Consider the following 55,571-nt stretch of genomic DNA (forward strand, 5'->3'; position numbering starts at 1 on the left):
ATGTCTATGCCTCGCAGACCGCGAAGGTGACCTCTCCCTTCGAGGGCGATCCCTTCTTCGAGGAATTCTTCGGCCGCGCCCAGCCGCGCGCGCAGTCCTCGCTGGGCTCCGGCGTGCTGGTCGATCCGAGCGGCGTCATCGTCACCAACTACCATGTCATCAAGGACGCCGACGAGGTGAAGGTCGCGACCGCCGATGGGCGCGAGTTCACCAGCAAGGTCATGCTGAAGGACGAGACGCTCGACCTCGCCGTGCTCAAGATCGCGGCCGACAAGCCGTTCCCGGTTATCGCCATCGGTGATTCCGATGCGCTCGAGGTCGGCGACCTGGTGCTCGCCATCGGCAATCCGTTCGGCGTCGGCCAGACCACCACCAGCGGCATTGTGTCGGCACTTGCCCGCAGCCACATCGGCGTCTCGGATTCGGGCTACTTCATCCAGACCGACGCCGCCATCAACCCGGGCAATTCCGGCGGCGCGCTGATCAACATGGGCGGCCAGTTGGTCGGCATCAACACGGCGATCTACAGCCGCAGCGGCGGCTCGATCGGCATCGGCTTCGCTATTCCCGCGAACATGGTTCGCGCCTTCGCCGACGCCGCCAAAGCTGGCCTCGATTTCTTCGAGCGGCCCTATATCGGCGCCGAATTCGAGCTGGTAACGCCGCAGATCGCCGAATCGCTCGGCATGGAAAAACCGACCGGCGCGCTGGTCTCGTCGGTCGATGCGGCGGGACCCGCCGGCAAGGCCGGGCTCAAGCCCGGCGACGTCGTGCTGTCGCTCAACAACACGCCCGTCGAAGGCATCGAGGCGCTGGACTACCGCATGGCGACGCTGTCGATCGGCACCAAGGCCACCTTCGCAGTGCTGAGCAAGGGCAAGCAGGCGACGCTGGAAATTGCGCTGGAGCGGGCGCCGGAAGGCGCAAAGGCAGCGGAGGTAATTTTGCATGGCCGCAGCCCCTTCGCCGGCGCCAAGGTGGCGGAGTTGTCGCCGCGGCTGGCCCAGCGGCTCGGCCTGCGCACCGATCTGAAGGGCGTCACCGTGATCGACATCAACCGCGATTCGCCGGCCGCGGATTTCGGCTTTCAGCCCGGCGATATCGTGCGCGAGGTGAACGGGACGAGCATCGACACCGCGGCAACGTTGGCACAGATTGCTCAGCAGGATACGCGCTGGTGGCGCTTTACCGTCGAACGTGGCGGGCAGACACTGCGCCAGGTGTTGCGTTATTGAGGCGATCTTCCCATTTCTGAAGATCGCGCTCCAACAAAAAGACAAGCATGGCCGATCTGTTCAGTTCCGATGAACCGGAGAAAGCGCCGCCCGGCCGGCCGCTGGCCGACCGGCTGCGTCCGAAGAACCTTGGCGAGGTCGTAGGCCAGGAGCATCTGACCGGCCCAGACGGGGCGCTGACGCGGCTGATCAATTCCGGCACGCTCGGCTCGATGATCTTCTGGGGCCCGCCCGGCACCGGCAAGACCACGGTGGCGCGGCTGCTCGCCGGCGAAACCCATCTTGCCTTCGAGCAGATATCGGCGGTGTTTTCCGGCGTCGCCGACCTGAAGAAAGTGTTCGAGGCGGCGAAGCTGCGCCGCGCCAATGGCCGCCAGACGCTGCTTTTCGTCGACGAGATCCATCGCTTCAATCGCGCCCAGCAGGATGGCTTTTTGCCCGTCATGGAAGACGGCACGGTGGTGCTGGTCGGCGCGACCACCGAGAACCCGTCCTTCGAGCTGAACGCCGCGCTTTTGTCCCGCGCGCGGGTGCTGGTGTTCCGTTCCCTTGGCGAGGAGAGCATCGCCAAGCTCCTGGCGCGGGCCGAGGAGACAGAGGGCAGGGCGCTGCCGCTCGACGACGAGGCACGGGCCATGCTGATCCGCATGAGCGACGGCGACGGCCGCGCCTCGCTGACGTTGGCCGAGGAAGTCTGGCGCGCCGCCAAGCCCGGCGAGGTGTTCACCCCGGAGGGCCTGCAGCGCGTCATCCAGCGCCGCGCGCCGATCTACGACAAAGGCCAGGACGGCCACTACAATCTGATCTCGGCGCTGCACAAATCGGTGCGCGGCTCGGACCCGGACGCCGCGCTCTATTACCTTGCCCGCATGTTCGATGCGGGTGAGGATCCGCTCTATCTCGGTCGCCGGCTGGTGCGCATGGCGGTGGAGGATATCGGCCTGGCCGATCCGCAGGCGCTGGTCATCGCCAATGCCGCCAAGGACGCTTATGACTATCTCGGCTCTCCCGAGGGCGAGCTCGCCTTCGCCGAGGCCGCCGTCTATCTCGCCACCGCGCCCAAGTCGAACGCCGTCTACACCGCCTTCAAGGCGGCGACACAAGCGGCCAAGGAGTTCGGCTCGCTGCTGCCGCCCAAACATATCCTCAACGCGCCGACAAAGCTGATGAAGGAAGAGGATTACGGCGCCGGCTATCGCTACGACCATGACGAGCCGGATGCCTTTTCCGGCCAGGATTATTTCCCGGAAAAGATGGGCCGCCGCACCTTCTACGATCCGCCCGAACGTGGTTTCGAACGCGATATCAGGAAGCGGCTGGAATACTGGGCAAAGCTGCGCAAAGAGCGGGAGTAACGGCCGGGCCCGGCACTTCGCCGCTCGATGATCAAAGTCGAAATGCCGGTGCAATCGTGAGCGGGCAAACCTGATCCAGATTGTGCGGCAATGGGAAAAATCCTATGAAGACGCACGGCTGGCGGGGGGTCGCCGTGATTTGGCTCATGCGAACAGGATCGCGCTCCCGCGCGAAAGACTATGACAAAGCAAACCGTTAAGACCATTCGTAAGGCTGCGATCGCAGTCCTGCTGCTTGCGCTCGGCTTCTACTTCATCCCGATCCTGACGGCGATCTTCATCGTCTGCGGCCTGATCGACATCATGCGCAACGATCAGAAGAACTGGAAGCTGTTCGACCGCTATTTCCTCGGCAACGGCCTGTTCACCTGGCTGCTCTCGCCATTCAACCTGATCGTCGATCTTCTGTGCTACCGCAATCCGGGCGTCTGGAAACCCGAGCAGTTCCCGGAAGACTATCAGCGCGAGATCAACGAGGTGCTGGGCGTCTTCAAGGCGCGCAAGGAAGAGATCATCGCCGACATCGACGCCAATTTCGGTACCGGCCGGCGCGGCATGTATGTCTATCAGTGGTACGGCAAGCACAAGATCGACAACGTCCCCGAATTCAACAAGGACTTCAAATACATCAAGACGATCGCCGTCTCGGTCTTCAGCGGCCGTGAATCGACCTCGTGGCATTTCGGGCCGCTGCGGCTCAGCCTGCGCATTCTCTACAATCTGATCCCGGTGAAGGCTGAGATCTTCGTCCAGTGCGGCAGCAAGAAGAACTACTGGTACGACAATCCGCTGTTCATCTTCGACGACACGCTGTTCCATCGCTCGGTCAACGAATATGACGGCCGCCGCTACTGCGTCTTCGTCGACATCATCCGGCCGTCTCCGTTCCCGGGCCTGATCGCTGGACTCCTGGCGATCGTTTCGGTCAGTGTCGAGCGCATCAATTCCGTCTTCTACAAGAACTGGAAGATGATCGGTTCGTCCAAGCCGAAGAAGGCTGCCGCCAACTGATCGCAAGCGGAACCGAAGATTGGAACATCACTCGATCTGGCTCGTCTTAAACCAACGTCTTATGGGTAATTGCTCACCCCTACGCCTGGGCGAATGCCAAGGGACGCGCGTTGAGGGTTGTGGTTAGGGCGTCGAGTGGGTCGATGGCCCGTCGTCGGGCGGTTTCGAGGACGGATCGAATGTCGGCGTAGAGCTTGGCGCCCCACTCTGTTCGGAACCCGTTGGTGATCTTGCGGAATGTCACGCAAGGGCGCAGGGCGCGCTCGGAGGCGTTGTTGGTCGCCTCCAGCGCCCGATTGGTGATGAAGACGAACAGGTTTCGGCGGATTTCACCGATTGTCTTGTGCAGCTTGATGCCTTCTTCGTGGGTGGGACGCAGCCTGAGCAGCTCGCTCAGCTTCTTGACGAACTTCCTGTTATAGAAAGCCAGCTGTCGATCGCTGAGCTGATCGCGCTCGCGACCGATGCGGCAAGCGCGCTTGAGCAGCGCGATCAGGCCGGGCGCAAAACAATCGTCGCCGGCATCCATGGCATACTGAGCGTCACGGATGAGATGCGCCAGACAAAACTGGTGCTGACGTTTGGCGAAGCCCTTTTGGGCACCATAGCGGTCGGAAAGCCAGAAATCGGGGCGACGATCAGCCAGGAAGTCTTCCAGCACACGCTTGGCCCGCGTCGGATCGGCCAGGAAGACGGCGCTGTCCTTGTGATGAACCACCCAGAGCCAGAAGTTGCGCTTGCCGACCCGCAGGCCGGTTTCGTCCGAGGCCAGCGCCGGCGCGACCATGAGGTCGTTGCGAATGCGCTCGGTCTGCGCGGCGAAGGGGACTGCGGCCCGCTTGAGCATGTTGACCAGCGCCCCCTCGCTGATCTCCACCCCGAATAGATCGCACAGCGTCCGCGACAGGCGTTCGAAGGCGATGCCGTGCGTGTAGCGCAGGTAAATCACCAGGGCGCGCAGCTTTGCCCCGAACGGCGAGCCAGGCGGCATGTCCGCCGGTGCGGCAGCCTTGAAGCGCCGGCTGCAGTTCGGGCAGGCGCCGCCGTAAAGGTTGATCCGCGTCACCACCGGTTCGATCGGCGGAAGCTCGACATGATCATAGGCTTCGCACAGCCATTGCCGCGCGCCCGAGACATCCGCCCGGCAATGTGGGCAGCACGAAGCGCGCATCTCCAATGTTTGCGTCGGGTTCGAAGCCATCGCACGATGCGCCCCGGTCCGCCCTTTCCGGCGCCGCCGCCGCTTGCTTGCCGGCGGCGTTGCCGCCGAAGCCTTGCGACCTTGCGAGGGCGGAACACTCGAATTATCCGGTGTCTTTGGCGGAAGCCCGAGCCGCGCCTCCAGTTCCGCAACCCGCCGCGTCAACTGCTCGATCATCGCGGCCTGCGCCAAAATGATCTCTATCAGCTGTTCCCGGTCCAGCGAATCAAGAACCGCGCGATCCATCCGCAGCTTGAATCACGCAATGCCATTCCCGTCAAACCCACGCCGGCTTTCGAGAGGGTGAGCAATTACTCTTATGGCGCCGGCAGGCCGGGACCGTTAGGACTCCAGAGCAATTCTGCGAAAATTCGGAGGGTTTTCCGTCCGGAATTGCGCAAAATCAAAGACCTGTGCGGCCAGCCCTATTATGGAGTAGCTGAACCGCTTTGGTGTCGGATATGTTCTTGCGAGCATAACGACGGAGCGGAAGGAGGTTCCGCTCGCCGGGAGGATTAGGGTGATCGGACGGCAATCAGCCGTGCATGCGGATCTGGTCCAGGCCTCGATCGCGAAAAGCGACGCGGCTCATTCGGCGCTGGTCGCATCATGGCGGCGTTCCCTGCAATTACATCACCTTGATCCCGCGGAGCGCAAGGCGCCCAGGCGGTTGACCGAAGGCGAACTGAGAGGGGCCCGGCAGCGCATGGAGCAAATGATCCGCGCCGCCGAGACAAGCCTCAACCGCCTCTACCTCGCCGTCGGCGGTGTTGGCTGCTGCGTGATGCTGGCCGACCGCGACGGCATTCCCCTCGAGCGCAGGGGCGCCGTTGCCGATGACGAGACCTTCGACGAATGGGGCCTGTGGACCGGCACGGTCTGGAGCGAGGAGAGCGAGGGCACTAACGGGATCGGTACCTGCATTGCCGACCAGCGGGCTCTCACCATTCATCGCGACCAGCACTTCTTTTCCCGCAACACGCTGCTCAGTTGCACGACGGCGCCGGTCTATGATCACGAAGGCAATCTGGCGGCGGCACTCGACGTGTCGTCTTGCCGGGCGGATCTGACGGAGGGTTTCGTTCAGCTCATAGCCGTCGCCGTGGGCGATGCCGCGCGTCGCATCGAGGCCGAGAATTTCCGCATGGTCTTTTCAGGCGCCCGCATTCTGTTGGCCCCGGCCGCCGAGCGCACCGCCGGCGCGCTCATTGCGGTCGACTCGGATGATCTGGTGATCGGTGCGACGCGCAACGCGCGCCTGGCGTTCGGCATAACGCGCGAAGTCCTGGCCAAGGGGCTGCTGGCAGCCGATATCCTCGGTGACACGCCAGGCGCCAGGGAAGATTTCGACGATGCCGAGCGCGGCGTGCTGCAGCGGGCGCTGGCGCGCGCCGGCGGCAACGTCTCGGCGGCGGCGCAAAGCCTCGGCATCTCGCGCGCGACGCTGCATCGTAAGCTCGCCCGCTTCGCCATCCGCCGCCCGCATTGATTTCCCGATATGACCTGTCGCAGTTCTGCGACACTCGGCGGCCGCGATCGTCTCGCTCCGGGCTGACAAGCCGAAGCTTATCCACGACCCTTTCTCCTGACGCGCCGCATCTCGCGGCGTGCTTCTTTGGGAGGAAGTTATGAACAAGGTAGAATTTTCGCGCACAGCCAAGGTTCCTTTCGCCAGGCGTTACGACAACTTCATCGGCGGCAAGTGGACGGCGCCTCACTCCGGCAAATATTTCGAGAATATCTCGCCGGTCACCGGACGGCCCTTGTGTGAAATCGCCCGCTCGGATGCGACGGACATCGAGGCGGCGCTCGATGCCGCGCACAAAGCCAAGGATGCCTGGGGCAAGACCAGCCCAGCGGAGCGCGCGCTGATCCTCCATCGCATCGCCGATCGCATGGAAGAGAATCTCGATCTGCTGGCGCTCGCCGAGACTTGGGACAACGGCAAGCCGATCCGCGAGACGACCGCGGCCGACCTGCCGCTGGCTGTCGACCATTTCCGCTATTTCGCCGGCGTGCTCCGCAGCCAGGAAGGCTCGATCTCCGAGATCGACCACGACACCGTCGCCTATCACTTCCATGAGCCGCTCGGTGTCGTCGGCCAGATCATTCCGTGGAATTTCCCGCTGCTGATGGCCTGCTGGAAGCTGGCGCCCGCTCTGGCCGCCGGCAATTGCGTCGTGCTGAAGCCGGCCGAGCAGACCCCGGCGACGATCATGCTGTGGGCCGACCTCATCGGCGACCTGCTACCGGAAGGCGTGCTCAACATTGTCAACGGCTTCGGCCTCGAGGCCGGCAAACCGCTCGCATCCTCCAACCGTATCGCCAAGATCGCCTTCACCGGCGAGACGACGACCGGCCGTCTGATCTCGCAATATGCCAGCCAAAACCTCATTCCGGTGACGCTCGAGCTCGGCGGCAAGTCGCCCAATATCTTCTTCCAGGACGTGACGGCCGAGGACGACGACTTCTTCGACAAGGCGATCGAGGGCTTCGTCATGTTCGCCCTCAATCAGGGCGAGGTCTGCACGTGCCCGAGCCGCGCGCTGGTGCATGAGAAGATCTACGACAGGTTCATCGAGCGCGCCCTGAAGCGCGTCGAGGCGATCGTCCAGGGCGACCCGCTCGACCCGGCAACCATGATCGGCGCGCAGGCTTCGAGCGAGCAACTGGAGAAGATCCTCTCCTACTTCGACATCGGCCGCCAGGAAGGTGCCGAAGTGCTGACCGGCGGCGAACAGAACCACCTGCCGGGCGACCTTGCCGGCGGCTACTACGTCAAGCCGACCGTGTTCAAGGGCAACAACAAGATGCGCATCTTCCAGGAGGAGATTTTCGGCCCAGTGGTGTCGGTGACGACCTTCAAGGACGACGACGAGGCGCTGTCGATCGCCAACGACACGCTCTATGGCCTCGGCGCCGGCATCTGGAGCCGCGACGCGAACCGCTGCTACCGCTTCGGCCGCGCCATCCAGGCCGGCCGCGTCTGGACGAACTGCTACCACGCCTATCCGGCGCATGCCGCCTTCGGCGGCTAAAAGCAGTCCGGCATCGGCCGCGAGACGCACAAGATGATGCTCGACCACTATCAGCAGACCAAGAACATGCTGGTCAGCTACAGCCCGAAGAAGCTCGGCTTCTTCTGATCCTCCTAGGGCGCGTAGGGGGAGGGTACGGCTTGCCGTACCCTCCTGTCATGACGGGAGGACCGCATGGACAAGGACTCGTTGGGCAAAGTGTCGGCCACGCCCGAGGCCGAAGCGTTGCTCGCCGAGATCATCGCCGATCACGGGCCAGTGATGTTCCACCAGTCCGGCGGCTGCTGCGACGGGTCCTCGCCGATGTGCTATCCGCGCGGCGATTTCATCCTCGGCGACAATGACGTCAGGCTGGGTGAGATCGGCGACACACCGGTCTATATCAGCGCCTCGCAATTCGAGGCCTGGAAACATACAGACCTCATCATCGACGTCGTGGCGGGTAGGGGCGGCATGTTCTCGCTCGACAACGGCCGCGAGAAGCGCTTCCTGACGCGCTCGATCATCTGCGCCGTGCCAACGCCTTCGGACGGTTGATCGGATAGCGCGACGATTGGGGTAATCGTCGCGCTTTGTTGGGTCTTTGGCTCGCACAATGCCTGCCTTAGTGCTATGGCGCCGCTTTCGAACGGAAAAGCGAAGTCATGGCAGGTGTTGAACAGATCACGGTGGAGGCCGGCGAGGCGGGCATGCGGCTCGACCGCTGGTTCAAGGTCCACTATCCGGGCCTCGGCTTCGGCCATCTCCAGAAGCTTTTGCGCTCCGGCCAGATCCGCATCGACGGCGGCCGGGTGAAGGCCGACACGCGGGTCGAGTCGGGCCAGACCGTGCGCATCCCGCCGCTCGATGTCGACAAGAAGGGCGATGCCCCGCTCACCGGCCATTCGATCCGCAACCAGGGCGATGCCGATGTGTTGGCCAAGATGCTGCTGCACGAGGACCCGAAAGTCTTCGTCTTCAACAAGCCTGCAGGCTTGGCCGTGCAGGGCGGCTCCGGCGTGACGCGCAATGTCGACGACATGCTGGAGGCCTGGCGCAACCAGAAAGGCGAGAAGCCGCGCCTCGTCCACCGTCTCGACCGCGACACCTCGGGCGTGCTGGTCGTCGCCCGCACCCGCCTTGCCGCGATGAAGCTGTCGGAAGCGTTCCGGGCACGCGAGACGAAGAAGACCTATTGGGCTTTGGTAAAGGGCGTGCCGCCGAAGCGCGAGGACAAGATCTCGACCTGGCTGGTCAAGGAGGCAACGCCGGATGGCGACCGCGTGCGCATCGCCAAACATGGCGAGAAAGGCGCCGACCACGCCGTTTCCTATTACCGCGTCGTCGAACAGGCGGCGCAGTCGCTGTCCTGGCTCGAGATGGAACCCTATACCGGCCGCACCCACCAGTTGCGCGTCCATGCCGCCCATATCGGCTGCCCGATCATCGGCGATCCCAAATATTTCGAGGCCGACACCAACTGGGAATTTCCAGGCGGCATCCAGAACAGGCTGCATCTGCATGCGCGCCGCATCGTCATCCCGCATCCCGACCGGGGCGTCATCGATGTCACCGCGCCGATGCCGCCGCATATGCGCCAGAGCTGGAACCTGCTCGGCTTCGACGAGCAGAACGCGGAGGACGACAATTGAGCGGCGCCACCGATACGATGGGCCGGCGCGATGCGGTCGACATGACCGCGGCCGTCATCATGGTCTGGCTGACATTGTCCTGGGGGCTGAACTACGTCGCCGCCAAGGTCTCCTATGCCGGCTACGATCCGGTCTTCGTCTCGATCGCGCGCTCGATCCTCGGCGGGCTCTGCGTTCTTGGCTGGTGCCGGCTGCGCGGCATCAAGCTGTTTGCGGCGGACGGGACGCTGACCGCAGGCGTCGTCGTCGGCGTGCTCTTCGGCGTCGAGTTCCTGTTCCTCTACATCGGACTGGAATACACGACCGTTGCCCGCAACACGCTTTTGGTCAACACTATGCCGTTCTGGGTCCTGATCGGCGGCCATTTCCTGCTCGGCGAGCGCATCAACGCGCGCAAGCTCGGCGGCCTCGTGCTTGCCTTTTGCGGCCTGCTGGCCGTGTTCGCCGACGGCATCGTCGCCGGCAAGGACGCGACACTGACGGGCGATCTGCTCAGTCTCGGCTCGGGCATCCTCTGGGCGTTGACCAGCATCGTCATCAAGCGGTCGAAGCTGGTCGCGACCAGCGCCGAGAAGCTCCTGCTTTACCAACTGGCGGGCGCCGCCGTCGTCGGCGTCCTGGTGATGCCGTTCGCCGGACCGCCGATCCGTGAAATCGCAGCCTTACCGACATTGGCATTGACGTTCCAGTCTTTCTATATCGTCGCCTTCACCTATGTTTTGTGGTTCTGGCTGCTCACGCGCTATCCGGCGGCGGGTCTGTCCAGCTTCGCCTTCCTGTCGCCGGTGTTCGGCGTGCTGTGCGGCGCCGTGCTGTTGGGCGAGCCGTTGACGATCAGGATTTTCATGGCGCTGGCGTTGATCGCCGCCGGGCTGATCATCGTCAACCGGCCGGCGCGCAGGCAGCCCACAGTGTAAGGAGTTGGACATGCGCGACATTCTCGAAGACCTCGAAGCGGGAAAGCAGCTTTCCGATCCCGATCCGGTGCGCCGCGCCCAGATCCAGATGAAAACGCCGCTGCCGAAGCGTTTCTACAAGGTGGTTTCGGTCGTGCCGGTCGAAAACGGTTTTGCCGTCCATCTCGACGGCAGGCCGGTCCGCACGCCGGGAAAGGCGCTGCTGGTGCTGCCGACCGAAAAAGCCGCGGCTCTGGTGGCCGACGAGTTTTCCGCGCAGGGCGAGGTCATCGACCCCGTGACGATGCCGGTCATGCGCCTTGCCAACACGGCCATCGACGGCGTCGCCTCCGACCCGCAGGCGGTGCTGGAGGACGTGCTGCGCTTCGCCTCATCCGATCTCTTGTGCTACCGCGCCGATGGCCCGCAAGGGCTGGTCGATCGGCAGAACAGGCTCTGGGACCCGGTGCTCGATTGGGCAAGGAGCAGCCTTGGCGCGCGCTTCAATCTTGCCGAAGGCGTCATCCATGTCGAGCAGCCGCGCGAGACGATCGCCGTCCTTGGCGCTCATCTTGCGCAGCGCGCCGAGCCGCTGCGTCTGGCCGCAATCCATGTCATGACCTCGCTGACCGGATCGGCGCTGCTGGCGCTCGCCGTCGATTTCGGTGAGCTCGCCGGCGAGGAAGCTTGGGCGGCCGGCCATGTCGACGAGGACTGGCAGATCGAGCATTGGGGCCAGGACGCCGAGGCGGTCGCGCGCCGCTCGGCCCGCAAGCGCGACATGATGGCGGCGGTCAGTCTTCTCGAAGCGCTGAAAGCCTGAGCGCTGCCCTCCGCTTTCGCATTGCACCTAATACGAAAGTCATAATCCCATCGTCGCGGTGCCTTTTGGCGGCGCTTTCTGCCATTTTTCCCTCGTTGGCTGCGTTCTCGAGTCTTCGTCCGGAGGAGTTGCGGACGGTGGCGCTCAGCCATCGAGGACAGAAGGGATCCACGGGAGGATATATCAAATGGCAATGGCTTCGACCGCCGGCGGAACAAGCCGCGGCATGACGCGGGAGGAAAAGAAGGTCATCTTCGCCTCTTCGCTCGGCACCGTTTTCGAATGGTACGATTTCTACCTTTACGGCTCGCTGGCCGCCTTCATCGGCGCGACCTTCTTCAGCCCGACCATCCCCGAGGCGACGCGCAACATCTTCGCGCTGCTGGCCTTCGCCGCCGGCTTCCTCGTTCGTCCGTTCGGCGCGCTGGTGTTCGGCCGCCTCGGCGACCTTGTCGGCCGCAAATACACTTTCCTCGTCACCATGACGATCATGGGTCTGTCGACCTTCCTGGTCGGTCTGCTGCCCGGTTATGCCAGCTGGGGCATCGCGGCGCCCGTGATCCTGATCGGATTGCGCATGCTGCAGGGCCTGGCGCTCGGCGGCGAATATGGCGGTGCGGCGACCTATGTCGCCGAGCACGCGCCGGACGACCGCCGCGGCTACTACACCTCCTGGATCCAGACCACGGCGACGCTCGGTCTGTTCCTGTCGCTGATCGTCATCCTGATCGTCCAGAGTTCGCTCAGCAAGGAAACCTACGCTTCCTGGGGCTGGCGCATTCCCTTCATCGTCTCATTCCTGCTGCTCGCCATCTCGATCTGGATCCGGCTGTCGCTCTCGGAGTCGCCGACGTTCCAGCGCATGAAGGAGGAGGGCAAGGGCTCCAAGGCACCGCTGTCCGAAGCTTTCGGCCAGTGGAAGAACGCCAAGATCGCGCTTCTGGCGCTGCTCGGCCTGACCGCCGGCCAGGCCGTCATCTGGTACAACGGCCAGTTCTACGCCCTGTTCTTCCTGCAGAATGTGCTGAAGGTCGACCCGCAGTCGGTCAACATCATGATCGCGATCGCGCTTGCGGTCGGCTCGATCTTCTTCGTCGTTTTCGGCTGGTTGTCCGACAAGATCGGCCGCAAGCCGATCATCATGGCCGGCCTTGCGCTCGGCATCGTCTGCACCTTCCCACTGTTCAAGGCGCTGACCTGGGCCGCCAATCCGGCGCTGGCCACCGCCCAGCAGAATACGCGCGCGACGGTGACGGCAGCGCCCGGCGACTGCAGGTTCCAGTTCAATCCGGTCGGCACGGCGAAGTTCACGACATCCTGCGACATCGCGACCTCGTTCCTGACCAAGAACTCGGTGCCTTACGACGTCGTGACGACAGCCGCGCCCGGAACCGCGGCCACGGTCAAGATCGGCAACGAGACGGTGGAGTCCTATGACGCCGCCGCTGCTGGCGACCAGGCCAAGGCCAAGGAAGCCGCCTTCCAGAAGGCGGTCAACATCTCGCTGCGGGACGGCGGCTATCCGCTGAAGCGCGCCGCCGCCAAGGTGCCCGACCAGAAGCTCGACGCCTTCGTCGCGGCCAATCCGGAACTCAAGCTCGATGCGGCGGCGATCCGCGGCGGCGAGAAGACGACGGTTCCGGCCGATAAGGCGGTCACCGACAAGCTGCTGACCAAGGATGAGGCGGCCGGCGCGCCGGAGATCACCGTCTACAACATTCCCGGCGGCGGTGCTTTCGCCATGACAGCCGATCCGGCGGCCATCAATTGGCCGGTGACGATCGGTATCCTGTTCATCCTGGTGGTGTTCGTGACCATGGTCTACGGGCCGATCGCGGCGATCCTGGTCGAGATGTTCCCGACCCGCATCCGCTACACCGGCATGTCGCTGCCCTATCATATCGGCAATGGCTGGTTCGGTGGCCTGCTGCCAGCGACGGTGTTCGCGCTCAGCGCCTATAAGGGCGACATCTATTACGGCCTCTGGTACCCGGTGGTGATCGCGGCGATGTCGCTCATCATCGGCATGATCTTCGTCAGGGACACGCTCGGCACCGACCTGCACTCCAAGGACTGACCGATCAAGCCTCTGGAAATGAAAAAGCCCGGCGCAAGCGATCGCGCCGGGCTTTTTCATGCCGAACTGGAACCGTTGGTCAGCTCTTGCGCTGCTGGATCTCTTCCTCGATCGCCGCCTCGTGATACCAGCCGTCAAAATCGGCGTACGTATTGCGCAGCGAGGCAATCTCTGCCGCGAATTTGGCCTTTGCGCCCAAATTTGAGGCAGATGTCCGGCCTGCAAGCGGGAACATCAAAATCTTTGCCGACGGACGGGACGTGGTGACTTCCATTGATGGCCGCCTTTCTTTTTCGGGAGCCAGTCGATTCAATCCTTTCTCAAAATAGGCCCTGCGATTCATTTAGGCAATATGCACACAAAAAGATCAGAACTTGCATAAGATTTATGCAAATTCTGCAGCTGAACGATTGCCGCGCATTGCTGAGGCGGCTCAGCAAAATCAACGCCTTGCCACAACCATTTTGCCGCACCCTGGACGGGGAGAGTGGCACACGAATTGCTTTTTAACGATCGGCAGGCCGGCTCGAACCGGCCATGCATTGATGCCGCCGCGGCGGTGTCCAAGCAACGAGAGGCACTGGAATGACCAAATACAAGCTCGAGTATATCTGGCTCGACGGCTACACCCCGACCCCCAATCTGCGCGGCAAGACCCAGATCAAGGAGTTTGCCGAGTTCCCGACCCTCGAGCAGCTGCCGCTGTGGGGCTTCGACGGTTCCTCGACGAACCAGGCCGAAGGCCGCAGCTCGGATTGCGTGCTTAAGCCGGTCGCGCATTACCCGGATCCGGCCCGCACCAACGGCGTTCTCGTAATGTGCGAAGTCATGATGCCCGACGGTGTGACGCCGCACGCGTCGAACAGCCGTGCGACCATCCTCGACGACGAGGACGCCTGGTTCGGCTTCGAGCAGGAATATTTCTTCTACAAGGACGGTCGTCCGCTCGGCTTCCCCGAGAGCGGCTACCCGGCGCCGCAGGGCCCGTACTACACCGGCGTCGGCTACAAGAATGTCGGCGATGTCGCGCGCCAGATCGTCGAGGAGCATCTCGACCTCTGCCTCGCCGCCGGCATCAACCATGAGGGCATCAATGCCGAGGTGGCCAAGGGCCAGTGGGAATTCCAGATCTTCGGCAAGGGCTCCAGGAAGGCTGCGGACCAGATGTGGATGGCGCGCTACCTGCTCCTGCGCCTCACCGAAAAGTACGGCATCGACATCGAGTTCCACTGCAAGCCGCTCGGCGACACCGACTGGAACGGCTCGGGCATGCACTGCAACTTCTCGACCAAGTACATGCGCGAAGTCGGCGGCAAGGCCTATTTCGAGGCGATGATGGCGCAGTTCGAAAAGAACCTGATGGATCATATCGCCGTCTACGGGCCGGACAACGACAAGCGCCTGACCGGCAAGCATGAGACCGCGCCGTGGAACAAGTTCTCTTACGGTGTCGCCGACCGCGGCGCCTCGATCCGCGTTCCGCACTCCTTCATCAAGAACGACTACAAGGGCTATCTGGAAGACCGTCGCCCGAACTCGCAGGGCGACCCCTACCAGATCGCCTCGCAGGTCCTGAAGACGATCTCGCAGGTTTCGACCGACGCGAAGGTTTCGGCGGCAGCCTGATCGGTTCGTAGCGCAGACCTGGTGTCTGCGCTACGAATACCCTTCGAACTTAAACCCCGGCGCAATGATGCCGGGGTTTTCTTTACACGAGAGATGCCGCAATGGGCCTTGGCTTCCGGAGAGGGGCAAATAAAAACCCCGGCGAACCGGGGTTCTTTTTGTAACGATTTCTATTGCTTAGACCGAATAGTACATATCGTACTCGACCGGGTGCGGCGTCATCTCGAAGCGCATGACCTCAGCCATCTTCAGCTCGATATAGCTGTCGATCTGGTCGTCGTCGAAGACGCCGCCGGCCTTCAGGAAGCCGCGGTCCTTGTCGAGGCTCTGCAGCGCTTCGCGCAGCGAGCCGCAGACGGTCGGGATCTTCTTCAGCTCCTTAGGCGGCAGGTCGTAGAGGTCCTTGTCCATCGGCTGTCCGGGATGGATCTTGTTCTTGATGCCGTCGAGGCCGGCCATCAGCATGGCGGAGAAGCCGAGATAGGGGTTCGCGCCCGGGTCGGGGAAGCGGACCTCGACACGCTTCGACTTCGGCGACGAACCGAACGGAATGCGGCAGGACGCCGAACGGTTGCGCGCCGAGTAGGCGAGCAGCACCGGCGCTTCGTAGCCAGGCACCAGGCGCTTGTAGGAGTTGGTGAGCGGGTTGGTGAAGGCGTTGATCGCCTTGGCGTGCTTGATGATGCCGCCGATATAGAACAGGCAGGTCTCCGACAGGCCGGCATATTCGTTGCCGGCGAAGGTCGGCTTGCCGCCCTTCCAGATCGACTGGTGGACGTGCATGCCCGAGCCGTTGTCGCCGAACACCGGCTTCGGCATGAAGGTGGCCGTCTTGCCATAGGCATTGGCGACCTGGTGCACGACATACTTGTAGATCAGCATCTTGTCGGCGTTGCGCACCAGCGTGTCGAACTTGATGCCGAGCTCGTGCTGGGCGGCGGCGACCTCATGGTGATGCTTCTCGACCCGCACGCCCATCTCGGCGAGCACGGTCAGCATCTCGGAGCGCATGTCCTGGCAGGAATCGATCGGCGGCACAGGGAAATAGCCGCCCTTGGTGCGAGGACGATGGCCGAGGTTGCCCGTCTCGTAGTCGGTGTCGTCGTTGGACGGCAGTTCGGTCGAGTCGAGCCGGAAGCCGGTGTTGTACGGGTCGGCCTTGTACTTGACGTCGTCGAACACGAAGAACTCGGCTTCCGGGCCGACATAGACGGTGTCGCCGATGCCTTCCGACTTCATGTAGGCCTCGGCCTTCTTGGCGGTGCCGCGCGGGTCGCGGTTATAGGCCTCGCCCGAGATCGGATCGAGGATGTCGCACAGGATGACCATGGTCGACTGGGCGAAGAACGGATCCATGTGGACGGTATCCGTGTCCGGCATCAGCACCATGTCGGACTCGTTGATCGCCTTCCAGCCGGCGATCGACGAGCCGTCGAACATGACGCCGTCGGCGAACATGTCTTCCTCGACCTCGACGACATCCATCGTCACATGCTGCAGCTTGCCCCTCGGATCGGTGAAGCGCAGGTCGACGAACTTCACGTCGTTGTCCTTGATCTGCTTCATGATGTCTTTGGCAGTCGTCATGTCATGTATCCCTGTGTGATGACGTTTTTTGATGATGACGGTTCAGAAAAGATGTGGGGCTCAGACGGCGTCCATGCCGGTCTCGCCGGTGCGGATGCGGACGACTTCCTCGATATTGGAAACGAAGATCTTGCCGTCGCCGATGCGACCGGTCTGGGCCGCTTTGCGGATGGCTTCGATGGCGCCTTCGACGGCATCGTCGCCGAGCACGACCTCGATCTTCACCTTGGGCAGGAAATCGACGACATATTCGGCGCCGCGATAGAGTTCGGTGTGGCCCTTCTGCCGACCGAAACCCTTGGCCTCGGTGACGGTGATACCCTGCAGTCCGGCCTCCTGAAGCGCCTCCTTCACTTCGTCCAGCTTGAATGGCTTGATGATCGCTTCGATCTTTTTCATGTAGAAAGTGGCCTCCACTGCCAAAGAGACGGGTTGTGCGCCCCGCTTGCGCCTCCATCAAGCACGAAGCGTGCCAATTCCCGGAGGTTGGAGACGGTATCGGGCGATTCAGATGCCATGTCGCACCCGGATGCAAATTCGCGTCATTCGTTGCATTGGATGCGTCATCGACGCCCAAAGCCTATACATCGCTCCTCCATCCGTCTGCGCAAAAATTGGGCAGATAGCGCAATTTGCAGGCAGATTCCCCTCCGGGTCCCGCCACTTTTGGGTGGCGTTCGGCGGTCGCCGTTTGCTTCGAACCGCAAATCGGACAATGCTTGATCGGATGGAGATCGGCAATCCCATGCGCAATGAACTTCTTTCACCGGCCGAGATGGCCGAGGCAGACCGGCTGACGATTGCGGAAGGTCCGCTCGACGGCTACGGGCTGATGCGCCGCGCCGGCGCGGCCGTCGCGGCCGTGGTGCTGGCGCGCTATCCGGCAGCCAAGCGGGTGCACGTGCTGTGCGGTCCCGGTAACAATGGTGGCGACGGTTATGTCGTTGCGCGCCTGCTCCAGGAGAGCGGCGTCGAGGTCGCGTTGTGGGTGTCGGGCGAGCCGCGTGCAGGCAGCGATGCCGCGTTCGCCGCGGCCGACTGCCCGCTCGAGCGCCGGCCTCTGTCTGCCTTCGCCGCCGAGGCCGGCTCGCTTGCAGTCGTCGCACTTTTCGGGGCAGGGCTTTCCAAGCCGCTGTCGGGCGACGCCGCAAGGTCGGTCCGGATCGTGACGGATCTCGGCTTGCCGGTCGTCGCCATAGACCTGCCTTCGGGCGTTTCCGGCGAAAGCGGAGCCATTCTCGGCTGCGCATTTCGCGCGGCCATAACCGTGACCTTCGCGCGAAAGAAGCCGGGGCATCTGCTTTTGCCGGGGCGTGAGATGTGCGGCGAGATCGTGCTGGCTGACATCGGCATCGGCGACGGGATCATCGCCCGGATCGCGCCGCAAACCTTCGAAAATGGACCGGCGCTTTGGCTGCCAGCCTTCCCGGTGCCGGCTGTCGACGCGCATAAATACCGGCGCGGTCACGCAAACGTCTTTTCCGGCGGACCTTCGGCGACAGGTGCCGCGCGCCTGTCGGCGCTTGCCGCCGCAAGAAGCGGGGCGGGGGCGGTGACCGTGCTTTCGCCGGCGAACGCCATGCAGGTGAATGCCGCCCATCTGACCTCGATCATGCTGCGCAAGGCCGAAACGGTTGCCGATCTCGGCGCGTTCCTTGCCGATCGCCGCCCTTCGTCCTTCGTGCTCGGTCCTGGATTCGGCGTCGGTGAAAAGGCGCGCGATTTTGTCCACGCGCTGCTCGGCGCCGGGCAGGGGCAGGACGCGGGCATTGAGGGATTGGTACTCGATGCCGACGGCATCACCTCGTTTCGCGATGAGCCTGAGACGCTTTTCCAGGCTGCCCGAAAGTCCGGCGCGCCGGCGCTGGTGATGACACCGCATGAGGGCGAGTTCGGCAGGCTGTTTCCTGACATTGCGGACGACGAGGCGCTTTCCAAGCTGGCCAAGGCGCGCGCGGCGGCGGCGCGGGCCAATGCCGTCATCGTCTATAAAGGCGCTGACACGGTTATCGCCGCGCCGGACGGACGCGCCGCCATCAACAGCAACGGAGCGCCATGGCTTGCCACCGCCGGTTCCGGCGATGTGCTGGCAGGGATCATCGCCGGGCTCCTGGCGCAGGGCATGCCTGCCTTCGAGGCCGCCTGCGCTGGCGTCTGGATTCATGCCGAAGCGGGTAGCCGCTTCGGACCCGGTCTGATCGCCGAGGATCTTCCGCTGGCGATGGTGCCGGTGCTGCGCGAACTGACGGAAAGCGATTCCGTGAAACGCTGAACCGCCCTAGTCTAGGCAGTTCGGGCGCCTTGCGGGCCGCACGCCTGCGCCACAGCTTCCGCCAGCGCCGCAAGCACTCTTTCCTCGGTGACCCCGTTCGTGTCCTTTATCCAGCTCGGCGTCGAAATCGGAGGCTCCAGAAACCGGACGTGGTCGTTCACCGGTCCGGTTTCATAGGCGCGGTTCGATCCGAAGATGAGCACGCACGGTCCCCCCAAAGCCGCGGCCGCGTGGCAGATGCCGCCATCGACCCCGAGAAAGACCGTCGAGGCGGCGATCTGGCACATGGCGTCGGTGATATCGGGGGTCGAGGTGAAATCCACCGCCTCCGGAAGCGCTGCCCGGATCTGGGCTGCGGCCGCGCGTTCGCGCGGACCGCCGACGAGCCACACCGACCAGCCGCGCCTGATGTGATCTTTCGCAACGGAAATGAAACGCTCCGCCGGCCACGAGCGGAAGTTGACGAATTCCGACGTATAGAGCGCCAGTGCCGGTCTTGCCGCATCGATCCCATGCCGGATGCGCCAGGCCGAAACCTCCTCGGATGGAACCATCATTTTCGGCTGCGGCAGCCCCACATCGTCGGCAGGCCGTTCGCCCAGCATGGCAATCGCGCAGACCTGCTCGAACAGTCTTGTCTTGCGCGGCCCGAAAGCCACGAAGGATTTCGGCCATCCGGCCGGTAGCCGGTTGACGATGCCGAATTGGAGTTCGCGCGGATAGCCGATGCGCTCGGGGATACCCGCCAGCCACGGCACCAGGCCCGCCTTGGTGCTGCTGGTGAGCATATAGGCCGCCTGATAATTCTCCCGGCGAAGTTCGCGCGCCAGGCGCGCTCGCTCCCCGAGGCCGGGATTCCAATGCCTCTCGACGATCCAGGTCTTGCGGATGTGCGGCATCAATCGCGCCAGCGGCGCGGCTAGCGGCGAGGTGACGACGTCGATCGGGTGTTCTGGAAACCTCTCGGCGAGAATCTGGATCGCCGAATGGCAACGGATAAAGTCGCCGATTGCCGGCAAGCAGAAGACGAGAATGGGGCGCAACCCGCGATACCTTTTCGATCCGACACAGCCGCCGCGGACGGCAAGCACGCCGGTTCCTTGTCACGGAAGCGCTTCGCCATCAAGGATGCGGGCATGGAGTTCCAGATAGGCCTTCGCGGTTTTCGCGATCGGCAACCCGTCGGCAGCCGACTCGCGGCCCTTGCGCGCGCCGGCTTGCGATCTTCGCAAGGCCGCGGCTGGAGCCCAAGCAAGGATAGCGCTGATTGGGTTCATGGCACTTTGCCAGCGCGGTCTTCATTGGAAAATAAGGCTAGAGCTGATCTTTCACCGCTTGAGCGATCGAGCGCGGAACCAAGGTTTCGGGCACCTGAAGCGTTTTGCTTCCGGTTTCCTTCTCCCAGGTGATGGTGAACGTGTATCTGTCGGCCCCGGGATCGCGGGGCAACGGCTCCTCGCGCGCGAACAGTTCATCGAGGGTTGCCCTGTCCTTGGCGTCGAGCGCGGCCGCGTCGACGGTCCCGCGGCCCTTGAGGCCGGCGAAACCGCCCTGTCTTTCGATTATAAACCGTTCCGCCATCGCGAGTTTCCCTTGCCTGCAAGGTTCGCGGTGCCGCGAACCTGCGTCCGGCGCAGGGAACGCAGCTGGATTGGCGCCTTGTCGGCAAGGCCGAAACCGCTACGGCACGCCCACGCTCGTCCAAGCGCCGTCGACCGCAGCATATATGGCTGCATTGCTTGGAAACAAGCTCTTGGCGGCCGATCGCGTCAGCTTGGCGAAGGATTTGAAGCTCATGTTCTTCGTCGCCTTGCTGCTGGTCAAGGCGGCATACCAGACTTTGCCGGCCTCGTTCCAGGACTGCCCGCCGATGCTCTTGGCTGCAAGGTAGAAAGCATGGTTCGGGATGCCGCTGTTATAGTGCGGATCGCCCCCCGCCTGATACTTCTTGTAGTTGTCCGGCTGTGGCGAGAGGCAGTGCTTGGCGCCTGGGTTCGCCATGTCGCGCAGGCATGTGTAGCCCTTGGCGGTCGCGGCCGGGCCCATGATCCCGGAGCCGATCAGCCAGTCCGCCTGGTCAGAGGTTTGCTTGTCCTCCCATTGGCGGAACATCGAGCCGAACACGTCCGAGATGCTTTCATTGAGCGCGCCCGCTTCGTCGGTATAGACAAGCCCCGCGGTATATTGCGTCACGCCATGCGTGAGCTCATGAGCGATGACATCGTTCGACTTGGTGAAGTCGACGAATATTTGGCCGTCGCCGTCGCCATAGGTCATCTGGCTGCCGTTCCAGAAAGCGTTGTTGTAATCCTTGTCGTAATGGATGGACGACATCAGGGTCATTCCAAGGTCATCGACCGAGTTGCGGCCGAAGCAGGTCTGGAAGAACGCGGCGACTGCGGTTGTCTCGTTGAACGTTCGCTTCGCGGTCTGATCGGAGGAGTTGCCGGGATTGGCGACGGGGCTTCCAGGCAACGACGTCGTGCCCTGGCAGTCATAGACCGTGACCTTTGGCGCGGTCGCCAGTGCCAGGGCGCTTGGCTTGACCACGAGGCGTGCCTGGATGGCCTGGTTTTGCGCGCTCCGCAGCTTGCGCCAGATCGGCTCGAGATCAGCCGTGAGACGACATGCGTCCCGAGCGGCCTTGGGGAGCGACGTATCTTTCGAAAAACGCTCGAGAACCTCCTTCGGAACGATAAAGCAGCCGCAACGCGCAAGCATGGCAAAGTCCTCCATTTTAAATAGCTAATAAATAGCTTCATTATTTTATATTGCACTGAAAAGCATTGGCAATGCAGAATGTATTTTAAATAATGTGAGGTCGTTCACAGACGAAAGTTAAATTTTCAGATTGCCGCGTCTTTTGAAAATCCGCATAAGCTGTAATGTGTGCCCTGGATCAATTCCAGGAAAGTGCGGGCGATTTTCCGTTCGCGATCGTTTAAGGCTAGTACTTAGAGCAGATCGGCGAAGCGTCAAAGGAACTGCTCTCGGGAACGACAGGGACAGCGTTCGCAAAGCCGGCCGCCTCCACGACTTGCAGTGCTGCCAGTCGTTACGACTTCCTGCCGCCTCACAACGGGATGTTGTCGTGCTTCTTCCAGGGGTTCTGCATGTCCTTGTTGCGCAGCATGCGCAGCGCCCGCGCCACGCGGAGGCGGGTCGAATGCGGCATGATCACCTCATCGACATAGCCGCGTTCGGCCGCAACGAATGGCGACAGGAAGCGATCCTCGTAAGCCTTGGTGTGGGCCGCGATCTTTTCCGCGTTGCCGATATCCTTGCGATAGATGATCTCGACCGCGCCCCTTGCGCCCATCACCGCGATCTGCGCCGTCGGCCAGGCATAATTCATGTCTCCGCGCAGGTGCTTTGACGCCATGACGTCGTAGGCGCCGCCATAGGCCTTGCGGGTGATGACGGTGATCTTTGGCACGGTGGCCTCGGCATAGGCGAACAGCAGTTTGGCGCCATGCTTGATCAGCCCGCCATATTCCTGCGCGGTGCCTGGCAGGAAGCCCGGAACGTCGACGAAAGTGACGATCGGGATCGAGAAGCAATCGCAAAAACGCACGAAGCGCGCCGCCTTGCGGCTGGCGTCGGAATCCAGCACGCCCGCCAGCACCATCGGCTGGTTGGCGACGAAGCCGACTGTCCGACCGTCGACGCGGCCGAAGCCGGTGACGATGTTCTTGGCGAAACTCGCCTGGATCTCGAAGAAGTCGCCCTCGTCGGCGACCTTCAGGATCAGTTCCTTGATGTCATAGGGCTTGTTGGCGTTGTCTGGGATCAGCCGATCGAGCGAAAGATCGTGATCGGTCACCGGCTGGTAGCATTCGATCTCGGGAATCTCGGCCGTGTTGGAGGCCGGCAGCAGATCGATCAGCCGGCGCATCTGCAAAAGGGCCTCGACGTCATTGTCATAGGCGCCGTCGGCGATGGAAGACCTAGTCGTATGCACGGTGGCGCCGCCGAGGCTCTCGGCCGTAACCGTCTCGTTGGTCACCGTCTTCACCACATCCGGCCCGGTGACGAACATGTAGGAGGTGTCGCGCACCATGAAGATGAAGTCGGTCATGGCGGGCGAATAGACGTCGCCGCCGGCGCAGGGACCCATGATCAGCGAGATCTGCGGGATGACGCCCGAGGCGAGCACATTGCGCTGGAAGATCTCGGCATAGCCGCCGAGCGCGGCGACGCCTTCCTGGATGCGGGCGCCGCCGGCATCGTAGAGGCCGATGATCGGCGCGCGGTTGCGCAGCGCCATCTCCTGGACCTTGACCACCTTCTCGGCATGCGCTTCCGACAGCGAGCCGCCGAAGACGGTGAAATCCTTGGCGAAGAGATAGACAGGCCGCCCGTTGACCGTGCCCCAGCCGGTGACGACGCCGTCGCCTGCGATTTTGGTCTTCTCCATGCCGAAATCGGTGGAGCGGTGCTCGACATACATGTCGAACTCCTCGAACGACCCTTCGTCGAGGAACACCTCGATGCGCTCGCGCGCGGTCAGCTTGCCCTTCTTGTGCTGGGCCTCGATCCGCTCCTTGCCGCCACCCATGCGGGCGATCTCGCGGCGACGCTCGAGTTCCTTCAGCACGTCCTTCATCGCTGCCCCCAAAAAGGAAAGGTGATTTGTGGTAATCGGGAGGGCAGGGGAGCGCAAGCACCCTGTTTTTGTTGCATTGCAACATCACCCCTTGCATTTCAGGCCGGACTCGGCCATATGCGGCAGCATAGGCGCTTGGGCCGGTTTGTCCGGCTTTCTCCACGAATGAGACTGGTTGCGTCTGTTTTCCCTCTTTCCGGTTGATCGGCAAGGTGGCGAAAGAGCCCCGGGAGCATGACGCTCGCGGGCACGACAGCGCAGCCGCGCGGACGCTTCCGTCCGCCGCCTTGTCGTTTCCTGACAATTTTCGACGGCAGGTTGCGCCCTGCAGCCATCGCTGTTTGCGGCATCGAGCCGCGTGAAAGAAGATTATTTTGACCAACGAAAACCAGGCGGAACAGAACGGTTTCGCTACCCTAGGAATCACCGGCGCGCTGCTCAAGGCCGCCAATGCCGCGGGCTTCACCGATCCGAAGCCGATCCAGGTGCAGGCGATTCCGCCGCAGCTCGAAGGCCGCGACATATTCGGCATCGCCCAGACCGGTTCGGGCAAGACGGCCGCCTTCGCGCTGCCGATCCTGTCGAAGATCATCGGGCTCGGCACCAAGCGCCGGCCTAAGACTGCGCGCGCGCTGATCCTGGCGCCGACGCGCGAGCTTGCCGTGCAGATCGAGGACACCATCAAGCTGCTCACCAAGGGCGCCCACATCTCGACCGCGCTCGTGCTCGGCGGCGTCTCCCGCTACAGCCAGGTGAAGAAGATCGCGCCCGGCGTCGATGTCCTGATCGCCACGCCCGGCCGGCTGACCGACCTCGTGCGCGAGGGCGACCTCATCCTTGCCGACACCAAATGGCTGGTGCTGGACGAGGGCGATCGCATGCTCGACATGGGCTTCATCAACGACGTCAAGCGCATCGCCAAGGCGACCGCGCCCGACCGCCAAACGGCGCTGTTCTCCGCGACGCTGCCGAACGAGATCGCCGAGCTCGCCAAGGGCCTGCTGAAGGACCCGGTCCGTATCGAAGTCGCGCCTCAGAGCACGACGGCGGCCGAGATCGTGCAGAGCGTGGTGCTCGCCCGCACCAAGCAGAAGCGCCAGGTGCTGTCCAAGATGCTGGCCGATGAGGCGATGCGCTCGGTGATCGTGTTCTCGCGCACCAAGCACGGCGCCGACCGCGTCACCAAGGACCTTGCCCGCGACGGCTTCAACGCCGCCGTCATCCACGGCAACAAGTCGCAGAACGCGCGCCAGAAAGCGCTCAACGATTTCCGCGACGGCTCGGTGCGCATCCTGGTCGCGACCGACATCGCGGCGCGCGGCATCGACGTGCCCGGCATCAGCCACGTCGTGAATTTCGACCTGCCGGACGAGGCGGAAAGCTATGTCCACCGCATCGGCCGCACCGGCCGCAACGGCAGGGACGGCATCGCGATCACGCTTTGCGATCCGTCGGAGAACGGCAAGCTGCGGCAGGTGGAGCGTATCATCCGCATGAAGCTTCCGGTGATCGCCGATCACCTCGGCAGCCCCGACCCGCAGCGCGATCCGAAGGAGAAGACCGAGCGCCATTTCGAGCCGGCCAACGATCGCGAGCATCATGGCGGGCGCCGCGACGGCCGCCGCCCCGGCAGCGGCAACAATGGCAAGAAGCGCTTCGGCGACAAGCCCAATGGTGAGCGCCAATTCGCTCCGAAGCCGCAGGGCGAACGCCCGGTGGCCGCCAAGCCGAATGGCGAGCGCCAGCCTGACGGCTTCAAGCGCTTCAAGGGCAACAACAAGCGCCGCTTCGGCGGCAAGCGGCCGGCGAACCGGGCAGCTTGAGTCCTCGCCAAGGCTTGATCGAAATAGGAAAACGGCCGAAGCAACGTTCCGGCCGTTTTCGTTTCCTTGGTTCGATTGCTACGGCATCAATGCCTTCACCCACACCACGATCCGCTGGGCGAGAAAGGCTGTAGTCTGCGGCGACAGCGCATCGCCGGCAATGACATGGTTGTCCGGATCGCCGGTATCGTCGACCGGCACCAGTTCGTGCGGACCGCCCCAGCGGCCGGCGATCTCTCGGGTTCGGTCAGGCCGCACCACTTTGTCGGCGTCCGAGAAGATGAACAGGGCAGGGGTGGTCGCCTTTTCGACCGGCGCGCCATAGGCGAGATTGGTGAGTGCCGCCATCGGCAGCGTCGCCGACATGGGATATTTGGTGGTCCAGAATTTTTCATGCAGCGCGTTGCGCGCGGGAAAGCTGCGTTCCCTGCCGCCGACGAGCTCGGCGATCTCTCTGCCCCAGGGCATGGTCAGGATCTCGGCGCCGGACGCCTTGACGCCGAAATTCGGCGAGATGAACGCGATCGCCGCGACGCCGTCGGAGGCGCCCGGCTGTGTTGCCGCCCAGGTCGCCAATGAGCCGCCGGTCGAGGTGGCGATCACGATCACCTTGTCGCCGATCGCGCGGCCGATCGCCAGCGCCTCTTCATAGTCGTTGATCCAGGCATTGACGCTACTTTCGGCCATGGCCGCGCCGTCCTGCCCGTGGCCGGTCAGGCGGGTGTAGAAGAGGTTGGCGCCGAGTTCGTCGGCGACATCGTCCGGAAGCGGGCGGACCTCGCCCTTCGATGCCGAAAAGCCATGGATGTAGACGATCGCAAGCTTCGTCTTGGCGTGAACCAGCGGGTTGGCCCAGATGATCTCCTTGTCCAGCCCGTCGCGGATATTGGGCACCGCGGCTTCCTCGCGCGCCAGATAGGCCTGCGGATCGTCGCCGATCACCGAAGGATCGAAGCGGATCGTCGTGTCGGCCGCCACGCGTGGGCCGAGGAAGAAACCTGCGACAAGGATGACGGCGAGACCAAGTATCGAAAGCACGATCCGCCGCCCCATCGCCGACTCCAAGCAACAATTCTCAACCTATGGCGGTGCCTGCCGAGAGGCAATCGCCCTTCGCCTTAGCGCATGTCGCGCAAACTGTGGAGCGGTTTTGCGAAAACGACATGCATAGAAACAAAGGCTTAAAAGCGCGTCGCCTGAATCCGTTTCAGCGCGGCGCGCTTTAGGTTGCCTTGTCCGCTGACGGAGCTTTTTTGCTCGGCATCTTGCGGTCGAAATACAACGGCCGCGCCCACCAGCTGGTGGTCAGCCCGATCACCAGTCGGCCGAAGGGCCGCGGCAGCAGGCCAAGCAGCTTCAGCGGCCAGCTGATGTGATAGGGGAAGGTGACTTCGAACCCTCCCTTCCTGATGCCGCGCGCCATGCGCCGCGACGCCCGGTGCACGGGCATCAGACCCGGCATCGGCAGCATGTTCTTCTCGGTCAGCGGCGTATCGACGAAGCCCGGATTCATCACTTGGATGCGGATGTTCATCTTGTCGAAGTCGTATTTCAGCGATTCCGCCAGGATGTTGATCGCCGCCTTGGTGCCGCCATAGGCGGCGGTGGTCGGCCAGCCGGAATAAGCCGTCACGGATCCGACCAGGACGACATGCCCGCGCCCTCTCGTGCGCATATAATCGACCACGGGCACCAGACCGTTGACGATGCCGAAATAGTTGACGGCGAAGGATCGGTGAAAATCGCGCACCACGAGGTGCTCGCCGGGAGTGGCGATGTAGTTGCCGGCGTTGAAGACGGCGAGCACGATCGGCCCCATCTCCGTCTCGATGGCGGCGGCCGTCCGCGCCATCCCGTCTTCATCGGTCACATCGCAGGGGAAGGACCTCACATGGCCGGCCATCTGCGCCGTCTCGACCAGCAGCGTCTCGACCGGATCGCTCGGCAGTGCCGTCACCGCGATGGCATAGCCCTGCCTTGCGAGATCCTTGGCCAGCGCACGACCGAGACCACTGCTGCCGCCCGTGATCCAGGCGACACCGTCTTTCGGGTTGGCCCGGTAGAGTGTCATTGAAAGTCCTGCGAATTGTCTGGGTCGGCGCATGACCCCGAAAACCGGTACCGGTTTTCGGAAAGGAATCATGCGCCAGATTAAAGTCCTACAGCTTTGCGCGTCCGGTCGGACGCGCAAAGCATTAGTGCTCTAGCGGCGAAGAAATCGGATGAAAAGAGCGCTTTTGGGCACATCGTCGAAATGATAGCGAGGATTGCAGCGTCCGGAATGCGACTGGACCAGGCAAAATCTTGCCTTGAAACCGCGGCTTCCGGTTTCTAGGGTCTCGACCGCACGCACAAAGGAATCCTGAATGCCCCGTAATGTGATCGAAGCGATCGGCAATACACCCTTGATCCGACTCAACAAGGCTTCGGACGCAACCGGCTGCGAAATCCTGGGCAAAGCCGAATTCATGAATCCGGGGCAATCGGTCAAGGATCGTGCGGGCCTGTTCATCATCCGAGACGCCGAGCAGCGCGGGCTCTTGAAACCCGGCGGCGTCATCGTCGAAGGGACCGCCGGCAACACCGGTATCGGCCTGACGCTTGTCGCCAAGGCGCTTGGCTACCGGACCGTCATCGTCATCCCCGACACGCAGAGCCAGGAAAAGAAGGACACGATCAAGATCCTGGGGGCCGAGCTGATCGAAGTGCCGGCCGTGCCCTACAAGAACCCCAACAACTATGTGAAGCTGTCCGGGCGGCTCGCCGAGCAACTGGCGCGTTCGGAGGCGAACGGCGCGATCTGGGCGAACCAGTTCGACAATGTCGCCAACCGCGACGGCCACATGCGCACGACGGCGCAGGAGATCTGGACCCAGACCGGCGGCAAGGTCGACGGCTTCGTGTCGGCGGTCGGCTCCGGCGGCACGCTCGCCGGCGTCGCGATCGGGCTCAAGGCCAGGAGCAAGGACGTCAAGATCGCGCTCGCCGATCCGCTGGGCGCCGCCCTCTACAGCTTCTACACCAGCGGCGAGCTGAAATCCGACGGCAGCTCGATCACCGAGGGCATCGGTCAGGGCCGCATCACCGCCAATCTCGAAGGGTTCACGCCCGACTTCTCCTACCAGATCCCGGACGAGGAGGCGCTGCCGATCATTTTCGACCTGATCCAGGAAGAGGGGCTCTGCGTCGGCGGCTCGACGGGCATCAACATCGCCGGCGCCATCCGGCTGGCGCGCGAGCTTGGCCCCGGTCATACCATCGTGACGATCCTCGCCGACTACGGCACGCGCTACCAGTCGAAATTGTTCAATCCCGAGTTCCTGCGCGGCAAGAACCTGCCGGTGCCGGGCTGGATGGAAGAAAAGGCCGATATCTCGGTGCCGTTCGAAAAGGTGGCTTGATGGCGCGCAGAACCGAAGCGCTGTTCCGTGACGACGCCTATCTGAGGACGGCGGACGCACAGGTCGTCGCCATCAACGATCGCGGCGGTATTCTTCTTGATCGGACCATCTTCTACGCTACGTCAGGGGGGCAGCCAGGCGATACCGGCATGCTCGAACTAGCCGATGGCAGCCGCATCGCGATCGCCGCAACCATCACCGGCGAGACCAAGGACGAGATCATCCATGTGCCGGCGCCCGAACAGGCCATGCCGGCGGTCGGTGACAGGCTGAAGCTCACCATCGATTGGGAGCGGCGGCATCTCTTGATGCGTATGCACGCCGCCTGCCATCTGCTCACCGTCGTCTGTCCGTTTCCGATCACCGGGGCAGCGGTCGCCGAGGACGATAGCCGCGTCGATTTCGACATTCCCGACGCCGGCTTCACCAAGGAGGATGTGACGGCGAGGTTGATGGACCTTGTGCGCGCCGATCATCCGATCTTCACGCGACTGATCACCGACGAGGAGTTGGCCGCCAATCCCGGCCTGGTGAAATCGAAGAACGTGCGGCCGCCCGCCGGCACCGGCAGGATTCGCCTGGTTTGCATCGGCGAGAATGCCTCGATCGACAGCCAGCCCTGCGGCGGCACCCATGTGAAGAGCACCGGCGAGGTCGGCGAGATCCACATCGGCAAGATCGAGAAGAAGGGCCGCGAGAACCGGCGCTTCCGCATCCGCTTCGGACCGATGCCGGCGAATTGACGGGTAAAGACGGGCAGCGCCGCTAGAGGCGGACAGGAGCAGGAAAATGGCCGAAGACAGCCCTTTCATCGTCGACGCGGACTGGCTCGAGAAGCGATTGGGAACGCCAGGGCTCACCATTATCGACGCCTCCTGGTATCTGCCGGCGCAGCAGCGCAACGCCCACACCGAATATGTCGCCGCCCATATCCCCGGCGCCCGCTTTCTCGATCAGGACGCCGTTTCGGATCCGGATTCGAAGCTGCCGCATACATTGGCGTCGCCCCAGTACTTCGCGCAATATGTCGGCTCCATGGGCGTTTCGGCCGACGACACTATCGTCGTCTACGACGGCCCGGGCCTGTTTTCGGCGCCGCGCGCCTGGTGGATGTTCCGGGTCATGGGCGTCTTCCAGGTCTACATCCTGAACGGCGGCTTCGACCGCTGGAGGGAGGAAGGGCGGCCGGTGACGGCGGAGCCGACCAAAACAGCGCCTTGCGTCTTTTACGCCGATTTCGATGCGGCCAGGGTCGTCAGCCTTGACGAGATGCGCCGGATCGTTGGAAGCGGAGAAAGCCAGATCGCCGATGCGCGTTCTCCCGGACGTTTCGCCGGAACCGATCCGGAACCGCGTCCTGGCGTCCGTTCAGGCCATATGCCGGGCGCCCACAACGTCCCGGTCGCCGCGCTTGCCGACAATGGCGAGCTGCTGCCCAAGGACCGCTTGCGCAAGGTGCTCGAGGATGCCGGCATCGACCTTTCAAAGCCGGTCGTCACCTCGTGCGGATCGGGCATCACCGCGGCGGCGATCTCGCTGGCGCTGGAGACGGTTGGCCATACCGACAACAGGCTTTACGACGGCTCATGGACCGAATGGGGCGGCCTCAGCGACACGCCCGTCGTGACGGGCAAGGAATGACGGCGATGGAAAACGGTGTGCCGAAGGATATCGAGGTCACGGTGACATTCCTCGAGATGCACGCGCCGCCGGCCTCATCGCCGCCGCTGCCTTACAACCGTCAGATCGCGCTGCTGAAGACCAAGGACATCCCGCTGCATTTCTACCGCTACCTGATGGATCGGGTCGGGCGCAAATGGCACTGGGTCAACGTGCTCAGACTGAGCGACGAGGAACTGGCCGCCGGCCTGCATCGCGAGGACCGAGACATCAGGGTGCTCTACCTCGACGGCTCCCCCGCCGGCTTCTTCGATCTCAAGCCGCATTTGCCGGACGAAGTGGAACTCGCCTATTTCGGCATGATGGAACATGCGCACGGCCAGGGCATCGGCCGCTGGTTTCTGGGCGCGGCGATCTCCGCCGCATGGTCGTATGGACCGAAGCGCGTCACGGTGCAGACCTGCACGCTCGACCATCCGGCGGCGCTGCCGCTTTACCAGAAGCTCGGCTTCACGCCGGTGGCGCAGAAGAGGGAGGTCGTTCATCCAATGACCTTCGCCGAGCGCTCGGCGAGCGTGATGAGGCCGTAGTCAGAGGGCAAAGAGGGCGCCCGGGAGCCGAACCGGTCGACTGCGTCGAAGCGCCTACGCCACCGGCGGCGGCTGGCCCTCGAAGGTCGGCAGCGAGGTGTCGATGCATGCCCAGGGCGGCGCCTTGATCGTCCAGATCGTCGCTGCGGGCCGTATCATGTTCGGATCGTCGAGCGTGCCGGCGCGCACGAAGATCAGATGCGGGCGCGACTCCGCCTCGCTGAAAAGATGCACTCCGCAGGCTGGGCAGAAGCGTCGGTGCATCCTGTTGCCGCTGTCAGCCGCGCTTTCGTAATCGCGCGTCTCACCCGCGACCCTGAAGTGCGCCGTGAAGAAGCAGACGCTCACCGCCGCATTGCCGGCCGCAATATACTGGCAGAAGCGGCACCAGCACAGCCGTGCGGTGATCGGCTCCGCGCGGCTCTCGTAGCGGACTGCGCCGCACAGGCATCTCCCGGTGATCATGCTCGGACCATCGCCAGACTCCAGCCGCCAGTGCACCCAGCGATCATCATCATGGCGCGGAGCGCCCTGTCTGGCGAGTCCGATAACTCCGGTGTCGTGATTTCGGGTTCGATCTTGCGCTCCGAGCGACGCGCGGACCGCTTGGCAGGAATCGGGTGGGAGATACGGCCGCGCTGGCATAACTTCCGGGCAACGACGCCGGAGATTTAGCCATGAGCATCCAGTTCAAAGCCCTGCCGACCGAAGCCGCGCGAGCCTTGCAGCGGGGAGGGCCAGACGCCTACGGCCTCACGCCCGAACGAAGGGTTTCCGACGGCGACGGCGTGCCGTGCCGGCATTGCATGAAGAATGTTGCGGTAGGCGAGAGCTATCTCATCCTCGCCTACCGGCCGTTCCCCGAGCTTCAGCCTTACGCCGAGACCGGACCGATCTTCCTGCATGCGGAGGAATGCGAACGCTCCGCGGACGCGGAAGCGCTGCCAGAGATGCTCGCAAGCAGCGACTATATCGTTCGCGGCTACGGCAAGGACGACCGCATCGTCTACGGCAGCGGCGCCGTCACTCCGACTAGCGATATCGCGGCTCGCGCCGAGACTTTGTTCGAACGCGACGACATCGCCTATATCCACGTCCGCTCGGCGAGCAACAATTGCTACCAGTGCCGCATCGAACGGGCATGAAAAAAATGCCCGCCGATGGTCTGGCGGGCAGTTGGGAAAAAGCCTGCGACAGAAGCCATCGAGCAGGCGGATCGTGTCTAGGCATTTTTCCCCAGTGCCGAATGTGAAACGCTTCACACAGCGCTTATTGGCGGCGGCCGGCATTTTCGAAGCGGCGAGCGAGACAGTAACGTTGTCGTATTCCCGTCGTACAACCGCGCTAAAAGGCAGTCGTTGATCGATTGCCGACCGCGGATGGACCGGCGGCACATCGCAACACCGAGGAAGCGGGGCTTTGGCTCCGCTTTTTTGTTGCCCGGATTTCTCGCGCGGGAACCAGAAAAGAAAAAGCCCGCCGGAAGGACCGGCGGGCGCGACAGGAGGAAGCTGTTTTCTTCTAAATCAGGCGGCGAGAACCGCCTTCGGCTCGACCATTTCGTAGCCGAGCGCTTCGGCGACGGCGCGATTGGTGATCTTGCCCTTGTGGACATTGAGGCCGTTGCGCAGGTGGTGGTCGTCGACCAGCGCCTTCAGGCCCTTGTCGGCGAGCTGCAGGCCGTGGTGCAAGGTGGCGTTGTTGAGCGCATGCGCCGAGGTGACCGGAACAGCGCCCGGCATGTTGGCGACGCAGTAGTGGATGACGCCGTCGACCTCGTAGGTCGGATCGGCATGCGTCGTGGCATGCGAGGTCTCGAAGCAGCCGCCCTGGTCGATGGCCACGTCGACGAGCACCGAGCCCTTCTTCATGCCGGAGAGCATCTCGCGGGTGACGAGCTTGGGCGCCGCGGCGCCCGGGATCAGCACGGCGCCGACGACGATGTCGGCCGAGAAGCACTCATCTTCCAGCGCCTCGACGGTCGAGTAACGGGTATGGACGCGGCCGCCAAAGATGTCGTCGAGCTGACGCAGGCGCGGGATCGAGCGGTCGATGATGGTGACGTCGGCGCCGAGGCCGGCAGCCATCTTCGCCGCATGCAGGCCGACGACACCGCCGCCGAGCACCGTCACCTTGCCGGGCAGGACGCCCGGAACGCCGCCGAGCAGCACGCCGCGGCCGCCATTGGCCTTCTGCAGCGCGGTCGCTCCGGCCTGGATCGACAGACGGCCGGCGACTTCCGACATCGGGGCGAGCAGCGGCAGGCCGCCGCGATCGTCGGTCACCGTCTCATAGGCAACGGCGGTGACGCCCGAAGCGAGCAGGCCCTTGGTCTGCTCCGGATCGGGAGCGAGGTGCAGGTAGGTATAGAGGATCTGGCCGTCGCGCAGCTGGACCCACTCGTTGGGCTGTGGCTCCTTGACCTTGACGATCATGTCCGACTTGGCGAACACGTCGGCGGCCGTCTTGGCGATGGTGGCGCCGGCGGCGCGATAGGCGTTGTCGTCGGCGCCGATCCCGGCGCCGGCGCCGGTCTCGACCAGCACTTCGTGGCCGTGCGCGACATATTCGCGGACCGAGCCGGGCGTCAGGCCGACGCGGTATTCGTGGTTCTTGATTTCCTTGGGGCAGCCGACGCGCATTTTCTTCTCCTGTCCGGCCCTTGAACGGGCCGCTCTCCCTGACATTTCCGGGCATGCCGCAAGCCTCAAAACCGCCGTGCGGTTCAGGGCGACATGCATGAGACGCAGTGAAGCATGAATCATTCCGTATGTGTTTGCGAATGCACTTGCGGTAACGCCAGGTCTTCGATAATCGTTGCGCAAAATGCCCGCATCTTCGTAGGAATCACGAAAAATGCCGCTCGATAGGATTGATATCGCCATTCTGGAGACTTTGCAGAAGGATGGCCGGATCCCCAACGCGGCGCTGGCAGAAAAGGTCGGGCTGTCGCAGTCGGCCTGCTCGCGCCGGCTCGACAATCTGGAGAAATCCGGAACCATCCGAGGCTACCACGCGCGGCTGTCGAACGCCGCGCTCGGCCATCAGATGACGGCGATCGTCCATATATCGCTGTCGGGGCAATTCGAGAAGACGCTGTCGGACTTCGAGGCGGCGATCAAGCGCTGCCCGAACGTGCTTTCCTGCCATCTGATGTCGGGCGAATACGACTACATCCTGCGCATCGCCGCAAAAGACCTCGCCGACTATGAGCGCATCCACAAGGAATGGCTGTCGGCCATGCCGCATGTGACGAAGATCAACTCGTCCTTCGCCTTGCGCGAGATCGTCGACAGGACGGCGGTCGGCTTGAGGCCGGAGATGGCGTAATCGTCACTTACCTCTAACCGCCTCCGTCACCACCGTCGTCATCGGAATATCGTGCGCCTGCGGGTAGATGGTGGGGATGCGCTGCAATTCGTAGCCGACACCGATGACCAGCGGCCTGAACGGCATGGCGGCAAGCGTACGGTCGTAGAAGCCGCCACCATAGCCCAGCCGATAGTTGCCGGGATCGATGCCGACGACGGGCGAGATCACGATGTCGGGCAGCGCCGGATCGCCCTCGGCCGGGATCGGGATGTTCCAGACGCCTTTCTCCAGCCGGTCTCCAGGCGCGTAGGCGCGGAAGACCAGGGGCTGGCCCTTCTCGATGACGACGGGCAGCGCCGTGCGGCCGCCGCGCGCATTGATCGACGCCATCCAGCCGCGCAGGTCCGGCTCGCCGCGGAACGGCCAGTAGAGGCTGACCATGCGGCCGGCAACGTCGCCGACCAGGGCGTCGAGGCCCTCGGCAATGCGTGCCGACATAGCCGCGCGCGCATCGGCGGAGACGGCAAGCCGCGCGCCGATCAGTCGTTCGCGCTCCGCCTTGCGCCAGCGCCTGACGTCCGCCCAATCGGACAGCGGCATCTGATAGGCAGGGTCGAGCTCGTGCATGGAACAAGGCGGCGAGGCGTATTGGGCCGGGCCGTCATCGCGATCGTCGATCATGCTTTGCTCCCGTCATTTTTGCTTCAGGCTATACCTCCCGCCTGAATAGCGGCATGTGCATTCACGACACCCGGCGACGACTCCCAGGCAATGGAGCTGTCTGCGGCGGCATTGTTGCGGTGCACAAAAATGCTTACATGATGGGCGGTGAATCCGCTTGGCGAGGTGGAATGAAATGAGTGAAGCCAGCCATCGTGTCGTGGTCGTCGGCGCCGGGTTCGGCGGCCTCGAACTCACCCGCGCGCTTGCCGGCGCACCTGTGCGCATCACCATGATCGACAAGCGCAATCACCATCTTTTCCAACCGCTGCTTTATCAGGTGGCGACCACCTCGCTGGCGACGTCCGAGATCGCCTGGCCGATCCGCCATCTCTTGCGCAGGCGCAAGGACGTGACGACGCTTCTGGGTACGGTCACCGGCATCGACCGCAACGCCAAGCGCGTGCTGCTCGAGGATGGCAGCTCGCTTGCCTACGACACGCTGGTGCTCGCCACCGGCGCGCGCCACGCCTATTTCGGTCACGACGAATGGGAGCCTTTCGCGCCCGGGCTGAAGACGCTCGAGGATGCCACGGAAATCCGGCGCCGCATCCTGCTTGCCTTCGAGCAAGCCGAGCGCGAGACCGATCCCGCCAAACGTCAGGCGCTGCTGACGCTGGTCATCGTCGGCGGCGGGCCGACCGGCGTGGAGCTTGCCGGCACCATTGTCGAGCTTGCGCATGAGACGCTGCGGGGCGAATTCCGCAACATCGACACGCGGCAGGCGCGCGTGGTGCTGATCGAAGCCGGCGACCGCATCCTGGCCAATTTCGCGCCTGAGCTCTCGACCTATGCGCAGAAAGCGCTGGAGCGGCTTGGCGTAGAAGTCGAGCTCGGCCGCGCCGTCACGCATCTGGACGCCGACGGCGTCGTCTTCGGCGGCACGCATCTGCCGGCAAAGACCATCTTGTGGGCTGCGGGCGTCGCCGCTTCGCCGGCGGCGGAATGGCTGGGAGCGCCGGCCGACCGGGCGGGCAGGGTGATGGTCGAGCCCGATCTCACCGTGCCGGGCAGCCCTGAGATCTTCGTCATCGGCGACACGGCACATCTGTTGCGGCCGGATGGAAAGCCGGTGCCGGGCGTGGCACCGTCCGCCAAGCAGGAGGGCAGGCATGTTGCGGCAACCATCAAGGCGCGGCTCGCCGGCGATACGGCGCCGCGTCCTTTCCGCTATCGGCATGACGGCGATCTCGCAACGATCGGCAAGCGGGCCGCGGCCATCGATTTCGGCTGGATCAAGCTCACCGGCCGGCTCGCCTGGTGGCTTTGGGGCATCGCCCACATCTATTTCCTGATCGATTTTCGCAACCGGCTCGCGGTTTCGCTTAGCTGGCTATGGATATATTTTACCGGGCAGCGCAGCGCGCGGCTGATCACTCAGGGCGACGACGACAAGAACTGACTGGCTGCCACGCTGCTTTCATCGACGCGTCACCTTGTCGTGATCAACAGGCTTCCGACAGGCGTGGACTCGCAACGCCTTCGACGCCATGTTCGGCGCTCGGGGCAGGGGTTGTTGCGTTGTCGAATAGGAGGAAACAATGTCGCAACCGTTCGTCAGTCGTCGCTCGTTCCTGGCCGGCGCCGCCGCCAGCGGGGCGCTGATCATGCTGCACCCGTTTTCCGCCCGCGCTCAGGCCAACCAGGCGCATCTCAGGATCATGGAAACGACCGACATCCATGTGAACCTGCTGCCCTACGACTACTACGCCGACAAAGCGAACGACACGATGGGCCTGTCGCGCACGGCCTCATTGATCGACGCCGTGCGCAAGGAAGCCACCAACGCCATGCTGATCGACAATGGCGATCTACTGCAGGGCAATCCGATGGGCGACTACGTCGCCTACGAGAAAGGCATGAAGGACGGCGACCTGCATCCGGTCATGAAGGGCATGAACCTGCTCGGCTATGAATGCTCGACGCTCGGCAATCATGAGTTCAATTACGGCCTGTCTTTCATGGACAAAGTGCTGGCCGGCGCCAATTTCCCCTTCGTCTGTGCGAACCTGATCCGCGGCACCGCGCTTGCCACCAACCCGCGCGACGACAAGCTCTACCTCAAGCCCTATGTGATCCTCGACAAGAAGATCAAGGACGGCTCGGGCGCCGAGCAGCCGATCAGGATTGGCGTCATCGGCTTCGTGCCACCGCAGATCATGGTCTGGGACCTGAAGAACCTCGAAGGCAATGTGAAGACGCGCGACATCGTCGAGGCGGCCAAGGCCTGGGTGCCGCAGATCAGGGAGGAAGGCGCCGACATCGTCATCTCGCTCTCGCATTCGGGCATCGACGTCAAGCAGGGCGACATGATGGAGAACGCCTCGTTCTTCGTCGCCGGCGTCGAGGGCATCGACGCTGTCTTCACCGGCCATCAGCATCTCGTCTTCCCCGGCAAGAAGGATTTCCAGGCGCTGGACGGCGTCGACACCGAGAAGGGCACGCTGCAGGGCAAGGCCGCGGTGATGGGCGGCTTCTGGGGCTCGCATATGGGCCTGATCGACCTGCTGCTGGAGCGCGACGGCTCGAAATGGCGGATCGTCTCGGCCACCTCCGAGGCGAGGCCGATCTATGAGCGCGTCGACAACAAGAACAAGGCCAAGGTCGGCGACGACACGCGCATCATCGCGGCGCTGGCGCAGGATCACGAGGCGACGCTCGCCTATGTCCGCCGCCCCGTCGGCAAGACGTCCGCGCCGCTCTATTCCTATTTCGCCTTGGTCGCCGACGACCCGTCGGTGCAGATCGTCAATCAGGCGCAGAGCTGGTACCTCAAGGACATATTGAAGAGCACGCAATGGAAGGACGTGCCGCTTTTGTCGGCGGCGGCACCGTTCAAGGCAGGCGGCCGCAACGGCGCCGACTATTATACCGACGTCCCGGTCGGCGACATCGCCATCAAGAATGTCGCCGACCTCTATCTCTATCCGAACACGGTGCGGGCGGTGGAAATCACCGGCGCGCAGGTGAAGGAATGGCTGGAGATGTCGGCCGGCATCTTCAACAGGATCGAACCGGGCAAAGCGGATCAACCGCTGATCAACACCGACTTCCCGTCCTATAATTTCGACGTCATCGACGGCGTCACCTACAGGATCGACCTGTCGCAGCCGCCTAAATACGATTCGAAGGGCGGCATCGCCAACGCCGGCTCCAGCCGCATCGTCGATCTGAAGTTCGACGGAAAACCGATTGATCCGGCGGCGAAATTCGTCGTCGCCACCAACAACTATCGGGCGGGCGGCGGCGGTAATTTCCCCGACATCAACGCCTCGAAGATCATCTACGAGGCTCCCGACACCAATCGTGACGTGATCGTGCGCTACGTCGTCAGCGAGGGCACGATCAACCCGTCGGCGGACGGCAACTGGTCGTTCGCGCCGTTGGCCGGCACCAGCGTCGTCTTCGAGACCGGCCCCAGGGCGAAGGATTTCATCGATCAGGTCAAGTCGCTGAAGATCGAACCCGCGGGCGAGGGCGAGGTGGGATTTGCCAAATACCGCATCACGCTTTAAAGTTGCGGCAGGGCCCGTTGTGAGACGCGCGCGCTGACATGGGGCGCTCTTCGTCATTGTGTTCAGCTGAGTTCCTGGGCGAGCCCGATGAGAAGCCCTTCAGGTCCGCGGATATAGCAGAGCCGATACACGTCTTTATACTGGACTACATCGCCGACGAGCTGCGCGCCGCGCTTGCGGAGCCTTTCGAGCGTCTCATCGACGTCGTCCACGGCGAACATGACGCGGAGGTAGCCTAGGGCATTCACCGGGGCGTTGCGGTGATCCGCGACGGTGGGCGGCGCGAGGAAGCGGGAGAGCTCGAGCCGGCCGTGGCCGTCCGGCGTGCGCATCATGGCGATCTCGACGCGCTGATCGCCCAGTCCAGTGACCCGTCCAGCCCATTCTCCTTCGATCGTGGCCCGTCCTTCGAGCTCGAGACCGAGCTCGCGAAAGAAATCAATCGTCTGTTCGAGGTCATCGACGACGATCCCTACGTTGTCCATCCGTTTGAGCGCCATGTGTCCAATCTCCTATGTATCCCCAGCCTAACAACCCACCGAATTCGCATCAAACCACGGAGGAGCAACCTGAAAGCGCAAAAACAGTGACCTCGGACAATTGCAGCCAAGGCGCTCTGGTTCCGGCCGGCGACATGCGCTAGCTTCAGCCATGCGTTATGTGATCGTCATCGTCGCCATCACCTTCTTCCTGATCTGGGACGGCCTCTACAACCACGGCTACTATCTCGATGCGACCGTCAGGGAGATGTCGCGCATCGTACGCTACGTCACCGGCGCGGCCTGAGGCCCGACGCTGCCGCCTCGACGGCAGGGCGCGACATCGTTGCCGGTTGACGCGACGGCCTTGCTCCCACAAAACGCGCTCATCCGTCGATCAAGGAGGCTGGATTGATCCGGCACATCGTTTTCTTCAGCGTACGGCGCAAGGAAGATGTGGAGGCCGTACGGTCAGGCCTGCAGGCGCTGGGCAACATCCCTCATTCGAAGCATTTCGAGGTGACGCTCAACACCAAGGTCGACCTGTTCTCCAACGCGATCGACGTTGTCGTCTATGCCGAGTTCGAAGACGAGGCGGCGCTCGCCGCCTATAAGGCGCATCCGATCTATGCGGAGACGACCAGCAAGGTGAAGCCTTTGCGTGAGCTGCGCTATTCGGCCGACGTCGTTGCCGCCGCCTGAGCCAAAGGCAATCCGCTCCATCGATACCTTGAACGTCGGGCCTTGAACCGATTTCCGGAATGGGGCACACCGCGCCGGTATGACCGAAACTTCGACACATCCGCTCGACCATCTCGTTCTGCCCACGCGAAGCCTCGAGATCGCAAGGCTGCGCCTTTCGTCGCTCGGCTTTGTCGTCGCGCCGACCGGCATCCATCCGTTCGGAACCGAAAACGCCTGCGTCTTTTTCGCTGACGGCACCTATCTGGAGCCGCTGGCCGTCGGCGATGAAAAAACGGCCGATCGGGCGATAGGTGAAGGCAACGTCTTCGTCGCGCGCGACCGCCTTTACCGCAGCAGGCTTGGCGACGAGGGCTTCTCCGCGGTCGTGTTCGGAACCGCCGATGCCGATGCCGACCAAGCACGCTATGTCGAAGCAGGGCTGTCTGCCGGCAACATGCTGAGCTTTTCGCGCGCCTTCACCGACACCACGGGCAAAAGCGACACGGCATCGTTCAAACTGGCGTTCGTGGCCGACAGCAAGGCAACGGACTCATTCCTATTCGCCTGCCAGCGCATCAATGCGCCGAAGATCGACCGTACGGCACTGCAGGCGCATGCCAATGGGGTGACCGGCATCATCGAGATCGTCGCGGTCAGCGACAGGCCTTCGAGCCAGGCCAGGCTGCTGTCGACCGCCGCCGGTCAGGACGCGAACGACGGTGACAAGGTTCGATTGCCCAACGCGACTTTGACCGTTCTGACGCCCGACGCTTTTGCCTCGCGCTTTGGTGTATCGGCAGGGAGCCTCTCGGATCTGCGATTTGCGGCCATCATCTTTGCGGTTCGCAGCATTGCCGCCGCCGCCCAGCTACTTGCGGCCAACGCGATCGAACACGACATGAGCGGCGACGAGATCGTCGTGCCGCCGACGCCCGGTCAGGGCGCAGCCTTCATCTTTCGGGAGATCCCATGAGCGAGCCCCTGGCGCCCAATGCATCGGTAACCGTCGGCAAGGTCGTCTTCGCCAACAATGCGCCCTTGTCGCTGATCGCCGGCCCCTGCCAGCTCGAATCGCGCCAGCACGCCTTCGACATGGCCGGTGCGCTAAAGGAACTGACTGAGCGGCTGGGCATAGGGCTCGTCTACAAGACGAGCTACGACAAGGCGAACCGCACCTCGCTGTCGGCGACGCGCGGCGCCGGCCTCGAGGCGGCGATGCCCATCTTCGACGATTTGCGCAAGGCGTTCTCCATCCCGGTGTTGACCGACGTCCACACCGAGGAGCAATGCGCGATCGTTGCGCCGCATGTCGACGTCCTGCAGATACCGGCTTTCCTTTCGCGCCAGACCGACATGCTTGTCGCCGCGGCGCGGACGGGCAAGGTCGTCAACGTGAAGAAGGGCCAGTTCCTGGCTCCGTGGGACATGAAGAACGTCGTCGCCAAGATCACCGGTTCTGGCAACGCCAATGTGCTGGTCACCGAGCGCGGCGCTTCTTTCGGGTATAACACGCTGGTGTCGGACATGCGCGCTCTGCCGATCATGGCGGAGATCGGCGCGCCGGTGATTTTCGACGCCACTCATTCCGTGCAGCAGCCGGGCGGGCAGGGCGGCTCCTCCGGCGGCGAACGGCGCTTCGTCGCGACGCTGGCTTGCGCTGCCGTCGCCGTCGGCGTTGCCGGGGTCTTCATCGAGACCCACCATGATCCGGACAACTCGACCTCTTCCGACGGCCCCAACATGGTGCCCCTCAAGGACATGCCGGCCTTGCTTGAAAAGCTGATGGCGTTCGATCGCGTCGCCAAGGGGCGCTAAATCTTGCCATCATTCGCTACGGCCGGCACCCCGCATGTCGATTGCGAAGACGGCGTAGTAGTCCAGTCCCCGCATAGGGGCGGTGACGGTCAGGATCCATCGCACATTGCCATGCACCCGCTCGTAGATCGGCGGCCCTTTGGAAGCGAGCGCATCGGGCGGTATCTGGAAGGCGAAGGGAATGCCTGCGCTCGACCGGATCGACGCGCTCGGCACGACCACCGTTTCCTGCCACCTGAGCTCATCCTTGTAGGTCGATTTTTGTGTCCCGCTGGTGACTACGACCGGCCCGCCGACCCGATAGGTGCGGATGCATCGCAGTTGCACCCTGTAATCGCCACCCGGGGTCAGATCGCGGCTTGATCGCAGCGAACCTTCGAAGCGCCTGCCGGCGATTGCAGGCCCGCAGACCAGTGTCGTCGTGCCGAACTTGCGAACCCGCAAGGTGTCGCGGATCGCCTTCAGCAGCGAGTAGAGCGCGATGGGCATGAACAGGACCGGGACGAAGATCAGCGGATTGAATTCGCGATCGGTGACGTCGAAATTGAGCGGAAGCTCGAAATACCAGACGATCAGAATGCCGATCAGGCCCATCGCGCCGGCAAAGAAATAACCGCTGAAGGCATTGGCAGAGTTGGCGTCGACCATTGGTGCCGGTGCTTGCACCGTAGCCTGCCGCCGACCGCGCTGTCCGCTCATCCCCAGCTCCCCTGACACGACATTGCCATGCAGTGCGGCCGGCTGGCAATGGCAGCATGCCCGCAACCTCGTCTGGCTTGTCGCTGGCAACCGCCGGCTGTAACCCTCTTCTCCGCAACTGAGTGCTTTGGCGGGAGGAAGCCATGTCTGTCGCCCGGGTCACCGAGATCACGTCGTCGTCCAACAAAAGCTTTCAGGACGCGATCGAGAAGGGCATTGCGCGCGCCGCAAAGACCCTGAAGAACGTCGAAGGCGCCTGGATCCAGGACCAGAAGATCGTGGTCGAAAACGGCAAGATCTCCGCCTGTCGGGTCAACATGAAGGTGACCTTCATCCTCACCGACTAGGATCAGGCGCCAGCGGAAAAGTCTGGAACCTTCGTTCGCTCCCCTCATTGTCAAAACAGGCACTTCAACTTGAGAGGAGCACCACAATGACCACCCCGTCTGGGCACACCGAAGCCATTGCCGCCTCGCGCGTCATCGGCACGTCGGTCTACAACACCGAGGGCAGCAGCATCGGCAGCGTCGAGGACGTCATGCTCGACAAGATGTCGAACGGCATCATGTTCGCCGTCATCGGCTTCGGCGGTTTCCTCGGCATGGGCGAGAAATATCACGCCATCCCATGGGCGAGCCTCGACTATGACGCGGATAAGGGCGGCTACGTCGTGCCTTTCACCAAGGACCAGCTCAAGGCGGCGCCCGCGTACTCGATCAAAGAATTGACCGGCGCCGACGGCGAAGCGGCGCGCGATGCATCCTTCGAGTATTACCACGTAGCGCCCTATTGGCATTGACCGTCAAGCAACGGAATCGAAAGGCCCCCGGAAAAATCCGAGGGCCTTCGCGTTTCTGGACCTCTACTCGGCCGCGCGCAGGGTAGAAAGCTCCATCGAGCTTTGCTGGGGTTTCTGACTGTCGCATGAAGTCAGGAACGCCGCCGCAATCAGAAACAAACTCACGATACCGCTCAACTGGGACATGGCGAAACTCCTCCTGTTTCGCCCCGCGCGAACCCGATCATAGTTCAGAAGGGTCGGTCATGCGCATGACTTATGATGACAGAAATTTGCGCTTCGTGAATCATGGCGCCGGCAATATTTGCAGGCGGCCCGATTGCCTTTTGCGGTGCTTTGGCTAAGAGGGGCGCGACGCTTCAATCGATCAATCGGGGACATCGCAATGACCGCCATCATCGACATTGTCGGGCGTGAAATCCTGGACAGCCGTGGAAATCCGACCGTCGAGGTCGACGTGGTGCTGGAAGACGGCTCGATGGGCCGCGCCGCGGTGCCGTCGGGCGCCTCGACCGGCGCGCACGAGGCGGTCGAGCTGCGCGACGGCGGGCCGCGTTATCTCGGCAAGGGCGTCGAGCGGGCGGTCGAGGCCGTGAACGGCGAGCTGTTCGAGGCGATCGGCGGCATGGAGGCCGAGAACCAGATCCATATCGACCAGACGATGATCGAGCTCGACGGCACACCGAACAAGAGCCGCCTCGGCGCAAACGCCATCCTCGGCGTGTCGCTGGCGGTCGCCAAGGCCGCCGCGGAGGCCGCCGGCCTGCCGCTCTACCGCTATGTCGGCGGCACCAAGGCGCACATCCTGCCGGTGCCGATGATGAACATCATCAATGGCGGCGCCCATGCCGACAATCCGATCGACTTCCAGGAATTCATGATCCTGCCGGTCGGCGCACCGACGCTGCGCGACGGCGTGCGCTGGGGCTCGGAGATCTTCCACACGCTGCGCAAGAAGCTGAAGGACGCCGGCCACAACACCAATGTCGGCGACGAGGGCGGCTTCGCCCCCAACCTGAAGAGCGCCCCCTTGGCGCTCGATTTCATAATGGAATCGATCGAGAAGGCCGGCTTCAAGCCGGGCGAGGACGTCGCGCTTGGTCTCGACTGCGCCGCCACCGAGTTCTTCAAGGACGGCAACTACGTCTATGAGGGCGAAAAGAAGACCCGCGATCCGAAGGCGCAGGCCAAATACCTCGCCAAGCTCGCTTCCGACTATCCGATCATCACCATCGAGGACGGCCTTGCCGAGGACGATTGGGAGGGCTGGAAGGTCCTGACCGACCTGATCGGCAAGAAAGTTCAGCTCGTCGGCGACGATCTCTTCGTCACCAACACGGCGCGGCTGCGCGACGGCATCCGCATGGGCGTCGCCAATTCCATCCTGGTCAAGGTCAACCAGATCGGCTCGCTGACCGAAACGCTCGACGCCGTCGAGACCGCGCACAAGGCGGGCTATACCGCCGTCATGTCGCACCGCTCGGGCGAGACCGAGGATTCGACCATTGCCGACCTCGCGGTCGCGACCAATTGCGGACAGATCAAGACCGGCTCGCTGTCGCGCTCGGACCGCATGGCCAAGTACAACCAGCTCATCCGCATCGAGGAGGAGCTCGGCAAGCAGGCGCGCTATGCCGGCAAGTCGGTGGTCAAGGGCTGATCCGGGTATCTTTTTCGAACCATGAAAAGGGCGGGTCATTCCCGCCCTTTTCGTTCTTTTCAGACCTCGCGTCCGATTGGTCGTAACCGTCCATTAAGCACAATTGGGCGAAAAGATTCGGATAGCCGCTTGCGTTCGCGGCAAGCGAGGGTTTCGGGTCATGTGGACACGTCAGCACAAGCAGAGAAACACCGGCAGGCTGATCGTTCCGTCGCTTTGCGTGCTGTTCCTGGCCTATTTCGGATTCCATGCCTATCACGGCGAGTTCGGCATCTATTCCAAATATCGGCTGCAGGCCCAGGCCGCCGAACTGCAGGCCCAGCTCAACACCGTCAAGGCGCGCCGGGTCGACTTGGAACGTCGTGTCCAGCTCATGCATGAAGGCACGCTGGAGAAGGACATGCTTGACGAGCAGGCCCGAAAGGCGCTCAATCTGTCCCAGCCCGACGAAATCACCATAATGCTGCCTGCGCCTGCGAAATAACCGGATTTCGGTTAATCGTATTTATTTGCAACGATTCTAACCGCTTAGATGCATGCCAGCCATGCATTTTTCAGCATGGCGCAATGCATCCTTGCGTGTTAGCCTCGCTCAAATCGGTGGGGAGACGGTCGCTCTCCCTGAATGTCCGCGAAGAGACGCCAACAGGGAGTGATGCATGGCCACCGCCGCCAGAAAAGCGCCTGCCAAGTCCAAATCCAGATCCGACGGCAAATCGTCGGTCCTTTCCACCCCCAAGCCGATCGAATTCACCAAGGAAGAAGAGCTTTCCGCCTATAGGCACATGCTGCTCATCCGCCGCTTCGAGGAGAAGGCCGGCCAGCTCTATGGCATGGGCTTCATCGGCGGCTTCTGCCACCTCTACATCGGCCAGGAGGCCGTCGTCACCGGCATGAAAATGGCGCTGGTCGAGGGCGATCAGATGATCACCGCCTATCGCGACCACGGCCACATGCTGGCGATGGAACTGTCGCCGCGCGGCGTCATGGCCGAGCTCACGGGACGCCGCGGCGGCCTGTCGAAGGGCAAGGGCGGCTCCATGCACATGTTCTCCAAGGAGAAGCATTTCTACGGCGGCCACGGCATCGTCGGCGCGCAGGTGTCGCTGGGCACCGGTCTGGCCTTCGCCAACCGCTACCGCGACAACAAGAATGTCACGCTGACCTATTTCGGCGACGGCGCCGCCAACCAAGGTCAGGTCTACGAAAGTTTCAACATGGCTTCGCTTTGGAAGCTGCCGGTGATCTACATCATCGAGAACAACCGCTACGCCATGGGCACCTCGGTCTCCCGCTCGTCGGCCGAGACCGATTTCTCCCATCGCGGCGCTTCCTTCAAGATCCCCGGCATGCAGGTCGACGGGATGGACGTCCGCGCCGTGAAGGCCGCGGGCAACGTCGCCGCCGAATGGTGTCGCGCCGGCAACGGCCCGCTGATCCTTGAAATGCAGACCTATCGCTATCGCGGCCACTCGATGTCCGACCCGGCGAAATACCGCTCCAAGGAGGAAGTGCAGAAGATGCGCTCCGAGCATGATCCGATCGAGCAGGTGAGGGTGCGGCTGCTCGGCAAGAAGTGGGCGAGCGAGGACGAGCTCAAGGCTATCGACAAGGAGGTTCGCGACGTCGTCGCCGATGCCGCCGAATTCGCCCAGAACGACGCCGAGCCGGATCCGTCCGAGCTCTGGACCGACGTGCTGCTTTAAGGGGAGGGCAAGGACATGCCGATCGAAATTCTCATGCCCGCGCTCTCGCCGACGATGGAAGAGGGCAATCTTTCCAAGTGGTTGAAGAACGAAGGCGACAAGGTCGTCGCCGGTGACGTGATCGCCGAGATCGAGACCGACAAGGCGACGATGGAAGTCGAGGCCGTGGATGAAGGCACGCTCGCCAAGATCGTGGTTCCTGCCGGCACCGAAGGCGTGAAGGTGAACGCGGTGATCGCCGTGCTTGCGGTCGACGGTGAAGACGTCGACAAGGCTGGCGAAGGCATCGGCGAAGAGCCTGCCAAGGCTGAGACCGCCGCAGCGCCGGCGCCTGCTGCGCAGGAAGAGGCTCCCGCCAAGCCGCAACCCGTCGCCGCCGCGCCGAAGGCCGAGATTGCCGCCGACCCGGACATTCCCGCCGGCACCGAGATGGTGTCGACCACGGTGCGCGAGGCGCTCCGCGACGCGATGGCCGAAGAGATGCGCCGCGACGGCGACGTCTTCGTCATGGGCGAGGAAGTCGCCGAGTACCAGGGCGCCTATAAGATCACCCAAGGCCTGCTGCAGGAATTCGGGCCGCGGCGCGTTGTCGACACACCGATCACCGAACACGGCTTTGCCGGCGTCGGCGTCGGGGCAGCGATGGCCGGCCTGAAGCCGATCGTCGAGTTCATGACCTTCAACTTCGCCATGCAGGCGATCGACCAGATCATCAACTCGGCCGCCAAGACGCTCTATATGTCCGGCGGCCAGATGGGCGCGCCGATCGTGTTCCGCGGCCCGAATGGCGCGGCCGCGCGCGTCGCCGCCCAGCACTCGCAGTGTTATGCCGCCTGGTATAGCCATATCCCCGGCCTGAAGGTAGTGATGCCTTACACGGCGGCCGACGCCAAGGGCCTGCTCAAGGCGGCGATCCGCGATCCTAACCCGGTCATCTTCCTCGAGAACGAAATCCTCTACGGCCAGTCCTTTGACGTGCCGAAACTCGACGATTTCGTGCTGCCGATCGGCAAGGCGCGCGTGCACAAGCAGGGCAAGGACGTCACCATCGTCTCCTTCGGCATCGGCATGACCTACGCGGTCAAGGCGGAAGCCGAGCTGCGCGGCATGGGCATCGATGCCGAGATCATCGATCTCAGGACCGTCCGTCCGCTCGACTTCGACACCGTCATCGCCTCGGTCAAGAAGACCAACCGTCTCGTGGTGGTGGAGGAAGGCTTCCCGCAGAGCTCGGTCGGCGACCACATCGCCAGCCAGGTGTCGCAGCGCGCCTTCGACTTCCTCGATGCGCCTGTGATCACCATCGCCGGCAAGGACGTGCCGATGCCCTATGCGGCGAACCTCGAGAAGCTCGCCCTGCCCAATGTCGGCGAGGTCGTCGAGGCAGTCAAAGCCGTCACCTATCGATAGGGAGCGACGCCAATGCCGTCCTTCTGGGTCTTGGCTGCTATCGTCGCGCCCACAGTCGGGATTGCTTTTCTGGTGCGCTCCATGACGGGCAAGTTTGATGCGATCCTGCTGATGCTCAGCGGCGTCGCTTCGCTTGTTCTCGCAACCGTCGCGACCGGCTCTGCCCAAGTCGACCAGACGGGCGGCATGATGAGCCTGGAAATGACCAAAAGCAGTTTCCACTTCGGCGTCCTGCCGCCGGTCTTCATCGTCGCCACGCTGACGGTCATGCGCGGCCTGTTCAAATTCATTCAGGAGTGAGCGATGCCAATCAACATCACCATGCCGGCCCTGTCGCCCACGATGGAAGAGGGCAATCTCGCCAAGTGGCTGGTCAAGGAAGGTGACAAGGTTTCGCCCGGCGACGTGATCGCGGAGATCGAGACCGACAAGGCGACGATGGAAGTCGAGGCCGTCGATGAAGGCACCGTCGCCAAGCTCGTCGTTCCGGCCGGAACCGAAGGCGTCAAGGTCAACGCCGTGATCGCTATCCTGGCAGGTGAAGGCGAGGATGCCAGTGCGGCTGCAAAAGCCGACGGCGGGGCAGCACCCAAGGCGGAAGCGCCGAAAGCGGAAGCCCCGAAGACCGAGGCTCCCAAGGAAGCGCCGAAGCCGGCAGCCGCGGCGCCCGCGCCGGCGAAGGCCGAGCCCGCTCCGGTCGCCAACGGCCACGCCGGCGGCGAGCGTGTGTTCGCGTCGCCGCTTGCCCGCCGCTTCGCCAAGGATGCCGGCGTCGACGTGGCGGCGCTCAGCGGTTCCGGTCCGCACGGCCGCGTGGTGAAGGCCGACGTCGAGGCGGCGATCGCTTCCGGCGGCGCCAAGCCGGCGCCTGCCGCCAAGGCTCTCGCGGGTGCACCGGCCGCTCCCGCCCCCGCGCCAAAGCCGATGTCGGACGATCAGGTGCTGAAGCTCTTCGCCGAGGGCTCCTACGAGCTCGTGCCGCACGACAATATGCGCAAGACCATCGCGCGCCGCTTGGTCGAGGCCAAGAGCACCATCCCGCATTTCTACCTGACGCTCGACTGCGAGCTCGACGCGCTCTTGGCGCTGCGCACCCAGCTCAACGCGGCGGCGCCGATGAAGAAGACCGAGAAGGGCGAGGTTCCCGCCTACAAGCTCTCGGTCAACGACATGGTGATCAAGGCGATGGCCATGGCGCTGATGGCGGTGCCGGACGCCAACGCCTCCTGGACCGACAACGCCATGGTCAAGCATAAGCACGCCGATGTCGGCGTCGCCGTGTCGATCCCCGGCGGCCTGATCACGCCGATCATCCGCCATGCCGACGAAAAGACGCTGTCTGTCATCTCGAACGAGATGAAGGATCTGGCGAGCCGCGCCCGCAGCCGCAAGCTGAAGCCCGAGGAATACCAGGGCGGCACGACGGCCGTGTCCAATCTCGGCATGTTCGGCGTCAAGGATTTTGCCGCCGTCATAAACCCGCCGCACGCGACCATCCTCGCGGTGGGCGCGGGCGAGGAGCGCGCGGTGGTGAAGAAAGGCGAGATCAAGATAGCTACCGTGATGTCGGTGACGCTGTCCACCGATCACCGCGCCGTCGACGGCGCGCTCGGCGCTGAATTGCTCGGCGCTTTCAAGCGCATGATCGAAAACCCGATGGGCATGCTGGTCTAGGAAGGGAAAAGGCGGTGCGGAAAATCTTCACCGGCCTTTTCGCCTTCATCGTTTCCGATCCCGCTGGCGAACTGATCGCACGCCGGCGCGTAAGGTGCTCTCGGTCAGGTTTCGACAGGGTTGGGGCAGCCGCATGAAGACAATCCTCTGCTATGGCGACTCGCTGACTTGGGGCTATGACGCCGCCAGCCTCGGCCGCCACGCGCTGGAAGATCGCTGGCCGAGTGTGCTGAAGGCAGCACTGGGCGACGGCATTGAGGTCATTGCCGAGGGATTGAACGGCCGCACGACCGCCTTCGACGATCACCTGGCCGGGGCTGACCGGAATGGGGCGAGGACGCTGCCGACGGTCCTGACCAGCCACGCGCCGCTCGACCTGATCATCTTCATGCTCGGCGCCAACGACATGAAGCCATGGATCCACGGTAATCCCGTTGCCGCCAAGCAGGGCATGCAGCGCCTGATCGATATCGTGCGCGGCCATGACTATCCGTTCGACTGGCCGGCGCCGCAGATCCTCATCGTCGCGCCGCCGGCCGTCACCCGCACCGACAATGCTGAGTTCAAGGAAATGTTCGCCGGCGGCGACGATGCCTCGAAGCGGCTGGCGCCGCAATATTCCACGCTTGCCGACGAGGCCGGCTGCGGCTTCTTTGATGCCGGCAGCGTGGCGACGACCACGCCGCTCGACGGCGTCCATCTCGATGCGGAAAACACGCGCCGGATAGGCCAGTCGCTGGCGCCGCTCGTGCGTGTGATGCTCTCACTCTAACCCCGAGAAAGATCAGGGAGAAAAACCCGTGGCTGAGAACTACGACGTCATCATCATCGGCTCAGGCCCCGGCGGCTATGTCACTGCGGTGCGCTCCGCCCAGCTCGGCTTCAAGACGGCGATCGTCGAGCGTGAGCATCTCGGCGGCATTTGTCTCAACTGGGGCTGCATCCCGACCAAGGCGCTGCTGCGCTCGGCCGAGATCATGCACTATTCGGACCACCTCAAGGATTACGGCCTGAAGCTCGACGGCAAGGTCAGCCCCGATACGGCCGCCGTCGTCGACCGTTCGCGCAAGGTCTCGCTCAGGCTGAATGGCGGCGTCGCCTTCCTGATGAAGAAGAACAAGGTCGACGTCATCTGGGGCGAGGCGAAACTCACAAAGCCGGGTGAGATCGTGGTGTCCAAGACAGCCAAGAAGCCGATGGAGCCGCAGCCGCCGGTGCCGAAAGGCGTAAAGGGCGAGGGCACCTACACCGCCAAGCACATTATCCTGGCGACCGGCGCAAGGCCGCGCGCGCTGCCCGGCATCGAGCCGGACGGTAAGCTGATCTGGACCTATTTCGAGGCGATGGTGCCGAAGGAGATGCCGAAGTCCCTGCTGGTGATGGGCTCCGGCGCCATCGGGATCGAGTTCGCTTCCTTCTATCTCACCATGGGTGCCGAGGTGACGGTGGTCGAATTGCTGCCGGCGGTGATGCCGGTCGAGGACGCGGAGGTTTCCAAATTCGCGCAGAAGCAATTCGAGAAACAGGGCATGAAGATTCTGCTCGAAGCCAAGGTGACCAAGGTCGATAAGGGCGCCAACTCGGTCACCGCGCATGTCGAGATGAAGGACGGCAAGGTGGAAAAAATCACCGCCGACCGCATGATCTCGGCCGTCGGCGTGCAGGGCAACATCGAAAATCTTGGCCTCGAGGCGCTCGGCGTGAAGACCGACCGCGGCTGCGTCGTCGTCGACGGCTACGGCAAGACCAATGTGCCCGGCATCTATGCCATCGGCGACGTGGCGGGGCCGCCGATGCTTGCGCACAAGGCCGAGCATGAGGGCGTGATCTGCATCGAGAAAATCGCCAATTTCCCGGGCGTGCACGCCATCGACAAGCTGAAGATCCCGGGCTGCACCTATTGCAGCCCGCAGGTCGCATCGGTCGGTCTCACCGAAGCCAAGGCCAAAGCCGAAGGCAAGGACATCCGCGTCGGCCGATTCCAGTTCGGCGCCAACGGCAAGGCCATCGCGCTTGGCGAGGACCAGGGCTTCATCAAGACCATCTTCGACAAGAAGACCGGCCAGCTCCTCGGCGCGCATATGATCGGCGCCGAAGTGACCGAGCTCATCCAGGGCTTCGTCGTGGCGATGAACCTGGAGACCACCGAGGAAGAGCTGATGCACACGATCTTCCCGCATCCGACGCTGTCGGAGATGATGAAGGAAAGCGTGCTCGACGCCTATGGCCGCGCTTTGAACGCATGATAAATCGCAAATCGATGATAGATTGGCTGCGCGAGACTCATATTCGGCAGCCGGAGGGCAAGGCCGCTCATATCCGGATGCACGTCCACCTGGCACAGGAGGAGTTGGCATATGCATTTGAATGGCGTCGGCTGGATCGCAGCCATCATCATCGGAGGTCTGGCGGGCTGGCTCGCCGAGATGGTCATGAAGAGCAACACCGGCATCTTCATGAACATCATCATGGGCATCGTCGGCGCGGTGGTGTTGAACGCGATCCTGCAGGCTCTCAACATCCAGTCATTCGGCGTCGGCTGGGTGGCCTACCTGATCACCGGCTTCATCGGCGCCTGCCTGCTGATCTTTGTTGGGCGGCTGGTGCGCCGCTGAGCCGCATGAATAAACCGCTATGCGAAAATGGCCGTGGCGGCATGCGCCGGCGCGGCCTTTTTCTTTGCTCCGAAAAGTCCTAGATGACGCAGACGGGCGGCCGCGATGCCAGCGGCCGCGAAGGGTTTGAGATGGTCACTGTTCTCGACACGATCGCCAACGCGCCGCGCCCGCGGCATCCCGAAAAGGCGCACAGGCCGGACCAGGAAGTGCTGCGCAAGCCGGACTGGATTCGCGTCAAGGCGCCGGTTTCCAAGGGCTATGCCGAGACGCGCGAGATCGTGAAATCGAACAAGCTGGTGACGGTGTGCGAGGAGGCCGGCTGCCCGAACATCGGCGAATGCTGGGACAAGAAGCACGCCACCTTCATGATCATGGGCGAGATCTGCACGCGCGCCTGCGCCTTCTGCAACGTCGCCACCGGCATCCCGACAGCGCTCGATCCGGATGAGCCGGCGCGTGTCGCCCATGCGGTCAAGCAGATGGGCCTCAGCCACGTCGTCATCACCTCGGTCGACCGCGACGATCTTGACGACGGCGGAGCGCAGCATTTTGCCGACGTCATCCATGCCATCCGCGTGGCCGCCCCTTCGACGACGATCGAGATCCTGACGCCCGACTTCCTGCGCAAGGATGGCGCGCTGGAGATCGTCGTCGCGGCCAAGCCCGACGTCTTCAACCACAATCTGGAAACCGTTCCGTCGAACTACCTGACGGTCCGCCCGGGCGCTCGCTACTTCCATTCGATCCGCCTGCTGCAGCGCGTGAAAGAACTCGATCCGTCGATCTTCACCAAGTCCGGCATCATGGTCGGCCTGGGCGAGGAACGGAACGAAGTGCTGCAGCTCATGGACGACCTGCGTTCGGCCAATGTCGACTTCATGACCATCGGCCAGTATCTGCAGCCTTCGAAGAAGCACCATCCGGTGATCCGCTTCATCACGCCGGACGAGTTCAAGTCCTACGAGACGATCGGCAAGACCAAGGGCTTCCTGCTGGTTGCGTCGAGCCCGCTGACGCGCTCCTCGCATCACGCCGGCGAGGATTTCGCCAGGTTGCGCGCGGCGCGCAAGGCCCAGCTCGAAAAAGCCAGCTGACCGGTTAGATGCCGAAATTTGAAGCCACCCGCCGCGTCGCCTACACGCCGGAACAGATGTTCGCGCTGGTGGCGGATATCGAGGCTTATCCGCAATTCCTGCCGCTCTGCGAAGCGTTGACCGTACGCTCTCGCAAGGAGCGCGACGGCCGCACCATCCTCGTCGCCGACATGAGCATCGGCTATAAGGCGATCCGCGAGACTTTTACGACGCAGGTGCTTTTGAAGCCCGACGAGAACGCCATCGACGTCAAATACATCGACGGCCCGTTCAAATATCTCAGCAATATCTGGCGCTTCGACCCGGCCGACGGTGGCTGCGAAGTGCATTTCTTCATCGACTACGAATTCAAGAGCCGCATCCTCGGCGCGCTGATGGGCACGATGTTCGACCGTGCCTTCCGCATGTTCTCCGAAGCCTTCGAAAAGCGGGCGGACGTGATCTACGGCGCAAAGCCCGCCTAACTCTCACCAAGCGCCCGCAGCCCAAGCTGCAGCGCGTGCCGCACCGTCTCGTGACGGATGAATTCGCGGCCCTTACGGCCGAAGAGCTGCTGCTCGGCGATGACCGGCTGGCCGGCAAGTGCTATCCCGAACCAGACGAGACCGACCGGCTTTTCCGCCGAGCCGCCGCTCGGGCCGGCAATGCCGGTGACAGCCAGCGAGAGGCTGGCGCGAGAATGCGTCAGCGCCCCCGCTGCCATTTCGAGTACCGTTTCGCGCGAAACGGCGCCATGGGCGTCGAGTGTGGTGGCGGAGACGTCCAGCATCTCCATCTTGGCTTCGTTGGAATAGGTGATGAAGCCGCGGTCGACCACGGCTGAGGAGCCGGCAATGTCGGTGAGCGCCGCAATGATCATGCCGCCGGTGCAGCTTTCGGCCGTCGCCAGCATGATGCCGCGTTGCTGGCAGGCTTGGAGGAGGGCGTTGGCGAGTTCGGCATTGCTCATGCCGGCACATCTCCCGGATAGACGACGCTGGCGGTGGCAATGGCCGCAATGCCTTCGCCTCGTCCGACAAAGCCGAGCTTTTCGTTCGTCGTCGCTTTGATCGAAATCCTCTCCGGAGCAATGCCGAGCATCGCCGAGAGCGCCGCCGTCATTGCCGCGCGGTGCGGCCCGACACGCGGCGCCTCGCAGATCAGCGTGACGTCGGCATTGGCGATGCGCCCGCCGCGCTCGCGCACCAGCTTCGCCGCATGCTCGACGAAGATCTTCGACGCGACACCCTTCCATCGCGGGTCCGACGGCGGGAAATGCGTGCCGATGTCGCCGGCGCCGCAAGTGGCAAGCAGCGCATCGGTAAGCGCGTGAAGCCCGACATCGGCGTCCGAATGGCCGGAGAGTTTTCGATCGTAGGGAATGGCGACGCCGCACAACGTGACGTGGTCGCCGGCTTCGAAGGCATGCACGTCGTAGCCATTGCCGGTGCGGATGTCCGGAAAGCGCGGCAGCGCGCTGGAAAGCCGCTGGTCGGCCATCGTGATATCCCTTGCCCAAGTGAGCTTCACATTGTCCGGCGAGCCGGTGACGATCTTGACCGGAATATGCGCCCATTCGGCGATAGCGGCATCGTCGGTGAATTCGGTCTTGCCGAGGCGATGCGCCTTCTCATGCGCGGCCAGCAGCGGCCAGAACGGAAAGCCTTGCGGCGTCTGGGCGGCATGAAGGCCTGCCCTCGGCACGGTCTCCTCGATCATGCCCGCGGCGGATTCCCGCTTGAGCGTGTCGGCGACGGGCAGCGCGGGCAGCGCACCCTGGCGCTCGCCGATCGCCGCGATGGTGCGGTCGATAAGCCCGGCGTCGACGAATGGGCGCACCGCATCGTGCACCAGCACCTTCGACGGCGCCTGCTCCCTGAGCGCCAGCAGCCCGAGCCGAACGGAAGCCTGGCGGGATGGACCGCCGGTGACCGCGATGACGCGCCCGGCATTAGCTCCGGCCGCGCGCTCGAACAGTTCGCGGTCGTCGGCATGGATCGCCACGACCACCGGCCCGACATCGGGATGCGACAGGAATCCTTCCAGCGTGTGCGCGATGACGGCGCGACCGCCGATGCGCTGGTACTGCTTCGGCCCATCGGCCTGCCCGGCGCGCGCGCCTCGCCCGGCGGCGACGATGACCACGGCGACCTTCTCGTTCGCTTCTGTTGCCGGAATTTCACTTGCGTTGGTCATGTCAACCGCTCCTAGTCGGGGCGAAGGCTGAAAGCCAGCATTTTCCAAAATGCGCCTTAATGTGACGTCATTGCGCGTTGCACAACGGCTTGCATCTGGCTAGAGAATGTGCAGCAATCGAACATGCTTGGTTTTTGTGCATGCCTGAATTGACCACATTGGCTTCGCCGCTCGATGTCGGCGGCGTGAAGATACGCAACCGCGTGTTCCTCGCGCCGATGTCGGGCATTACCGACGAGCCGTTCCGCCAGCGCGCCCATGCGCACGGCGCAGGCTTGGTCGTCTCGGAAATGGTGGCGAGCGGCGAACTGGCCAAGGGCAGGACGGGCTGCGGCCTGCGCATCCGCCATTCCGGGCTGCCCGTCCATATGGTGCAGCTTGCTGGCCGCGAGACCGCGCACATGGCCGAAGGCGCGCGC

56 protein-coding genes and 1 pseudogene (2 of these 57 cut by a window edge) are annotated in these 55,571 nt (G+C 63.3%); 39 read left to right on the plus strand and 18 right to left on the minus strand.

The features are described from left to right. From QAZ22_RS20910 to QAZ22_RS20920, 3 genes are all read left to right on the plus strand, one after another. A protein-coding gene (locus QAZ22_RS20910) for a DegQ family serine endoprotease (protein WP_278202606.1) crosses the window boundary here: on the plus strand, positions 1-1,235 show its 3' portion. 259 nt of this gene lie to the left of the window's left edge; only the last 1,235 of its 1,494 coding nucleotides appear in the window; its start codon lies off the left edge, out of view; its stop codon occupies positions 1,233-1,235. 47 nt (positions 1,236-1,282) lie between these two features. Continuing rightward, positions 1,283-2,590, plus strand: a complete 1,308-nt coding sequence (locus QAZ22_RS20915; protein WP_278202607.1) for a replication-associated recombination protein A — start codon at positions 1,283-1,285, stop codon at positions 2,588-2,590. A gap of 180 nt (positions 2,591-2,770) precedes the next feature. Further along, positions 2,771-3,601 carry an aspartyl/asparaginyl beta-hydroxylase domain-containing protein gene (locus QAZ22_RS20920; protein ID WP_278202608.1) on the plus strand — a complete coding sequence of 277 codons (831 nt, stop codon included), beginning with the start codon at positions 2,771-2,773 and terminating at the stop codon, positions 3,599-3,601. A 79-nt stretch (positions 3,602-3,680) separates the two neighbouring features. Here QAZ22_RS20920 and QAZ22_RS20925 read toward each other — a convergent pair whose 3' ends face one another. Beyond that, entirely contained in the window at positions 3,681-5,048 is a 1,368-nt protein-coding gene (locus tag QAZ22_RS20925; protein ID WP_278202609.1) for an IS66 family transposase, read from the minus strand. Positions 5,049-5,322: 274 nt separating this feature from the next. Between QAZ22_RS20925 and QAZ22_RS20930 the strand changes: the two genes are divergently transcribed. From QAZ22_RS20930 to QAZ22_RS20960, 7 genes and pseudogenes are all read left to right on the plus strand, one after another. Then, complete coding sequence (locus QAZ22_RS20930; RefSeq protein ID WP_278202610.1) at positions 5,323-6,291, plus strand: helix-turn-helix domain-containing protein; 969 nt, start codon at positions 5,323-5,325, stop codon at positions 6,289-6,291. 139 nt (positions 6,292-6,430) lie between these two features. Then, positions 6,431-7,948 (plus strand): annotated as a pseudogene (gene adh, locus QAZ22_RS20935) (aldehyde dehydrogenase). A 66-nt stretch (positions 7,949-8,014) separates the two neighbouring features. Continuing rightward, positions 8,015-8,377, plus strand: a complete 363-nt coding sequence (locus QAZ22_RS20940) for a DUF779 domain-containing protein (protein WP_278202611.1) — start codon at positions 8,015-8,017, stop codon at positions 8,375-8,377. A 107-nt stretch (positions 8,378-8,484) separates the two neighbouring features. Beyond that, a complete protein-coding gene (locus tag QAZ22_RS20945; RefSeq protein ID WP_278202612.1) occupies positions 8,485-9,471 on the plus strand; it encodes an RluA family pseudouridine synthase in 987 nt (328 codons plus the stop codon). Positions 9,472-9,512: 41 nt separating this feature from the next. Next, positions 9,513-10,388: a DMT family transporter gene (locus QAZ22_RS20950; protein WP_278207898.1), complete on the plus strand. Its 876-nt coding sequence runs from the start codon at positions 9,513-9,515 to the stop codon at positions 10,386-10,388. 10 nt (positions 10,389-10,398) lie between these two features. Continuing rightward, positions 10,399-11,190 (plus strand): ATP12 family chaperone protein, encoded by a 792-nt coding sequence (locus tag QAZ22_RS20955; protein WP_278202613.1) that lies wholly within the window; start codon positions 10,399-10,401, stop codon positions 11,188-11,190. A gap of 187 nt (positions 11,191-11,377) precedes the next feature. Then, the gene (locus QAZ22_RS20960) at positions 11,378-13,267 is read left to right on the plus strand and encodes an MFS transporter (RefSeq protein ID WP_278202614.1); all 1,890 of its coding nucleotides are present in this window, start codon (positions 11,378-11,380) and stop codon (positions 13,265-13,267) included. Positions 13,268-13,346: 79 nt separating this feature from the next. Here the strand turns inward: QAZ22_RS20960 and QAZ22_RS20965 are convergent, their stop codons facing one another. Continuing rightward, entirely contained in the window at positions 13,347-13,541 is a 195-nt protein-coding gene (locus QAZ22_RS20965) for a DUF2735 domain-containing protein (protein WP_278202615.1), read from the minus strand. Positions 13,542-13,852: 311 nt separating this feature from the next. Here QAZ22_RS20965 and QAZ22_RS20970 point away from each other — a divergent pair, with 311 nt between their 5' ends. Next, the gene (locus QAZ22_RS20970) at positions 13,853-14,893 is read left to right on the plus strand and encodes a glutamine synthetase beta-grasp domain-containing protein (RefSeq protein WP_278202616.1); all 1,041 of its coding nucleotides are present in this window, start codon (positions 13,853-13,855) and stop codon (positions 14,891-14,893) included. A 177-nt stretch (positions 14,894-15,070) separates the two neighbouring features. Here QAZ22_RS20970 and glnA read toward each other — a convergent pair whose 3' ends face one another. Together glnA and QAZ22_RS20980 are read right to left on the minus strand one after the other, a co-directional pair. After that, positions 15,071-16,480 carry a type I glutamate--ammonia ligase gene (gene glnA / locus QAZ22_RS20975; protein ID WP_278077393.1) on the minus strand — a complete coding sequence of 470 codons (1,410 nt, stop codon included), beginning with the start codon at positions 16,478-16,480 and terminating at the stop codon, positions 15,071-15,073. Between the two features lie 60 nt (positions 16,481-16,540). Beyond that, the gene (locus tag QAZ22_RS20980) at positions 16,541-16,879 is read right to left on the minus strand and encodes a P-II family nitrogen regulator (protein ID WP_006205430.1); all 339 of its coding nucleotides are present in this window, start codon (positions 16,877-16,879) and stop codon (positions 16,541-16,543) included. A gap of 346 nt (positions 16,880-17,225) precedes the next feature. On the opposite strand from QAZ22_RS20980, the gene QAZ22_RS20985 reads away from it, so the two are divergent. After that, a complete protein-coding gene (locus QAZ22_RS20985; protein ID WP_278202617.1) occupies positions 17,226-18,752 on the plus strand; it encodes an NAD(P)H-hydrate dehydratase in 1,527 nt (508 codons plus the stop codon). An 11-nt stretch (positions 18,753-18,763) separates the two neighbouring features. Here the strand turns inward: QAZ22_RS20985 and waaF are convergent, their stop codons facing one another. The 4 genes from waaF to QAZ22_RS21005 all read right to left on the minus strand — a co-directional run bounded on the left by waaF (position 18,764) and on the right by QAZ22_RS21005 (position 23,358). Further along, positions 18,764-19,795 (minus strand): lipopolysaccharide heptosyltransferase II, encoded by a 1,032-nt coding sequence (gene waaF, locus QAZ22_RS20990; RefSeq protein ID WP_278202618.1) that lies wholly within the window; start codon positions 19,793-19,795, stop codon positions 18,764-18,766. A gap of 271 nt (positions 19,796-20,066) precedes the next feature. Next, positions 20,067-20,333, minus strand: a complete 267-nt coding sequence (locus tag QAZ22_RS20995) for a protealysin inhibitor emfourin (RefSeq protein WP_278202619.1) — start codon at positions 20,331-20,333, stop codon at positions 20,067-20,069. Positions 20,334-20,432: 99 nt separating this feature from the next. Further along, complete coding sequence (locus tag QAZ22_RS21000) at positions 20,433-21,473, minus strand: M4 family metallopeptidase (protein ID WP_278202620.1); 1,041 nt, start codon at positions 21,471-21,473, stop codon at positions 20,433-20,435. A 352-nt stretch (positions 21,474-21,825) separates the two neighbouring features. Further along, positions 21,826-23,358: an acyl-CoA carboxylase subunit beta gene (locus QAZ22_RS21005; RefSeq protein ID WP_278202621.1), complete on the minus strand. Its 1,533-nt coding sequence runs from the start codon at positions 23,356-23,358 to the stop codon at positions 21,826-21,828. Between the two features lie 374 nt (positions 23,359-23,732). Between QAZ22_RS21005 and QAZ22_RS21010 the strand changes: the two genes are divergently transcribed. After that, positions 23,733-25,181, plus strand: coding sequence for a DEAD/DEAH box helicase (locus QAZ22_RS21010; protein WP_278202622.1), 1,449 nt, complete (start codon positions 23,733-23,735; stop codon positions 25,179-25,181). 78 nt (positions 25,182-25,259) lie between these two features. Here the strand turns inward: QAZ22_RS21010 and QAZ22_RS21015 are convergent, their stop codons facing one another. Beyond that, complete coding sequence (locus QAZ22_RS21015) at positions 25,260-26,234, minus strand: alpha/beta fold hydrolase (protein WP_278202623.1); 975 nt, start codon at positions 26,232-26,234, stop codon at positions 25,260-25,262. A gap of 169 nt (positions 26,235-26,403) precedes the next feature. Then, complete coding sequence (locus QAZ22_RS21020; protein ID WP_278202624.1) at positions 26,404-27,252, minus strand: SDR family NAD(P)-dependent oxidoreductase; 849 nt, start codon at positions 27,250-27,252, stop codon at positions 26,404-26,406. A gap of 295 nt (positions 27,253-27,547) precedes the next feature. Between QAZ22_RS21020 and QAZ22_RS21025 the strand changes: the two genes are divergently transcribed. Genes QAZ22_RS21025 through QAZ22_RS21040 form a run of 4 tightly spaced genes read left to right on the plus strand, consistent with a single transcriptional unit; the run spans position 27,548 to position 30,792 of the window. Continuing rightward, on the plus strand, positions 27,548-28,582 hold the full coding sequence (locus QAZ22_RS21025) for a cysteine synthase A (RefSeq protein ID WP_278202625.1): 1,035 nt from the start codon (positions 27,548-27,550) through the stop codon (positions 28,580-28,582). Further along, the gene (locus QAZ22_RS21030; RefSeq protein ID WP_278202626.1) at positions 28,582-29,325 is read left to right on the plus strand and encodes an alanyl-tRNA editing protein; all 744 of its coding nucleotides are present in this window, start codon (positions 28,582-28,584) and stop codon (positions 29,323-29,325) included. The genes QAZ22_RS21025 and QAZ22_RS21030 overlap by 1 nt, the downstream gene beginning before the upstream one ends. Positions 29,326-29,371: 46 nt before the next feature. Further along, entirely contained in the window at positions 29,372-30,223 is an 852-nt protein-coding gene (sseA, locus tag QAZ22_RS21035) for a 3-mercaptopyruvate sulfurtransferase (RefSeq protein WP_278202627.1), read from the plus strand. 5 nt (positions 30,224-30,228) lie between these two features. Further along, complete coding sequence (locus QAZ22_RS21040) at positions 30,229-30,792, plus strand: GNAT family N-acetyltransferase (RefSeq protein ID WP_278202628.1); 564 nt, start codon at positions 30,229-30,231, stop codon at positions 30,790-30,792. Between the two features lie 54 nt (positions 30,793-30,846). Here QAZ22_RS21040 and QAZ22_RS21045 read toward each other — a convergent pair whose 3' ends face one another. After that, positions 30,847-31,257: a GFA family protein gene (locus tag QAZ22_RS21045; protein WP_278202629.1), complete on the minus strand. Its 411-nt coding sequence runs from the start codon at positions 31,255-31,257 to the stop codon at positions 30,847-30,849. Positions 31,258-31,469: 212 nt separating this feature from the next. On the opposite strand from QAZ22_RS21045, the gene QAZ22_RS21050 reads away from it, so the two are divergent. Further along, the gene (locus tag QAZ22_RS21050; RefSeq protein WP_278202630.1) at positions 31,470-31,937 is read left to right on the plus strand and encodes a DUF1203 domain-containing protein; all 468 of its coding nucleotides are present in this window, start codon (positions 31,470-31,472) and stop codon (positions 31,935-31,937) included. A 381-nt stretch (positions 31,938-32,318) separates the two neighbouring features. Here the strand turns inward: QAZ22_RS21050 and ald are convergent, their stop codons facing one another. After that, positions 32,319-33,434 carry an alanine dehydrogenase gene (gene ald, locus QAZ22_RS21055; protein ID WP_278077379.1) on the minus strand — a complete coding sequence of 372 codons (1,116 nt, stop codon included), beginning with the start codon at positions 33,432-33,434 and terminating at the stop codon, positions 32,319-32,321. A 214-nt stretch (positions 33,435-33,648) separates the two neighbouring features. Between ald and QAZ22_RS21060 the strand changes: the two genes are divergently transcribed. Further along, positions 33,649-34,122, plus strand: coding sequence for an Lrp/AsnC family transcriptional regulator (locus tag QAZ22_RS21060; RefSeq protein ID WP_059188527.1), 474 nt, complete (start codon positions 33,649-33,651; stop codon positions 34,120-34,122). A gap of 3 nt (positions 34,123-34,125) precedes the next feature. Here the strand turns inward: QAZ22_RS21060 and QAZ22_RS21065 are convergent, their stop codons facing one another. Next, positions 34,126-34,785, minus strand: a complete 660-nt coding sequence (locus QAZ22_RS21065; protein WP_278202631.1) for a 5-formyltetrahydrofolate cyclo-ligase — start codon at positions 34,783-34,785, stop codon at positions 34,126-34,128. 175 nt (positions 34,786-34,960) lie between these two features. On the opposite strand from QAZ22_RS21065, the gene QAZ22_RS21070 reads away from it, so the two are divergent. Together QAZ22_RS21070 and QAZ22_RS21075 are read left to right on the plus strand one after the other, a co-directional pair. Then, the gene (locus QAZ22_RS21070) at positions 34,961-36,226 is read left to right on the plus strand and encodes an NAD(P)/FAD-dependent oxidoreductase (protein WP_278202632.1); all 1,266 of its coding nucleotides are present in this window, start codon (positions 34,961-34,963) and stop codon (positions 36,224-36,226) included. 139 nt (positions 36,227-36,365) lie between these two features. Continuing rightward, the gene (locus QAZ22_RS21075) at positions 36,366-38,339 is read left to right on the plus strand and encodes a bifunctional 2',3'-cyclic-nucleotide 2'-phosphodiesterase/3'-nucleotidase (RefSeq protein ID WP_278202633.1); all 1,974 of its coding nucleotides are present in this window, start codon (positions 36,366-36,368) and stop codon (positions 38,337-38,339) included. Positions 38,340-38,401: 62 nt separating this feature from the next. Here the strand turns inward: QAZ22_RS21075 and QAZ22_RS21080 are convergent, their stop codons facing one another. After that, complete coding sequence (locus QAZ22_RS21080) at positions 38,402-38,839, minus strand: VOC family protein (protein ID WP_278202634.1); 438 nt, start codon at positions 38,837-38,839, stop codon at positions 38,402-38,404. 151 nt (positions 38,840-38,990) lie between these two features. On the opposite strand from QAZ22_RS21080, the gene QAZ22_RS21085 reads away from it, so the two are divergent. From QAZ22_RS21085 to kdsA, 4 genes are all read left to right on the plus strand, one after another. Then, positions 38,991-39,125, plus strand: a complete 135-nt coding sequence (locus tag QAZ22_RS21085; protein WP_278077372.1) for a hypothetical protein — start codon at positions 38,991-38,993, stop codon at positions 39,123-39,125. Between the two features lie 104 nt (positions 39,126-39,229). Continuing rightward, positions 39,230-39,520: a Dabb family protein gene (locus QAZ22_RS21090; protein ID WP_126089306.1), complete on the plus strand. Its 291-nt coding sequence runs from the start codon at positions 39,230-39,232 to the stop codon at positions 39,518-39,520. 79 nt (positions 39,521-39,599) lie between these two features. Further along, entirely contained in the window at positions 39,600-40,475 is an 876-nt protein-coding gene (locus QAZ22_RS21095) for a VOC family protein (protein ID WP_278202635.1), read from the plus strand. Next, on the plus strand, positions 40,472-41,317 hold the full coding sequence (gene kdsA, locus QAZ22_RS21100) for a 3-deoxy-8-phosphooctulonate synthase (RefSeq protein WP_278202636.1): 846 nt from the start codon (positions 40,472-40,474) through the stop codon (positions 41,315-41,317). Before QAZ22_RS21095 ends, kdsA begins: the two co-directional genes overlap by 4 nt. 9 nt (positions 41,318-41,326) lie before the next feature. Here the strand turns inward: kdsA and QAZ22_RS21105 are convergent, their stop codons facing one another. Further along, positions 41,327-42,016 (minus strand): hypothetical protein, encoded by a 690-nt coding sequence (locus QAZ22_RS21105; protein WP_278202637.1) that lies wholly within the window; start codon positions 42,014-42,016, stop codon positions 41,327-41,329. A 143-nt stretch (positions 42,017-42,159) separates the two neighbouring features. On the opposite strand from QAZ22_RS21105, the gene QAZ22_RS21110 reads away from it, so the two are divergent. Together QAZ22_RS21110 and QAZ22_RS21115 are read left to right on the plus strand one after the other, a co-directional pair. Further along, a complete protein-coding gene (locus QAZ22_RS21110) occupies positions 42,160-42,363 on the plus strand; it encodes a dodecin family protein (protein ID WP_278202638.1) in 204 nt (67 codons plus the stop codon). An 86-nt stretch (positions 42,364-42,449) separates the two neighbouring features. Then, on the plus strand, positions 42,450-42,815 hold the full coding sequence (locus QAZ22_RS21115) for a PRC-barrel domain-containing protein (RefSeq protein WP_278077366.1): 366 nt from the start codon (positions 42,450-42,452) through the stop codon (positions 42,813-42,815). 63 nt (positions 42,816-42,878) lie between these two features. On the opposite strand, the gene QAZ22_RS21120 is transcribed toward QAZ22_RS21115, so the two are convergent. Further along, positions 42,879-43,001, minus strand: a complete 123-nt coding sequence (locus QAZ22_RS21120) for a hypothetical protein (protein WP_278077365.1) — start codon at positions 42,999-43,001, stop codon at positions 42,879-42,881. A gap of 199 nt (positions 43,002-43,200) precedes the next feature. Between QAZ22_RS21120 and eno the strand changes: the two genes are divergently transcribed. The 11 genes from eno to QAZ22_RS21175 all read left to right on the plus strand — a co-directional run bounded on the left by eno (position 43,201) and on the right by QAZ22_RS21175 (position 53,441). Then, entirely contained in the window at positions 43,201-44,475 is a 1,275-nt protein-coding gene (gene eno / locus QAZ22_RS21125) for a phosphopyruvate hydratase (protein ID WP_278202639.1), read from the plus strand. Between the two features lie 160 nt (positions 44,476-44,635). Continuing rightward, complete coding sequence (locus QAZ22_RS21130; RefSeq protein WP_278202640.1) at positions 44,636-44,959, plus strand: septum formation initiator family protein; 324 nt, start codon at positions 44,636-44,638, stop codon at positions 44,957-44,959. 175 nt (positions 44,960-45,134) lie between these two features. Then, the gene (gene pdhA, locus QAZ22_RS21135) at positions 45,135-46,181 is read left to right on the plus strand and encodes a pyruvate dehydrogenase (acetyl-transferring) E1 component subunit alpha (RefSeq protein WP_278202641.1); all 1,047 of its coding nucleotides are present in this window, start codon (positions 45,135-45,137) and stop codon (positions 46,179-46,181) included. A gap of 15 nt (positions 46,182-46,196) precedes the next feature. Further along, complete coding sequence (locus tag QAZ22_RS21140) at positions 46,197-47,591, plus strand: pyruvate dehydrogenase complex E1 component subunit beta (protein ID WP_278202642.1); 1,395 nt, start codon at positions 46,197-46,199, stop codon at positions 47,589-47,591. A gap of 12 nt (positions 47,592-47,603) precedes the next feature. Continuing rightward, on the plus strand, positions 47,604-47,891 hold the full coding sequence (locus QAZ22_RS21145) for a hypothetical protein (protein ID WP_278202643.1): 288 nt from the start codon (positions 47,604-47,606) through the stop codon (positions 47,889-47,891). A 3-nt stretch (positions 47,892-47,894) separates the two neighbouring features. Further along, positions 47,895-49,265, plus strand: coding sequence for a pyruvate dehydrogenase complex dihydrolipoamide acetyltransferase (locus QAZ22_RS21150; RefSeq protein WP_278202644.1), 1,371 nt, complete (start codon positions 47,895-47,897; stop codon positions 49,263-49,265). A gap of 133 nt (positions 49,266-49,398) precedes the next feature. After that, positions 49,399-50,037: an SGNH/GDSL hydrolase family protein gene (locus tag QAZ22_RS21155; RefSeq protein ID WP_278202645.1), complete on the plus strand. Its 639-nt coding sequence runs from the start codon at positions 49,399-49,401 to the stop codon at positions 50,035-50,037. Between the two features lie 28 nt (positions 50,038-50,065). After that, positions 50,066-51,511, plus strand: a complete 1,446-nt coding sequence (lpdA, locus tag QAZ22_RS21160; RefSeq protein ID WP_278202646.1) for a dihydrolipoyl dehydrogenase — start codon at positions 50,066-50,068, stop codon at positions 51,509-51,511. Between the two features lie 111 nt (positions 51,512-51,622). Then, complete coding sequence (locus tag QAZ22_RS21165; protein ID WP_059188542.1) at positions 51,623-51,880, plus strand: GlsB/YeaQ/YmgE family stress response membrane protein; 258 nt, start codon at positions 51,623-51,625, stop codon at positions 51,878-51,880. Between the two features lie 131 nt (positions 51,881-52,011). Beyond that, positions 52,012-52,977 (plus strand): lipoyl synthase, encoded by a 966-nt coding sequence (gene lipA / locus QAZ22_RS21170; protein WP_278207899.1) that lies wholly within the window; start codon positions 52,012-52,014, stop codon positions 52,975-52,977. An 8-nt stretch (positions 52,978-52,985) separates the two neighbouring features. Further along, positions 52,986-53,441, plus strand: a complete 456-nt coding sequence (locus QAZ22_RS21175) for a type II toxin-antitoxin system RatA family toxin (protein WP_278202647.1) — start codon at positions 52,986-52,988, stop codon at positions 53,439-53,441. Here QAZ22_RS21175 and QAZ22_RS21180 read toward each other — a convergent pair. Together QAZ22_RS21180 and QAZ22_RS21185 are read right to left on the minus strand one after the other, a co-directional pair. Next, a complete protein-coding gene (locus QAZ22_RS21180; protein WP_278202648.1) occupies positions 53,438-53,926 on the minus strand; it encodes a CinA family protein in 489 nt (162 codons plus the stop codon). The two genes, QAZ22_RS21175 and QAZ22_RS21180, sit on opposite strands and share 4 nt — an antisense overlap. Next, the gene (locus QAZ22_RS21185; RefSeq protein ID WP_278202649.1) at positions 53,923-55,152 is read right to left on the minus strand and encodes a bifunctional 2-C-methyl-D-erythritol 4-phosphate cytidylyltransferase/2-C-methyl-D-erythritol 2,4-cyclodiphosphate synthase; all 1,230 of its coding nucleotides are present in this window, start codon (positions 55,150-55,152) and stop codon (positions 53,923-53,925) included. The genes QAZ22_RS21180 and QAZ22_RS21185 overlap by 4 nt, the downstream gene beginning before the upstream one ends. A 140-nt stretch (positions 55,153-55,292) precedes the next feature. Between QAZ22_RS21185 and dusB the strand changes: the two genes are divergently transcribed. Continuing rightward, on the plus strand, positions 55,293-55,571 hold the start of the coding sequence (gene dusB / locus QAZ22_RS21190; RefSeq protein ID WP_278202650.1) for a tRNA dihydrouridine synthase DusB. Its footprint extends 750 nt past the window's final position; only the first 279 of its 1,029 coding nucleotides appear in the window; it begins with the start codon at positions 55,293-55,295; the stop codon falls past the right edge of the window.

This window comes from Mesorhizobium sp. WSM4906 (assembly GCF_029674625.1).
In the GTDB taxonomy this organism is placed as follows: domain Bacteria; phylum Pseudomonadota; class Alphaproteobacteria; order Rhizobiales; family Rhizobiaceae; genus Mesorhizobium.

Bases quoted from the DNA above. Each gene is read 5' to 3' on its own strand.
- QAZ22_RS20970 (WP_278202616.1), top strand. From the start codon at position 13,853: ATGACCAAATACAAGCTCGAGTATATCTGGCTCGACGGCTACACCCCG.
- QAZ22_RS21045 (WP_278202629.1), bottom strand. From the start codon at position 31,257: ATGATCACCGGGAGATGCCTGTGCGGCGCAGTCCGCTACGAGAGCCGC.
- QAZ22_RS21075 (WP_278202633.1), top strand. From the start codon at position 36,366: ATGTCGCAACCGTTCGTCAGTCGTCGCTCGTTCCTGGCCGGCGCCGCC.
- QAZ22_RS21020 (WP_278202624.1), bottom strand. From the start codon at position 27,252: ATGACACTCTACCGGGCCAACCCGAAAGACGGTGTCGCCTGGATCACG.
- glnA (WP_278077393.1), bottom strand. From the start codon at position 16,480: ATGACGACTGCCAAAGACATCATGAAGCAGATCAAGGACAACGACGTG.
- QAZ22_RS21175 (WP_278202647.1), top strand. From the start codon at position 52,986: ATGCCGAAATTTGAAGCCACCCGCCGCGTCGCCTACACGCCGGAACAG.
- QAZ22_RS20950 (WP_278207898.1), top strand. From the start codon at position 9,513: ATGACCGCGGCCGTCATCATGGTCTGGCTGACATTGTCCTGGGGGCTG.
- QAZ22_RS20965 (WP_278202615.1), bottom strand. From the start codon at position 13,541: ATGGAAGTCACCACGTCCCGTCCGTCGGCAAAGATTTTGATGTTCCCG.
- QAZ22_RS21025 (WP_278202625.1), top strand. From the start codon at position 27,548: ATGCCCCGTAATGTGATCGAAGCGATCGGCAATACACCCTTGATCCGA.
- QAZ22_RS20920 (WP_278202608.1), top strand. From the start codon at position 2,771: ATGACAAAGCAAACCGTTAAGACCATTCGTAAGGCTGCGATCGCAGTC.
- QAZ22_RS21130 (WP_278202640.1), top strand. From the start codon at position 44,636: ATGTGGACACGTCAGCACAAGCAGAGAAACACCGGCAGGCTGATCGTT.
- QAZ22_RS20915 (WP_278202607.1), top strand. From the start codon at position 1,283: ATGGCCGATCTGTTCAGTTCCGATGAACCGGAGAAAGCGCCGCCCGGC.
- QAZ22_RS21000 (WP_278202620.1), bottom strand. From the start codon at position 21,473: ATGCTTGCGCGTTGCGGCTGCTTTATCGTTCCGAAGGAGGTTCTCGAG.
- QAZ22_RS21065 (WP_278202631.1), bottom strand. From the start codon at position 34,785: ATGATCGACGATCGCGATGACGGCCCGGCCCAATACGCCTCGCCGCCT.
- QAZ22_RS21140 (WP_278202642.1), top strand. From the start codon at position 46,197: ATGCCGATCGAAATTCTCATGCCCGCGCTCTCGCCGACGATGGAAGAG.
- QAZ22_RS20945 (WP_278202612.1), top strand. From the start codon at position 8,485: ATGGCAGGTGTTGAACAGATCACGGTGGAGGCCGGCGAGGCGGGCATG.
- QAZ22_RS21180 (WP_278202648.1), bottom strand. From the start codon at position 53,926: ATGAGCAATGCCGAACTCGCCAACGCCCTCCTCCAAGCCTGCCAGCAA.
- QAZ22_RS20940 (WP_278202611.1), top strand. From the start codon at position 8,015: ATGGACAAGGACTCGTTGGGCAAAGTGTCGGCCACGCCCGAGGCCGAA.
- eno (WP_278202639.1), top strand. From the start codon at position 43,201: ATGACCGCCATCATCGACATTGTCGGGCGTGAAATCCTGGACAGCCGT.
- QAZ22_RS20980 (WP_006205430.1), bottom strand. From the start codon at position 16,879: ATGAAAAAGATCGAAGCGATCATCAAGCCATTCAAGCTGGACGAAGTG.
- QAZ22_RS21060 (WP_059188527.1), top strand. From the start codon at position 33,649: ATGCCGCTCGATAGGATTGATATCGCCATTCTGGAGACTTTGCAGAAG.
- lipA (WP_278207899.1), top strand. From the start codon at position 52,012: ATGGTCACTGTTCTCGACACGATCGCCAACGCGCCGCGCCCGCGGCAT.
- QAZ22_RS20985 (WP_278202617.1), top strand. From the start codon at position 17,226: ATGCGCAATGAACTTCTTTCACCGGCCGAGATGGCCGAGGCAGACCGG.
- QAZ22_RS21040 (WP_278202628.1), top strand. From the start codon at position 30,229: ATGGAAAACGGTGTGCCGAAGGATATCGAGGTCACGGTGACATTCCTC.
- QAZ22_RS21030 (WP_278202626.1), top strand. From the start codon at position 28,582: ATGGCGCGCAGAACCGAAGCGCTGTTCCGTGACGACGCCTATCTGAGG.
- QAZ22_RS21005 (WP_278202621.1), bottom strand. From the start codon at position 23,358: ATGAAGGACGTGCTGAAGGAACTCGAGCGTCGCCGCGAGATCGCCCGC.
- QAZ22_RS21145 (WP_278202643.1), top strand. From the start codon at position 47,604: ATGCCGTCCTTCTGGGTCTTGGCTGCTATCGTCGCGCCCACAGTCGGG.
- QAZ22_RS20960 (WP_278202614.1), top strand. From the start codon at position 11,378: ATGGCAATGGCTTCGACCGCCGGCGGAACAAGCCGCGGCATGACGCGG.
- QAZ22_RS21105 (WP_278202637.1), bottom strand. From the start codon at position 42,016: ATGAGCGGACAGCGCGGTCGGCGGCAGGCTACGGTGCAAGCACCGGCA.
- QAZ22_RS21095 (WP_278202635.1), top strand. From the start codon at position 39,600: ATGACCGAAACTTCGACACATCCGCTCGACCATCTCGTTCTGCCCACG.
- pdhA (WP_278202641.1), top strand. From the start codon at position 45,135: ATGGCCACCGCCGCCAGAAAAGCGCCTGCCAAGTCCAAATCCAGATCC.
- QAZ22_RS21050 (WP_278202630.1), top strand. From the start codon at position 31,470: ATGAGCATCCAGTTCAAAGCCCTGCCGACCGAAGCCGCGCGAGCCTTG.
- QAZ22_RS21185 (WP_278202649.1), bottom strand. From the start codon at position 55,152: ATGACCAACGCAAGTGAAATTCCGGCAACAGAAGCGAACGAGAAGGTC.
- ald (WP_278077379.1), bottom strand. From the start codon at position 33,434: ATGCGCGTCGGCTGCCCCAAGGAAATCAAGAACCACGAATACCGCGTC.
- sseA (WP_278202627.1), top strand. From the start codon at position 29,372: ATGGCCGAAGACAGCCCTTTCATCGTCGACGCGGACTGGCTCGAGAAG.
- QAZ22_RS21085 (WP_278077372.1), top strand. From the start codon at position 38,991: ATGCGTTATGTGATCGTCATCGTCGCCATCACCTTCTTCCTGATCTGG.
- QAZ22_RS21080 (WP_278202634.1), bottom strand. From the start codon at position 38,839: ATGGCGCTCAAACGGATGGACAACGTAGGGATCGTCGTCGATGACCTC.
- QAZ22_RS21150 (WP_278202644.1), top strand. From the start codon at position 47,895: ATGCCAATCAACATCACCATGCCGGCCCTGTCGCCCACGATGGAAGAG.
- QAZ22_RS21115 (WP_278077366.1), top strand. From the start codon at position 42,450: ATGACCACCCCGTCTGGGCACACCGAAGCCATTGCCGCCTCGCGCGTC.
- QAZ22_RS21015 (WP_278202623.1), bottom strand. From the start codon at position 26,234: ATGGGGCGGCGGATCGTGCTTTCGATACTTGGTCTCGCCGTCATCCTT.
- QAZ22_RS21120 (WP_278077365.1), bottom strand. From the start codon at position 43,001: ATGTCCCAGTTGAGCGGTATCGTGAGTTTGTTTCTGATTGCGGCGGCG.
- QAZ22_RS21165 (WP_059188542.1), top strand. From the start codon at position 51,623: ATGCATTTGAATGGCGTCGGCTGGATCGCAGCCATCATCATCGGAGGT.
- QAZ22_RS20995 (WP_278202619.1), bottom strand. From the start codon at position 20,333: ATGGCGGAACGGTTTATAATCGAAAGACAGGGCGGTTTCGCCGGCCTC.
- kdsA (WP_278202636.1), top strand. From the start codon at position 40,472: ATGAGCGAGCCCCTGGCGCCCAATGCATCGGTAACCGTCGGCAAGGTC.
- QAZ22_RS21070 (WP_278202632.1), top strand. From the start codon at position 34,961: ATGAGTGAAGCCAGCCATCGTGTCGTGGTCGTCGGCGCCGGGTTCGGC.
- QAZ22_RS20955 (WP_278202613.1), top strand. From the start codon at position 10,399: ATGCGCGACATTCTCGAAGACCTCGAAGCGGGAAAGCAGCTTTCCGAT.
- QAZ22_RS21155 (WP_278202645.1), top strand. From the start codon at position 49,399: ATGAAGACAATCCTCTGCTATGGCGACTCGCTGACTTGGGGCTATGAC.
- QAZ22_RS21110 (WP_278202638.1), top strand. From the start codon at position 42,160: ATGTCTGTCGCCCGGGTCACCGAGATCACGTCGTCGTCCAACAAAAGC.
- QAZ22_RS20925 (WP_278202609.1), bottom strand. From the start codon at position 5,048: ATGGATCGCGCGGTTCTTGATTCGCTGGACCGGGAACAGCTGATAGAG.